We start from the raw sequence: 57,671 nt of genomic DNA, 5'->3' as shown, positions 1-57,671 counted from the left end.
TCGATCGCCTCGCACCAGTCGGAGTCGTTCCACAGGGCATCGCGCAGGAAGCTGGCCTGGGCGGCATTCCAGAAACCGGCCTCCGGCAGCAGGGTCTCATTGTCGAGGTGATGGTCGTGCACAAAGCGGTGCAGGCTCAGCTCGTCGTTGGCCATCCCGAGCTGGGCAAACAGGGCTGGCAGATCGTGGACAAGGGGTTCCATCTCGTCTCTCCCTTTGTTTAATCCCTGAGATTATAGACAGGCACAGCCATCGGGCGCAGAGACGAGATTGGGGATCAGGCAGAGGGGATGCGATGGGGTGGCAGATCGACACCCACGACGTGCAGCCCCTGCATCTTGAGGGTGCCCTGATAGTGGCTCTCGCCATCGCTGGAAAATTCAAACTGATAGTGAGTCAGCAGCCGCAGGGGATTATGTGCCAGCTCCCGCCGATGGCGAGCCAGTGACAGCAGTTGCAGGTCATGGTGCTGGCAGTAGCGGCGCATATATTGCCAGGCCACTTCTGCCTGTTGGCGTTGCAGCCAGAACAGGCCGGCAATCGCAATCAGCAACAAAATTCCGAGCATCTCTCCCATAGGCGGGCTTCCTTATCGTGATGTCGATAACCGGGAGTCCTGCTCGGCACTCCCGATCTCCTTTTCTATTTCCCGCCGTGTTGCCTCGTGGCGTGAGGGGGAGGCGAGGGATCAGGCCGAGGCAAACAGACGGCCGATGGCCTTGCCCAGCGCATCGCTGCGGTTGGGGTCACGCAGTCTGGCCAGCATATCATTGCGCAGGGCCGGTAAAGTGACCAACTCGGCAAAAACCTGATTGAAGAACTGGGTCGGTTGCAGTGCCAGTTGTTCCAGATAGTGGCTGAGCAGATTGGCATCTTTCAGGTCGGGCCAGAGCCGGCCCGCAATGGCGAGCAGCAGCGCCGGGCTCGGCTGGGTTTGCAGCAGGGTCAGCAGCTTGTTGGTGCGCAGCGTGCTGCCGGGGCAGGAGGCCATGGCGCGGCAGAGGTAGGCCAGGGTCTCCGGGTTGGGGGCGGCGCACTCCTGCTCCTTGCCGATCCGCTCGAGCAAGGCGCCTTGTACTGCCGGTGGCAGCGGGGCGTTTTCAAGGCTCTGGCAGAGGGCGTAGAGCGGCTCTTGCGGCAGTTTGGGTAGCGCCTTGCAGATCAGCGCCAGATTGCGTTCATCATGCAGTCGCTCGGCCAGATCGGCAAAGCCCTGCAGCCCCAGAGTCTGCCAACCGGTGTCGTTGGGGGTGGCCAGATAGTGGCAGAGGGCATCGTAATAGGCGGAAGGAGCCTGCTCCAGCTGGCGCGCCAGCTTGGCGTGCAGACTGGCCATTTTTGCCTCCGCCGGGCGGAAGGTGTAGGGATTGTCGGCCAAGCGCTGGGCTTTCTCTTCATCCAGATCGCCGGTGAGCTTGTAGCCCAGGGTCTCCACCACCTGATCCATGAACAGCTTGGGGCCATTTGACATCAACAGACCGCGCTCATCGAGGGCAAACTTGAGGAACCAGAGGTAGTGGCGAGACTCGCTCGGCTGGAAGAAGTGCACACCGAGCCAGGCGTGCTGTTGCAGCGGCCAGGGGTAGGGCTCCTGCTGCTGTTCGATGCGCACAAAGGTATCGCTTGCCAGTGGCCGCACCTGGCGGCCCATGTCAAACAGCTGGAACTGGGTGCCAGCCTGAGTCAGAAATTCGGTCAAGGTATTGATGGCAGTAGGCGTCGCAGACATGGTGAGATCCGGCTAATGGTGATGCGGGCCGATTATAAGGCCCTTGCCGAGGATAGCCAGTGGCAGCAGACGCGTGTTGCGGCAGATATCAACATGGCAGCCATGCGGGGGGAGGTGTATAGTATCGCCCTTTTTTAACGGCGGCAGGCCGCGCTGACTGCCGTGTATGTCGACGAGCCGGCTGAATCGCCGGTGCTGCGCGACCGAATGTACTGGCATCCTGACTGGCCCTGTCGGGTCGGCGGATCAATTTGTGGTTATGAGGAAGAGAGCGAGATGAATCAATATTTGCTGGTAGCTGGCCTGTTGGGGGAACTCACCGCCGAGTTGCAGCGCCTCGAGCGCTGGCAAGCTGACCATCCCGGTGACGAAGCCCTGGCAAGCACCCTGCCTTTTTGTGTCGATACCCTGAGCTTTGATCAGTGGCTGCAGTTCGTGCTGATCCCGCGCATGGAGCAACTGGTGATGTTGCAGGCGCCGTTGCCCACCAGCGTCTCCCTCTATCCCATGGCCAGCGAAGTCTACAAAGAAGATCTGGCCGAAGCAGAAGCGCTGCTGCGCCTGATCGCCCGCTTCGATCTGCTGCTCTCCGGCAAAGTGATCGAACAATGATGCCTGCGCAAACTCGAGAAGAGAGTGACCTGAAGCTGACTCTGCTCTATCAGGATGAGTGGCTGGTGGCGGTCAACAAGCCGTCCGGTCTGCTGGTGCATCGCAGCTGGCTCGACAAGGGCGAGACCCGTTTTGCCATGCAGATGACCCGGGATCTCATCGGCGGTCGCCATGTCTATCCGGTGCATCGCCTCGACCGTCCCACCTCCGGCGTGCTGCTGTTTGCGCTCGATCCGGTGATTGCCCGCGCACTCACCGAAGCCTTCACCCAACGTCAGGTGCACAAGGAGTATCTGGCATTGGTGCGTGGCTGGGCGCCCGAGCAGGGGGTGATCGACTATCCCCTCAAGGAGCAGTTGGACAAGATTGCCGATGCCATGAGCAACCCGGATCGCCCGGCGCAGGATGCCGTCACCACCTTCCGGCGCCTGCATCAGGTCGAGCTGCCCCACGCGGTCTCCAAGAAGCACCCCACCAGTCGCTACAGTCTGGTCAGATTGTTCCCGAAGACCGGCCGCAAGCATCAGCTGCGCCGCCATATGGATCACCTGTTCCACCCCATCGTCGGGGATACCACCCACGGGGATGGCCGCCACAACCGTTTCTTTCGCGAGCACTTTGGCTGCGAACGGCTGCTGCTGGTGGCCCGCACCCTGAGCTTTACCCATCCTGTGCTCAAGGTGCCGATGCGGATCCAGGCGCCGCTCGGTCAGGATGTGCTGCGCTTGTTTGCCGAGCTGGGCTGGCCCGCCAGCGAGAGCGACTACTAAGCGCCAGATCCTCAGCCCTGAACCGGTAGCATCTGACGCCAGCTTGCTGATAGAGTTGCTCAAAAGAGTGACTCAAGCAGGGAGAGGAGAATGGCGCAGATCGATATCGTGGTAGGAACTGTCTATGGCGCAGCCATGCTGGTGGCCGAGACCTTGGCAGATGAGCTGGAACGCCAGGGGCATCACTGCACCCTGCACGAAGAAGCACGGCTGGCGGACATCGACCCCGGCCGTTTTTTATTGCTGGTCAGTGCCACTACAGGACAGGGGGACATTCCTCCCAATCTGCAGCCCTTTGCCAGCGAGCTGGCTGACAAGGCGCCTTGGCTCAAGGGGCTGCGGTATGCCCTGATCGCCATGGGTGACAGCAGCTATGACCATTTTTGTGGCGCGGGGCGTCGGCTGGACGGATTGCTGCAAGAGCTGGGCGCCACGCGAGTGATTCCCCCGCTGGAGCTGGATGCCACCGTGCACGATGAACCCGAACAGGTGGCACTCAGCTGGCTGAAAAAGTGGGATATTCAGCCCTGAATATTCTCTGAAATAGAGCCATATCAATCCCCTGATCCTTAACCGACAGGGGATTGTTATTTGTGAACTGTCATTTCTCATATGTTCCCATAAATTATCTCTGTTGTTGTTTTATTTTTTCTCTTTTGAGTCCTCTTTCGTGTGGAAATATGTACATAGTTCTTTCTAAATAGTTCAATCGCTGAAAGCGATTTCAATCATGTTTTTAAAGAATTGTGGAGCTAATGAGACATTTCTTGATGGCTTATATTTTTGTTGGTATCGCTTTCAAGTGATTTTTTATTGCTTTAAATCTGCCACTTTGGGTTTTATTTCTGCTGGTTTGTTGTTTTTGAGGGTTTTTTTTATGCTTTTTGTGGTGGCTTGGCAATGGGTGTTCATTTTGTGAGTGTTGTCATATCACCCAGATGGCATGCTCCATATAATCGCACCTGCTTGTCACTTGGATATATCTACTGGCTAAGCCTTGATTATTAGGACATCACTCATCCTCAGCGGGAAAAGGAAAATGACAATGAATGCAAAATGGCTTCCGATAGCTGCCGCAGTAAGTATGGCGCTCTCTTCCGGTGTTGTTGTTGCTGCTGACGCAGATAATGGTTGGGAAGTACATGGTTATGGTCGTCTGGGTGGTCAATGGAATGGCGATGGCGCCAGCAAAATGAACACCTTGGGGAAACAGGACTACCGTACTGTGACCTCTATGGATGAAAATGCCAACCAGGTCGAGTTGTCTGTAAAAAAGAAATTTGAAGGAAAAAATGGTGTAAAGGGTGAGTTTGTCACTCGTGCCGAATATGGTAACCAGAATGCAGGTGACACTGGCTATTTTGTTTCCTCTGAAGGCTCACTGCAGACAAAGCGTGATGATGCCCAATTTGAAATGAAAGAAGCCTATGTGGAGCTGGCTGGTTTTGATTTCCTTGATAAGGATACCAAGATTTGGGCAGGTCAACGTTATTTGAACCGTGAACAAGGGATCTTGACCAAAGAGTTCTGGAAGCAATCTTCCGGTGTCGGTGCTGGTTTCCAGAATGGTGGTTTTGGTATGGCCGTGGTATCAGCTGATGATGCAGGCCAAGTTCGTAATAGCCATGACTTCGGCAAAACCGGTGAAAATCGCACTGCTACGTCACTGAATATTTATTATTATGGTCTGCAAGCTCTTGGTGGAACTTTCGACTTCGATTTGAAGGGGATGAAGCAGTCCAATACCGATGCTGATGCCGCATCAAACAGAGATCCGGTGACCGGAAAATATACCATCAATGCAGATACCGGTGTTGGTGCCTCTATTGCCTATAACCGTGATTATTATGGTTTTAAAGGTTGGTCCAAAACGGCTATCGCTTATGGCGAAGGTATGGCCTCCAATCGTGGGGTTAACTTCGGCTCCTGGAACGGTGGTTTCGGTAAAGACTCCAGCGCCCTGTTCTTCACCTCTTATGGTGTTGCTGAAGTGGCTCCTCGCTTGCAGCTTGGTAGTGAGCTGACTTATTGGGCTCCACAACATGTGAGCTGGGGAGGTGATCTCGATGTTGCTCGTACCATCTTTGCATTGCAGCCATCCTACAAGATCAATGACAATCTGCGTTTGCTCTTGACCGGTTCTTATGCGAACGAGAAAGTTGAAGATCAGAATGGTAAAGCGCAGTGGGGTCGCACGGATGTAAATACCCAGTTCTATGCTTTGGAAGTAGCTACAGCGTTTACGGTTGATGCAGATTACTGGGGACGTCCACAGATCAAACCCTTCGTGACCTGGGTGAAATCGAGCGATGAAAATGCCTCTGGTGCGATCAGCATTGACTCCACCAAAGACAACGGCAAGCTGTCTACCTCGCAAGTGTTCTTCGGGGTTGAAGCTGAAGTATGGTTCTAAGCTGATTCTCAGCTAAACAGCAAAAGAAGCGGCGCATGTTCATGCGTCGCTTCTTGATTTAAAGGAATAGCTATTATGAGACGTAACACGAAAGTGGCTGTGATCGTGGCTGGAGTTCTGCTGTTGGGTGGGTGTGCCAGTCATAGCTCACAGTCAATTCCGGATTCTGGATTCGCTACCTTGATGGCGTCTCCCGCATGTTGCATAGATTTTGCTCAGATGCCCCTTGATGCATTACCAGATGATGACAGCACTCTGGAAGTCGTCTTGGATTCTTCTTCGCCTGTATTTGACTTCAATGATGGCAAGTCTTACTTCAAAGCCTTTCAGCTGCCCAAACAGCGTAGCCAAATAGATATCACGCTTAAGTCTTATTTCACTGATAGCATCATGTTGCCAAGTGTGCTTTTTTTAGACAAAACTCTGAGGGTTGTCAAAGAAGTCAATGCTGAGCAATTCCAGCTCGTTTATGGCAGCATCGGTCGTCGCATTTCCCTGGATAGCCATATTACCTTAGACCAAGCGTCATCTGGCCAGCAGGCTGAGTTTATGATTATCAAGGCGGACCCCAAAAGTCGTCAGGGTGAGACTAAGGTAATGTCTGCGGCAAGAAAATGGGCAAAGGAGACTGGCTTGGCCGAGCCGGTAGAAGCTGATCCTGTGTTCTCACACAGCATGTCTGGTAATTTAGCTCTGTCGGTGCGTTCATCTGGCCAGCTCTTGAGTTCAGGGCAGGTAATGTCATTAGGTGCAGTGCAAAACCAGTCCATCACTCCCTCACCTCAGCCTACCGTAGGCAATAGCAAAAGTGCCATCGTGTTACCAGCATCAACTTCAGCACATGCCATGCTGAGTGAAACTGAAGCCTTCTACCAGAGCCAGATCGAAAAAGCGGTCAAGGCGGGGGATATCGACAAGGCGATGAAGCTGGTGAACGAGGCCGAGCGGGCTGGTTCAACCAAGGCAAAAAGCGTGTTTATTGATGCGGTCAAGCGCTCGCAAAAATAGAATAATACGCCCCTTTGCTGGTCAGATATATTTATTGAGGCCTCCCTTGTTGGAGGCCTTTTTAATCGGTAGACTGTAATAAATAAAAATAACGCCGTTACATTGAGTTACAATGAGTTTCCATTTGATATAAATCGCATCATTAAAATACAAAGTGAAACTGCTATTTATATGTTTTTGTAATAGAGTGATAATGCAGATTGTTAATCTTATATTAGTGTTGTTTTTTAGCTGCTAAACAAGTTGTGATCTTCCCTCCAAATTCAATATTCCCCCGCCTTCGAAAGCAGCAATTTATGACCCGCTGGGTTATATTCTGATGGTCAAAATAAACAAGCCCGACTCGAAGATATCTGAATGAATCAGTCCTTATTTCATCCAGATAGATCGTTCAGGGACGACAATCCATTCAGGAGCGCACACAATGTTCAAAAATGCTTTCTCTAATCTGCAAAAGGTTGGTAAGGCGCTGATGCTGCCAGTATCAGTCTTGCCAGTCGCAGGTATTCTGCTGGGGGTGGGTGCTGCCCACTTCAGCTGGATGCCGGAAATTGTCTCCCAATTGATGGAGCAAGCCGGTGGTTCTGTATTTGGCCAGATGGCCCTGCTGTTCGCAGTGGGTGTTGCTCTTGGCTTTACCAATAACGACGGTGTATCCGGTCTGTCAGCCATCGTTGGCTACGGCATCATGGTCGCAACCCTGAAGGTCATGGCACCTGTGATGGGTGTTGAAACCATCGAAACCGGCGTGCTGGGTGGTATCCTGGCCGGTGGTATCGCTGCTTGGGCCTTCAACCGTTTCTACAAGATCCAGCTGCCAGAGTACCTGGGCTTCTTCGCGGGCAAACGTGCCGTACCCATCATCACCGGTTTCCTCTCCATCGGTCTGGGTGTGATCCTGTCCGTGATTTGGCCGCCAGTGGGTGGCGCCATCGGTGCCTTCTCTGACTGGGCTGCCAACCAGAACCCGGTACTGGCCTTCGGTATCTACGGCGTGGTTGAGCGCTCCCTGATCCCGTTCGGTCTGCACCACATCTGGAACGTACCGTTCTTCTATCAGGCTGGTACCTGTGTCAACGGTGCCGGTGAAACTGTTCACGGTATCATGACCTGCTTCCTGACTGCTGATGACGCGTCCCGCGCTGCCGGTAACGGCTTCGGTCAGCTGGCTGGTGGCTATCTGTTCAAAATGTTCGGTCTGCCTGCTGCTGCGTTCGCCATCGCTCACGCTGCCAAGCCGGAAAACCGCGCCAAGATCGTTGGTATCATGGCCTCTGCAGCCCTGACCTCTTTCCTGACCGGTATCACCGAGCCGATTGAATTCTCCTTCCTGTTCATCGCTCCGGTTCTGTACGCAATTCACGCTGTACTGGCTGGCCTGGCTTATGTGCTGACCAACTCTCTGGGTATCGTACACGGTCACACCTTCTCCAACGGCTTCATCGACTTCGTGGTGCAATCACCGCGTGCCGACAACATGCTGCTGCTGGTTGGTCTGGGTCTGGTTTACGCAGCTATCTACTACGTGGTATTCAGCTTCGTTATCCGTGCCATGAACCTGAAAACCCCGGGTCGTGAAGACGAGACTGCTGAAGAGGCCGTTGGCCAAGGCAAAGACGAGATGTCTGCTGCTCTGGTTGCCGCCTTCGGTGGTAAAGAGAACATCGCTTCTCTGGATGCCTGCATCACCCGTCTGCGTGTTGGCGTGAAAGATGTTGCCAAGGTTGACCAGGCTGGTCTGAAGAAATTGGGTGCTGCCGGTGTGGTAGTGGCTGGTTCCGGCGTTCAAGCCATCTTCGGTACCAAGTCCGACAACCTGAAAACCGACATGGACATCTGGATGAAGAGCAACTAATCCTGTTGCCTGAATATCAGCGTGTTTGAAGAGGGAGGCGAAAGCCTCCCTCTTGCTATTTCTGGTTATGGATCGTGCGAGTCACAGCAGGTCGAGCTCGGCAGGAGTCTCGTTGCCCAAGATGCGATGTGAACGGGATACCTTCTGTTGGTGTTGTGCCTCGCTCGCCTTATCGCACACCATCACCAGATCAACCTTATAGCCAGATAGAGTCATCCAGTAATCAGCCAATAAAAAGAGCGCCATCTGGGCGCTCTTTTGTCGAGTCGGGGGGATTAGAGTTTCTCCAGATCCCGTTCGATTTCGCTGATCTTGTTCTGCACCACCTTCTCCAGATGACGCAAGTCGCGCAGGATCTTCTGCTTGATGTCCGGGTCGGCTTGCTGATGGACGCCCTGGGTCAGGTTGTCCAGCTCATCCACCACATACTTGAGGTTGGCGTTGATCTCGGTGACATCCTTGTACTCATGGGTACCGGAGTCGACCAGCATGGTCTTGCGCTGGCGGGGATACTTGAATTTGACACTCTTGGCGAAGAACTCGCCCTTCTGCTTCTTGAAGTAGATCTTGAGGATGTCGTGGTTGGCCTCCTGGCGCAGGGTATAGCTGTCGACGGAGGCGGGATCCTGGATCCCCAGGCTCTTCAGATTCTCGTACATCAGGCTTCCTCGGTTTGAAACGATCCTGTCCCATCCATCTTAACCGATGCCTCATGGCTTGCCTGTGACAGGGGCGCCAAAATCAAAAGGGCGCCATCAGGCGCCCTTTCATCACAGCAATGCTGATTACTCGTCGATGGAGCGCAGCAGGGCGTTGATGCCGACTTTGGCGCGGGTTTTGGCATCCACCTTCTTGACGATCACCGCCGCGTAGAGGCTGTACTTGCCGCATTTGGAGGGCAGGGAGCCGGAGACGACCACGGAGCCAGCCGGTACGCGGCCGTAGTGGATTTCGCCGGTTTCACGGTCATAGATGCGGGTGGACTGGCCGATGAAGACGCCCATGGAGATGACGGAACCTTCCTCGACGATGACCCCTTCAACCACTTCGGAGCGGGCACCGATAAAGCAGTTGTCTTCGATGATGGTCGGGTTGGCCTGCAGCGGTTCCAGTACGCCGCCAATGCCGACGCCGCCGGAGAGGTGGACGTTCTTACCGATCTGGGCGCAAGAGCCGACAGTAGCCCAGGTATCGACCATGGTACCTTCGTCAACAAAGGCGCCGATGTTGACATAGGAGGGCATCAGCACTGTATTGGGGGCGATAAAGGAGCCTTTGCGGGCCGTTGCCGGCGGCACCACGCGCACACCCGCTTCCTTGAACTGCTCGGCGGTGTAGTTGGAGAACTTGAGGGGAACCTTGTCGTAGTACTGGGCATCGTCGCCCTTGATGATGCCGTTGTCGTTGATGCGGAAGTAGAGCAGTACCGCTTTCTTCAACCACTGATGGACAACCCACTCACCGGCGATCTTCTCGGCAACCCGTGCCTTGCCAGAGTCCAGCAGGTCGATGGCTTGCAGGATGGCGGACTTGGTGGCGCTATCCACGGAGCCCGGAGTAATGGTGTCGCGGCGCTCGAAGGCCGCTTCAATGATCTGTTGCAACTCGGTCATGACAGGTTTCCTTTAAAAAATTCTGTTTGTTGTATCACACTTTTCCGACTGTTTTTAAGGGGTTGACCGGAATTCTTCCGGCCTGCGGCCATTTCTTCATCCGGCGTGCGCCAACCAGTTGTTTGGTATGGCAAAAAACGCCCGACAATCAGCCTCTTTCGAATCACTCTTCGCTTAATCAAGTACCGACTGCTGGGGATTGAGCTGGTGTACCAGTCGCTCTTCCAGCTGTTTTTGCTGCTCGGCGGTCAATGGCTCGCCATCGAGGCTGGTCAGGCTGAAAAAGTCCTCGACCCTCTCACCGAAAGTGGCAATTTTGGCGGCGTGCAGCGACAGTCCACACTGCTGGAAAACGGCACCGATCCGCGCCAGCAGGCCGGGAGTATCGAGGGCAGTCAGCTCCATCAGGGTGTGACGGCTCTCCCCTTTAGTGGGCGAAGAGCGGGGCAGGAAGACCACCCGGGTCGGCACGCTGAACTGGCGGTGGCGCCGTGACAGCGGCTTGTTGCGCAGCACCAGCTTGCCCGGCTCCTGCAGCGCCTTCTCCAGTGCCTTCTTGATGGTGGCGGTGCGGTTGGGGCTGATAGGTTCGCCGCTCGGCTCCAGCACCACGAAGGTATCGAGCACATAGTTGCTGCGCGAGTTCATGATCTGGGCGTCGTGGATGTTAAGGTTCTTCTGATCCAGTGCCGAGGCGACGGTGGCAAACAGATTCGGGGTATCGCGGCAGTAGATAAATACCTCGCTGCCGCCGCGGGTCGGGTGTTTGCCGATGATCACCAGCGGCGCCGGATTGTCACCATGTTCGATGATGTGGCGGCAGTGCCAGGCGATCTGCTCCGGGCTGTGACGCAGGAAGTAGTCGGCCTTGAAATCGGCCCAGAGCTGGTTGATCGCCTCTTCCGATACATCCCGTTGCGCCAGCAGTTGCTTGGCCTGACGCTGGTTTTCGCGAATGCGCAGCCGCATGTCGGGCGGGTTCTCCAGCCCCTGGCGCAGCGCCTTCTGGGTCGCGAAGTAGAGCTCCCGCAGCAGGGTGCCCTTCCAGTCGTTCCACAGGGTATCGTTGGTGGCGCAGATATCGGCCACGGTGAGGCAGTAGAGCAGGTCGAGATGCTGTTCGTCGCGCACCTTCTGGGCAAAGTCGGTGACCACGTCGGGATCGTAGATATCGCGGCGCTGGGCGGTGACCGACATCAGCAGATGGTGGCGTACCAACCAGGCGACCAGTCGACTCTCGTAGCGATCGAGTCCGTGCAGCTGGCAGAACTCCAGCGCATCGACGGCGCCGAGCTCCGAGTGATCGCCACGCCGCCCCTTGGCGATGTCGTGGAACAGGGCGGCGATGCTGAGCAGTTCCGGTTTGCGCAGCCGGGTGAAGACCTCGTGGCAGAGCGGGTGGCTCTGGCGACTGGCCGGATTGGGAAACTGATGAATGTTCTTGAGCAGCCTGTGGGTGTGCTCATCTACCGTGTAGGCGTGGAACATATCGAACTGCATCTGGCCGACGATGAGGTTCCACTGCGGCAGATAGGCGGCGAGGATGCCGTACTTGTGCATCAGGGTGAGCGGCAGGCCGATGCCGTTGGGGTGGCGCAGCAGCGCCATAAAGAGGCGACGGCAGTCGGGTAAGTCTTGCAACCAGCAGTTGAGTTTGCGGCGCGCCTCGCGCAGTTGGCGCAAGGTGGCCGAGTGGATACCCGCAATCTCGGGGTGTTGGGCCATCTGATAGAAGAGGCGCAGGATGGCGGCCGGTTCACGGCTAAACAACTCCGCATCCACCGCATCGATGAGGCGGCCACGGAGCTGGAACTCGTCGGAGAGGCGGCGCACATCCATGGCGGTGTTGCCGAGGATGGCTTCGTCAAATAGCTGCAGCAGCATCTCGTTGAGCTCGGAGACCCGCCGTACCGTCTGATAGAAGCGTTTCATCATCTGTTCGACCGGAGTGTTACCTTCCCCCTCGAACCCCAACATCTGGGCCACGGTGCGCTGGCGATCGAACAGCAGGCGGTTATCTCCCTTGTTTATGGCCATGTGCAGGGCGAAGCGCACCTTCCAGAGAAAATTCTGGCAGTCGAGCAGCTCGCGGTACTCGGCGCGGTTGAGAAAACCGTGGCTGGTCATCTCGAACAAGGTGGTGGCGCCAAAGTGGCGGCGGGCGACCCAGGCGAGGGTTTGAATATCACGCAGGCCACCCGGATTGCTCTTGAGATCGGGCTCCAGCTTGTAGGCGGTGCCGAGAAACTGCTGGTGACGTTCAGCCTGCTCCTGGCGCTTGGCGCGAAAGAAGGCTTCACTCGGCCAGAAGTGCTGGGGGCCGGTGGCCTCTTTCAGTTGTCGGAAACCCTCCTGGCGACCTGTGATGTAGCGCGCTTCGATCAGGTTGGTGGCGACCGTAATATCGGCGCGCCCCTGCTCGAGACACTCCGACACGTTGCGCACCGCCTGACCCACCTCAAGCTTGAGATCCCACAGCAAGGTGATGAACTCGCCGATCCGCAGTCCCAGCACTTCGTCCAGTTCGTCGCCATCATAGAGGATCAGCAGGTCGATGTCGGAGTGGGGGTGCAGCTCGCCACGGCCATAACCGCCTACCGCGATCAGGGTTAGGTCGCTCTTGTCGAAGCCGAACTTCTGCCACAACCGGCAGAGCAACTGATCCATGTACTCGGAGCGGGTGGCGACCAGCTCGATGATGTTGTCGCCGGCATCAAAACGGGCGTGCAGCCAGCCGAGAAAGCGGCTCAGGTACTCTTTGCAGTTGTCGCGAGTGAGCTGATCATCGGGTAACAAATGGGGGGAAAGCAGGCTGGCGTCCATGGCATCTCACACACAGTGGCAGGCAAATGGCTGAAACAGAAGTAAAAACCCCGGCGCTTTGGAAGTTCAGGGCCGGGGTTCGATGTTAGCTGTGTTTGATGAAGCGGTCGATAGTGTCATCGGGGCGCAGGGTGAGCACCTCGCAGCCATCCTCGGTCACCAGCAGGGTGTGTTCCCACTGGGCGGAGTCGCCGCCATCCTTGGTGGTCACGGTCCAGCCATCCTTCGGATTGACCTTGCAGTGATACTTCTTGCTGTTGACCATCGGCTCGATGGTGAAGCACATGCCCGCTTTCAGCTCCAGCTTGCCGCTGTTGCGATAGTGGAGGATCTGTGGCTCTTCGTGGAACTCGGCACCGATGCCGTGGCCGCAGTAGTCACGCACTACGGAGAAACCGGCCTTCTCGACGATGGGCTGAATAACAGCGCCAATCTCGGTGATGCAGGCACCCGGACGCACCTTCTTGATGGCGGCGTAGAGGCTCTCTTGCGCAACTTTGCAGAGCTGGCGGCGCAGTGGGGTGGTCTCGCCCACGATGAACATGGCCGAGGTATCGCCGTGGTAGCCATCCTTGATGACGGTGATATCCAGATTAATGATGTCGCCATCGCGCAGTTTCTTGTGATTCGGGATACCGTGGCAGATCACATCGTTCACCGAGGTGCAGATGGATTTGGGGAAGCCGTGGTAGTTGAGCGGAGCTGGAACCGCCTGTTGTACGTCGACAATATAGTCGTGGCAGAGGGTGTTCAGTTCGTCAGTGGTGACGCCAGCTTTGACATGGGGCGCAATCATGACCAGCACATCGGCGGCCAATTGGCCGGCAACGCGCATCTTTTCAATCTCTTCCGGTGTCTTGATTTTAATGGACATGGGATCTCTCTTGCGGCCTGCCGCTGGGCCTGCGAGGGCAGACAGGACAGGTAATGAAAAATAGATGCGTTTGCAATCAGGGCAAAATTTTATCCGCAACCCCCGCGTACTTCCAGTGTGATTGTCATCACAACGTCAAATCGGCGTCGCAGCATCCTCTGGCGGGATCCATATTTACACCTGTTTAGGGTGTCGGCCGGTGGTGTCCTGGACAAAGTTATGATATAAAGCGCGCCGGAATGGGGAACTTGCGTCCCGATTTCATCACCCTTACTTAAACAACACACACACATCGACACATATGCCGGGGTGCCTTAACGGGTCGGTTATATGGGATGTGTGGAGGCCTAACCCCAATACAGAGGTATAAAATGGCTAAAGTTTCTATGCGCGACATGCTGCAAGCCGGCGTTCACTTCGGTCACCAGACTCGTTACTGGAACCCGAAAATGAAATCCTACATCTTCGGTGCCCGCAGCAAAGTTCACATCATCAACTTGGAAAAAACCGTTCCGATGTTTGACGATGCCATGAACTTCATCAGCTCCGTAGCTGCCAAGAAAGGCAAGGTACTGTTCGTTGGTACCAAGCGTGCCGCGTCTGAAGCCGTAAAAGAAGCCGCTGAGCGTTGCGACCAGTTCTATGTAAACCACCGCTGGCTGGGCGGTATGCTGACCAACTGGAAAACCGTTCGTCAGTCTATCAAGCGCCTGAAAGATCTGGAAACCCAGAGCCAGGACGGTACCTTCGACAAGCTGACCAAGAAAGAGGCGCTGATGCGTACTCGCGAAATGGAAAAGCTGGAGAAGAGCCTGGGTGGTATCAAGAACATGGGCGGCCTGCCTGACGTTCTGTTCGTTGTCGATGCCGACCACGAGCATATCGCTATCAAAGAAGCCAATAACCTGGGTATCCCGGTAGTTTCCATCGTTGATACCAACTCCAACCCGGACGGCGTTGACTATGTCATCCCGGGTAACGACGACGCTATCCGTGCCGTACAGCTGTACCTGAATGCTGCTGCTGACACCGTACTGGAAGCTCGCGCTCAGGACATCGTTGTTCAAGCCGAACAAGATGGCTTCGTTGAAGCTGAGTAATTGATAAGGACTGTAAAGCCCTTATTAACCAAGCTGATGTAATTGGTTAGCAGGGGCCCTTGTGGCCCCTGTTTCTTGTCAATTCAAGACCGAGGATACTGGACATGGCTAACGTTACTGCCGCCCTGGTAAAAGAACTGCGCGAGCGCACTGCCGCTGGCATGATGGATTGCAAAAAAGCACTGGAAGAAGCTGCTGGTGATATCGAGCTGGCAATTGAGAACATGCGCAAATCCGGTCAGGCCAAAGCTGCCAAGAAAGCTGGCCGTATCGCCGCTGAAGGCGTTATCTTTGCTCGCACCGAAGGCAACGTTGCCGTCATGATCGAGCTGAACAGCGAAACCGACTTCGTCGCCAAAGATGCCAGCTTCATGGCAATGGGCCAGAAGATCGCTGACATCGCTGCGACCCAGAAAATTGCTGACGTTGACGCGCTGAAAGCCGCTGACTTCGGTAACGGCGAATCCGTCGAGCTGACCATCACCAACCTGATCGCCAAGATCGGTGAGAACATGAACCTGCGTCGCGTGATGCTGGTTGAAGGTGACAACCTGGGTACCTACGTTCACGGTTCCCGCATTGGTGTTATCACCAAGCTGACCGGTGGTTCTGCCGAGCTGGCCAAAGATCTGGCCATGCACGTTGCTGCCAACAGCCCGCAATTCGTCAAGCCTGAAGACGTGTCTGCTGAAGTCGTTGCCAAAGAGCGCGAAATCCAGATCGACATCGCCATCAACTCCGGCAAGCCGAAAGAGATCGCCGAGAAGATGGTTGAAGGCCGCATGAAGAAGTTCACCGGTGAGGTTTCCCTGACTGGTCAACCGTTCGTGAAAGATCCTTCCATGACCGTTGCCGAGCTGCTGAAGAAAGAAGGCGCTGACGTTGTCTCCTTCACCCGTTTCGAAGTGGGCGAAGGCATCGAGAAGCAAGAGACCGATTTCGCTGCTGAAGTTGCAGCCCAAATCGCGGCCGCTCAAAAGGCCTAATCGAACCGGTTTTTCCGTTTCCCCAGACCGCGACTTATGTCGCGGTCTTTATATGACCAGGAATCAGTGACATGAGTACCAATCCCAAACCTGCATACAGACGTGTTCTTCTGAAGTTGAGTGGTGAAGCCCTGCAAGGATCCGAGGGTTTCGGCATTGATCCGGCGGTGCTGGAGCGGATGGCCCAAGAGATCAAAGAACTGGTTGAGTTGGGTGTTCAGGTCGGTCTGGTCATCGGTGGCGGCAACCTGTTCCGTGGTGCCGGTCTTGCCAAAGCGGGCATGAACCGCGTGGTGGGCGACCACATGGGTATGCTGGCAACCGTGATGAACGGTCTGGCCATGCGTGATGCCCTGCATCGTGCTTATGTGAATGCCCGTCTGATGTCTGCCATCTCCCTGCAAGGCGTCTGTGACTCCTACAGCTGGGCCGAGGCAATCAGCCAGCTGCGTGCTGGCAAAGTCGTTATCTTCTCTGCCGGTACCGGCAACCCCTTCTTCACTACCGATTCTGCGGCTTGTCTGCGCGGGATCGAGATCGAAGCTGACGTGGTGCTCAAAGCCACCAAGGTTGATGGTGTATACAACGAAGATCCGGTCAAGAATCCGGATGCCGTGCTGTATCATGAACTGAGTTATGATGAAGTTCTTGAAAAAGAGCTCAAGGTGATGGATCTTGCTGCCTTTACCCTGGCACGTGACCATGATCTGCCGATCCGTGTGTTCAACATGAACAAACCGGGTGCCCTGCGCCGGGTTGTCATGGGTGAACCGGAAGGCACTCTGATCCACCACGTTGGTAAATAAGATAAAAGTGAGCCACCTGGCGCTCTTATCCTATCCATCACGTCAGTAAATAAGATAGACACGGGCCGTGTAGCGGCTCGTTCGCCAAAAGGAAAACCACTGTGATCAACGAGATTAAAAACGACGCCAAGGACCGTATGGGCAAGAGCGTAGAAGCGCTCAAGACTCAAATGTCCAAGATCCGTACCGGCCGCGCTCACCCGAGCCTGCTCGACGGCATCCAGGTTGAGTATTACGGTGCTGCCACTCCGCTGAAACAGTTGGCCAACGTCGTGGCAGAAGATGCTCGCACCCTCTCCATCTCCATTTTTGACCGCTCCATGATCCAGGCGGTAGAGAAGGCGATCCTGACCTCCGATCTGGGCCTGAACCCGTCCAGCAATGGCCAGACCCTGCGCGTGCCGCTGCCGCCGCTGACCGAAGAGCGCCGTCGTGACCTGACCAAGATCGTCCGTGCCGAAGCGGAAAACGCCCGTGTTGCCGTGCGCAACATCCGTCGTGACGCCAACGCCGATCTGAAAGCGCTGCTGAAGGACAAAGAGATCTCCGAAGACGATGATCGTCGCGCCCAGGAAGAGATCCAGAAACTGACCGACTCCTACATCAAGCTGGTCGATGAGGCCCTTGCCGTAAAGGAGAAGGAGCTAATGGAAATCTAACCGTCTGAAAGGTATATTACGAGCGCCGTGTAGTGCCCCTGCACGGCGCTTTTGTCTTTGTGGGAGAATTACATGTCGCTTTTGGCTGCGTTGGGTGATTGTGCCAACTCGTCTTTACCCCGTCACGTCGCCATCATCATGGATGGTAACGGTCGCTGGGCCCAGAACCGAGGCAAGATGCGGGTTTATGGCCACAAGGCGGGCGTCAAGTCAGTGCGCGAGGCCGTTACCTTTGCTGCGCGTGCCAAGATCGAGGCATTGACCCTGTTTGCATTCTCCAGCGAGAACTGGCGCCGCCCGGAAGGGGAGGTCAGTGCCTTGATGGAACTGTTCATCACAGTGCTGGGTCGTGAGGTGCAGAAACTGCACAACAACGGGATCCGGCTCAAGGTGATTGGCGATACTGCTCGCTTTAGTGAGCGGTTGCAGGCCAAAATCGCCAAGGCGGAAGCCTTGACCGCCAATAACAAGGGGTTGACCCTGAACATTGCGGCCAACTATGGCGGCCAGTGGGATATCGCCCAGGCGGCCCGCAAGCTGGCTAAAGCAGTGGCGGCCGGTGAACTGGCCGCTGACGACATTGATGAATCCATGTTGACCCGCGAGGTTTGCATGGCCGATCTGCCACCCGTGGACCTGTTGATCCGCACCGGTGGCGATCATCGCATCAGCAACTTTGTGTTATGGCAGCTCGCCTATGCCGAGCTCTATTTTACCCCGGTATTGTGGCCTGATTTCAACGAGGCCGAGTTCAGTGAGGCGGTTGCCTCTTTCGTTGCCCGCGAGCGTCGCTTCGGTTGCACGGGTGAACAGATACGGGAATTGATCGCCGAGCAGCAGACCGGCTAAACCCCGCTCCCAAGAGAGAGGTTTCTTTTGCTAAAACAACGAATTATTACTGCTTTGATGTTGATCCCCCTGGTGTTGGGGGCGCTCTTCTTTCTGCCATTGAAATTTTTTGCCCTGTTGGCAGCGCTGGTGTTTTTGTTGGCCAGTCGCGAATGGAGTGGGTTTGTCTCTGCTGCTCCGCAGCAATGGTTGCCCATCGTATTTTGTCTGTTGCTCGGTGCCAGCCTCTTTTGGCTGCCGGTAGAGCAACTCTGGACGCCCCATCTGCACCCCCTGGTGATGGGCGTGCTCTGGACCGCGGTAAGCTGGTGGCTGCTGGGCCTGCTGCTGGTGCTGCGCTATCCCCAAAGCGCCAAGCTGTGGAAAGAGTCTATCTGGCTCAAGTCGCTGTTTGGTCTGGTGACCCTGGTTCCCTTCTTCTGGTCGCTGGTCGCAATCCGTGGTTACAACTTTTACCATGACCCCATGATGGGGGCCTGGATCCTGTTGTTCGTGATGGGACTGGTCTGGGCGGCAGATTCTGGCGCGTATTTTTTCGGCAAGGCGTTCGGTAAGCACAAGCTGGCACCGGCTGTGAGTCCGGGCAAAACCATCGAAGGAATGTGTGGCGGCCTCTTTACCGCCAGCCTGCTGGCCATCGGCGTTACCTGGTCGATGGGATTTGTTCCTGCCAAGATGATCACCGTGCTGTTTTGCTCTCTGCTGGCGGTGCTTGCCTCCGTACTCGGTGATCTGACCGAGAGCATGTTCAAGCGCGAAGCGGGCATCAAGGACTCCGGCACCCTGCTGCCGGGTCATGGGGGCATTCTCGACCGGATTGACAGCCTGACCGCCGCCCTGCCGGTGTTTCTGCTCAGTTATCTGCTACTCAGTCAGGAGTTTTGATGCACAAGTCACTGGTTATTCTGGGAGCCTCCGGCTCCATTGGTCAGAGTACCTTGAAAGTGCTGCGCCATAACCCGGGCAGTTGGCAAGTGTTGGCGTTGACCGCCGCCCGCAACGTGGATGCTATGTTGCGGGACTGCCTCGAATTCTCCCCCCGTTTTGCCGTGATGGTCGATGAGGATGCCGCCCGTGAACTGGCTGCCCGTCTGAAAGCGCACGGCAGTGCGACCCGGGTCATGTCTGGTGCAGCAGCCCTTTGCGAGGTTGCCGCTCACCCCGACGCCCATAGCGTGATGGCAGCCATCGTCGGTGCGGCCGGACTGGCCCCGACCATGGCCGCGGTACGTGCCGGCAAGCGTATTTTGCTGGCCAACAAGGAGGCGCTGGTGATGTCCGGTGCTTTCTTCATGGAGGCCGTGCGAGAGCATGGCGCCGAGCTGCTGCCCATCGACAGCGAACACAATGCCATCTTCCAGTGTCTGCCGACCGCCGTGCAGCGCCAGCCCGGTTTTTGCGATCTAGCGGCGGCGGGGATCAGCAAGATTTTGCTGACCGGTTCCGGCGGCCCGTTCCGTTACACCGAGATCAGCGAGCTTGCCAAGGTGACGCCGGCGCAGGCTATCGCCCATCCCAACTGGTCGATGGGGGCCAAGATTTCGGTCGACTCCGCCACCATGATCAACAAGGGGCTGGAGTACATCGAGGCGCGCTGGCTGTTCAATGCGGCGCCCGAGCAGATCCAGGTGGTGATCCACCCGCAGTCGGTGATCCACTCCATGGTGCAGTACAAGGATGGCTCCGTGCTGGCTCAGCTTGGCAATCCGGATATGTGTACCCCCATCGCCCATGCGCTGGCTTATCCCAATCGCATCCCTTCCGGTGTGGAACCTTTGGATTTCTTCAGTGTCGGAGAGTTCAGCTTTATCCGGCCTGATTATGATCGTTATCCCTGTCTGGCGCTGGCCATCAATGCCTGCCAGAAGGGACAAGCGGCGACCACTGCGCTCAATGCAGCCAACGAGGAGGCGGTTGCCGCCTTCCTGGCCGGGCGCATCGGCTTTATGGATATTGCCCGGATCAACGAGGCAGTGATGCTGGCGCTGGAGAGCAGCGCCGTCGGCTCGCTCGATGATCTGTTTGCCCTGGACGGTGCGGCAAGAGCCCGTGCTCACACTTTGATTGAGGAGCTTGGCTGATGGGCGGTGTGTTGTGGAATATCGGTGCCTTTGTTGTTGCGCTGGGCCTGCTGGTCGCGGTGCACGAGTTTGGTCACTTCTGGGTGGCCCGTCGTTGTGGCGTCAAGGTTGAGCGCTTCTCTATCGGTTTTGGCAAGGCGATCTGGCGCCGGATGGGTAAAGATGGCACCGAATATGTGCTGGCGCTGATCCCGCTCGGTGGTTACGTCAAGATGCTCGATGGCCGGGTCGATGAACTCAAGCCCGGTGACGAGCAGTATGCCTTCAACCACAAGAGTGTCTGGGCGCGAATGGCGATTGTTGCCGCAGGTCCTATGGCCAACTTCGTCTTTGCCCTGTTTGCCCTCTGGCTGATGTTTATCATCGGGGTGCCGAGTGTCAAGCCGGTGATCGGTGAAGTGCGTCCGGCATCCATAGTTGCCGAGGCGGGTGTGCTGCCGGGGATGGAGATTGTCGGGGTCGGCGATGAGCAGACCGGTGACTGGGAGAGCGTCACTTACGCCCTTATCAGCCATCTGGGTGATGATGCAGTCACCCTGAAAGTGCAGGCACCCAATACCAGCTATGCCACCGATAAAACCTTGTCGCTGACCGGCTGGACTTTTGATCCGGATAAAGAGTCGCCCATCGGCAGCTTGGGGATCGTCCCCCTGAGTGGCAAAGTGCTGCCAGTCGTGGCTGCCGTGGTGGCCAAGAGTGCCAGTGAAAAGGCGGGGCTGCAGGTCGGTGACCGTATCAAACAGGTCGGCGATCAGCCTATTACCGCGTGGGCCCAGTTTGTCGAACTGGTGCAGCAGGCACCGGGTGAACCCCTGCAAGTGGTGGTTGAGCGCAACAACAGTGATCTCAACGTGACTCTGACCCCGGATAGCCGCAAGGTGCAGGGCAAGCTGGTAGGATTCGTCGGTCTCTCGCCGCAACTGGTTCCATTACCGGATGAATATCGAATTCTGTTACAGTATGGGCCTTTGCAGGCGCTGTGGCATGGCGCGGACAAGACCTGGAGCCTGATCACGCTCACCTTTGACATGATTGGCAAGTTGATCGGTGGCATCGTGTCGCTGGACAACCTGAGCGGCCCCATCTCCATTGCCAAGGGCGCCGGCAGCAGTGCCGACTATGGTCTGGTCTATTTCTTGAGTTTTCTGGCGCTGATCAGCGTCAACCTGGGGATTATCAATCTGTTCCCCCTGCCGGTGCTCGACGGTGGCCATCTGGTCTATTTCCTGATCGAAGCGGTCACCGGCAAGCCGGTATCAGAGAAAATACAGGAAGTGGGTTTCAGGATCGGCGCCGCCATTCTGATGTTATTGATGGGCATTGCGCTGTTTAACGATTTCGCTCGCCTCTGAGGCCAGAGCATCAACAAGGACACATAAGAACAAAATGGCTGTTAAAAAAGCATTGGTGTTGAGTTGCCTGCTGGGTGCCAGTTTCCTGGCCCAGGCGGCCCCTGCCTCTTTTGTGGTGCAAGATATCCAGGTCGAAGGTCTGCAACGGGTGACCCTGGGTGCCGCACTGTTGAACCTGCCGATCCGGGTAGGTGATACCGTCGACTCCGTTGCTCTGGCCAGCGCCATCAAAAAGCTTTATGCCTCGGGTAACTTCGAGGATGTGAAGGTTTACCGTGACGGCCAGGTGCTGCAGGTGATGGTCAAGGAGCGTCCGACCATCTCCAGCATCGAGTTTGCCGGCAACAAGGATATCAAAGAGGAGCAACTGACCCAGAGTCTGGAGTCCTCTGGTATCCGTGTGGGCGATCCGCTGGATCGCACCGTACTCACTTCCCTCGAGAAGGGACTGGAAGATTTCTACTATGGCGTGGGTAAATACTCCGCCAAGGTCAAGGCCATCGTCACCCCGTTGCCGCGCAACCGGGTCGACCTCAAGTTCACCTTCGTGGAAGGGGAAGCGGCCAAGATCCAGCAGATCAACATCGTCGGCAACAGCGTCTTCCCTGAAGAGAAGCTGATTGCCCAGCTCTCCCTACGCGACGAAGTGCCCTGGTGGAACTTCACCGCCGATCAGCGCTATCAGAAGCAGAAACTGGCCGGTGATATCGAGACCCTGCGCTCCTACTACATGGACCGTGGCTATATCCGCTTCCAGCAAGAGTCTACCCAGGTCTCCATGACCCCCGACAAGAAGGGCGTCTACGTCACCCTCAACATCAAGGAAGGGGATCAGTACAAGGTCTCCGGTGTCCAGCTCAAGGGTGACCTGATCGATCGCGGTGGCGAGATGAAGGGATTGATCCCGATCGCTGCCGGCAGCACTTACTCTGCCAGTCAGGTGACTCATACCGAAGAGGTGCTCTCCAAGTTCCTCGGCCGTTACGGCTACGCCTATCCGAAAGTGGTCACCTTCCCGCAGATCAATGACAAGACCAAGGAAGTGGAGCTGATCGTCAACGTTGAGCCGGGCCCCCGTGTCTATGTGCGCAATATCAACTTCAGCGGTAACGCCACTACCGAAGATCAGGTACTGCGTCGCGAGATGCGCCAGATGGAGGGCACCTGGCTCTCCTCCGACAACATCGAGCAGTCCAAGAGCCGTCTCAACCGCCTTGGCTACTTCGAGAGCGTCGAAGTGGACACCAAGCGGGTGCCGGGCAACGATGACCTGGTTGACCTCGACTTCAAGGTCAAGGAGCAGCCAGCAGGCTCCATCAACGCCGGTATCGGTTACGGTACCGAATCGGGTCTGAGCCTGCAGGCAGGGATCTCTCAGAATAACTTTATGGGTACCGGTAAAACGGTCTCCATCAACGCCAGCACCAACGACTACTCCAAGAACGTTGACCTGAGCTACAACGACCCCTACTTCACTGTAGATGGTGTCAGCTTGGGTGGTCGGGTCTACTACAACCAGTTCCGCGCCGATGATGCCGATATCGTCGATTACGAGAACGAAACCATCGGTTTCCGTCTCTCCAGCGGCTTCCCGGTCAACGAGTTCAACCGTCTCGACTTCAGTACCGGTATCGAGAGTACCAAACTGAGCCGTCCATCGTTCAATGCCCAGAATTATCAGCAGTGTCTGGATGAAAATCCGGATACCAATGGCAATACCTACTGCTGGGATCAGTGGAATGATAACCGCCAGTCGGTGCAGATGGATCAGTTCTGGAATGCCTATTCACAGGATGGCGCTAACCTCGACTTCGTGACCGTCGATGTGACCGCTGGCTGGACCCGCTCCACCCTGAACAAGGGGATGTTCCCCACCGCTGGTGATCGCCAGCGTATCAACGCCAAGGTAACCGTGCCGGGCATGGAACTGCAGTACTACAAGCTCTCTGCCGAAGATGCCCACTACTTCCCGCTCGATGCGGACCACAACTGGGTGATGATCGGCAAGGGGCGCGTCTCCTACGGTAACGGCTATGGCGATGACGCCATGCTGCCGTTCTTCGAGAACTACTATGCCGGTGGTTTCGATACGGTACGTGGCTTCAAGAGCAATACCATTGGTCCTAAGGCTATTTACCAAAAATACTATAAGCCAGGCGAGAAAGATCCAAACGGTAATGTTTTATGTCCTAGTGACGGCAGTCCGTGTGGAACTGGTGGTTACGAAGGTTCCGATACCTCGGTGGGTGGCAACGCGCTGGCTGTTGCGTCACTGGAGCTGGTGTTCCCGACCCCGTTCGTCTCCGAGACCTATCGTCCGCAGATCCGTTCCACCATCTTTATGGATGCTGGTACCGTCTGGAGCACTGACTTTGCCAACGGGGCATATCCCTGTACCGCCAGTTCTAATTGCAACTACTTGAGCCAGGACTACTCCAGCCCGAGCAATATCCGGGTCTCTGCCGGTGTCTCCCTGCAGTGGCTCTCGCCCATGGGCCCGCTGGTGTTTGCCTTGGCCAAGCCGATCAAGAAATATGAAGGGGATCGCACCGAAGTCTTCTCCTTCAACATCGGTCGTACTTTCTAAGCAGAGTTTCGCCCCCACCCATGCGGTGGGGGTCTTCAATGATGGGACGCGCGGTATGCGTGCCTCACCAGGTAACAAGACGGTCCTAACGCCGCTTGCATAATCGGGTAAATCAGGTAGCCCTCGCCATGAGGGAACAAGGAGTAAGTGTGAATAAAGCGTTGAAAGTAGCTGGTTTGAGCTTTGCACTGATGGCTGCCGGCATGGGTTCTGCCTTCGCTGAGACCAAGATCGCCGTGGTGGATATGGGCGAAGTCTTCCAAAAGCTGCCCCAGCGTGAAGCCGTTGCAGCCAAGCTGAAAGGTGAATTCGAGCCGCGTATGCGTGAGCTGCAGAAGCTGGAACAGGAAGGCCAGAAGCTGGTCGAGAAGTTCCGCAAGGATGAAGCCTTCATGAGCGCCGAGCAGAAGAAGCAGAACCAGGAGAAGCTGGCCAAGCTGCAGATGGAGTTCAACCAGAAGCGTCAAGCCTTTGAGCAGGACAACGGCCGCCGTCAGTCCGAAGAGCGCAACAAGATCCTGACCAAGGTACAGGCTGCCATCGATTCCATCGCCAAGAGCAATGGTTACGATCTGGTGCTGGAGCGCAATGCCGCCCCGTATGCCGCCAGCAAGCTGGACATCTCCGGCCAGGTTATTTCTCAGGTAAGCAAGAGCAACTAATTGATGGCATTCACTCTCGCACAGCTGGCCCAGCAACTGGGGGCCCAGGTCCATGGCGACGGAACCCTGGAAATCCGCAAGGTAGCGACATTGGAAAAGGCCGGAGAGGGGGATATCACCTTCCTGTCCAACAAGAAGTACCGGCACTATCTGGAGCAGAGCAAGGCGACCGCCGTGCTCATTACAGAAGCGGATCTGCCATTTTGTCCCACCAATGCCCTGGTGCTCAAAGACCCCTATGTGGGCTTTGCCCGGGTAGCCCAACTGCTGGACACCACCCCGCAGCCGGCCACGGATATTCATCCGAGCGCCGTTATCGCGGCTGACGTGCAACTGGGCGAGAGCGTGGCCATCGGCGCCAATGCAGTGATCGAATCCGGCGTCGTGCTGGGTGACGATGTACGCATTGGCCCGGGCTGTTTTGTTGGCAAAAATACCCGGCTGGGAGCGCGCTCCCGGCTGTGGGCCAACGTCACCCTCTATCACAATGTGACTATGGGCGCCGACTGTCTGGTTCAATCCGGCACAGTGATCGGCGCCGATGGTTTCGGTTATGCCAATGAACGTGGCGAGTGGGTCAAGATCCCCCAGCTCGGCGGTGTGACCATTGGCAACCGGGTCGAGATCGGTGCCTGTACCACCATTGACCGCGGTGCGCTGGAAGATACCCGCATCGCTGATAATGTCATCATCGACAACCAGTGCCAGATCGCCCACAACGTGGAGATCGGTTACGGCACCGCCGTGGCGGGCTCTACCGTGATGGCTGGTAGTCTCAAGGTCGGCAAATACTGTATCATTGGCGGCGCTTCCGTCTTTAACGGGCATATGGAGATCTGCGACCAGGCCACCGTCACCGGTATGGCCATGGTGATGCGACCCATTACCGAGCCCGGTGTCTACTCTTCCGGCATCCCTCTGCAAACCAATAAAGAGTGGCGCAAGACCGCCGCCCGGGTGATGCGTATCGAAGAGATGCACAAGCGGTTAAGCAAGCTTGAGAAGAAGCTGGATCAAGAATAATCACGATTGGTATAGGGTACTGTTTTGACTACTGAAAAGAAGAGCCTGGGTATCCAGGAAATCATGGATCTGCTGCCCCACCGTTATCCGTTTCTGATGGTGGATCGTGTAGACGACTACGAGATCAGCGATGAGCGCAAAACCCTGCGCGCCATCAAGAACGTCTCGTTCAACGAGCCGATCTTCCAGGGGCACTTCCCGGCCAAGCCGGTGTTCCCGGGCGTACTGATCCTGGAAGCGATGGCACAGGCCACCGGTATCCTGGCCTTTACCATGGTGGGCAAGCCGTCTCCCAACGAACTCTACTATTTTGCCTCAATCGACAACGCTCGCTTCAAGCGTCCGGTCGGCCCCGGTGACCAACTGGTGCTCGACGTGGAGTTCCTGAAAGAGCGTCGCGGTATTGCCAAGTTCACCGGTGTCGCCACCGTCGACGGTGAAGTGGTCTGTACCGCCGAGCTGATGTGCGCCAAACGCGAGGTTTAACACACGTGATCGACCAGACTGCCATCATTCACGATACTGCCATCGTCCATGAGTCTGCCGTGATCGGTAAAGGGGTTGAAATCGGCCCCTTTTCTGTCATCGGCGCCGAGGTGGAAATCGGTGACAACACCTGGGTAGGTTCCCATGTGGTGATCAAGGGCCCGACCAAGATTGGTCGCGGCAACAAGATCTTCCAGCACACCTCCATCGGTGAGGATTGCCAGGACAAGAAGTACGCCGGTGAGCGCACCTTCCTTGAGATTGGCGACAACAACGTCATTCGCGAGAACTGCACCTTCCACCGTGGCACCATTCAGGATCAGAGTCTGACCAAGGTGGGCAGCGGCAACCTGTTCATGGTCAACGTTCATGTTGCCCACGACTGCATCATCGGTGACAACTGCATCTTCGCCAACAATGCGACCCTAGCGGGCCACGTGGTGATCGGTGACTTCGTGATCTTTGGTGGTCTCTCCGCCATTCACCAGTTTGGCCGCGTCGGCTCCCACGCCTTCGTCGGTGGCTGCGCAGCCCTGAACAAAGACGTGCCGCCTTACGTAATGGCCGCCGGCAACTACGCCAAGCCGTTCGGGGTCAACTCCGAAGGTCTGCGTCGCCGCGGTTTCAGCGCCGAGGCGATCTCCGCCGTCAAGCGTGCCTACAAAGAGATCTTCCGCTCCGGCAAGACCATCGAAGAGGTGCTGCCTGTGCTGATTGAGATGGCGCAAGCCGAACCGGCCGTCCAGCTCTATGTGGACTTCCTCAAAGATAACGAGCGCGGGATCATCCGTGCCTGATCCGGTTCGTATCGGTATCGTCGCCGGAGAAGTCTCCGGCGACATCCTGGCTGCCGGTCTGGTGCGCGAGCTGCAAGCCCGCTACCCGGATGCGCAGTTTGAAGGGATCGCAGGGCCGCGGATGCAGGCCCTCGGCGTCAAGGCGCTGTTCGAGATGGAAGAGCTCTCCGTCATGGGGATCACCGAGGTGCTTGGCCGTCTGCCGCGCATCCTCAAGGTTCGTCGCGAACTGCTGCGCCACTTTATTGCCAATCCGCCCGATATCTTCATCGGCGTGGATGCACCGGATTTCAATATCGGAGTGGAGCTGAAACTGCGCCGCGCCGGTATCAAGACGGTTCACTATGTCAGCCCCTCTGTGTGGGCCTGGCGCCAGAACCGCATTCACAAGATCAAGGCCGCTACCGACATGGTGCTCGCCTTCCTGCCGTTCGAGAAAGCCTTCTACGACCGCTTCGATGCCCCTTGCCGTTTTGTCGGTCACACCATGGCGGATGATATTCCGCTGGTGCCGGATCAGGCTGCCGTGCGTCGCAATCTCGGTATCGATGCCAATCGCCGCTGGCTGGCGGTGCTACCGGGCAGCCGCACCGCAGAAGTGGGCTTTATGTCCCCCCTGTTTCTCGAAGCGTGCAAACACCTGACGGTGCGCTATCCGGATCTCGGCTTCATTGTGCCGCTGGTCAACCAGAAACGGCGCGAGCAGTTTATGGCCATCAAGGCCGAGGTAGCGCCGGGTCTCGACATGGTGCTGCTGGAAGGGCAGGGCCGCGAGGCGATGATCGCCGCCGACGTGGTGATGCTGGCCTCCGGCACCGCGGCGCTCGAAGCCATGCTGGTGAAAAAGCCGATGGTGGTGGGTTACAAGCTCAAGCCCTTCAGCTATTGGCTGGCCCAGCGACTGGTAAAGACCGAATTTGTCTCTCTGCCCAACCTGCTGGCCGGTCGCATGCTGGTGCCGGAACTCATCCAGCACAAGTGCACCCCGGAGAATCTGGTGGAAGAGGTGAGCAAGTACTTCGAGCACGACAACAGTGCGCTGGTCAACACCTTCACCGAGCTGCACCAGCTGATCCGCTGCAATGCCGACTCGCAGGCCGCCGATGCGGTGGCGGATCTGCTCGGCAGATAACGCTATTTCGGACCGTCGATTGCGCCGCGCAGCCCGTTAATCCGTTTTCCGAGCGGTGATGCCGCGCCAGTCGACCCCTGTCAGGCCCCACGGGGCCTGTTTTGATTCAAGGCTACAAGATGATGATCGATATTCCTGACGACAAGCTGGTTGCCGGTGTGGACGAAGTGGGCCGTGGCCCCCTGGTGGGTGACGTGGTCACCGCTGCGGTCATTCTCGATCCCGCTAATCCGATCGCGGGGCTCAACGACTCCAAGAAGCTCTCCGAGAAGAAGCGCCTCGCCCTGTTTGACGAGATCAAAGAGAAGGCGCTCGCCTGGGCCATCGGTCGCGCCAGCCCGGAGGAGATCGACGAGCTCAACATCCTGCATGCCACCATGCTGGCGATGCAGCGAGCCGTGGCGGAGTTGAAGGTCACCCCTGAGCTGGTCTTTATCGATGGCAACCGTTGCCCTGCATTGCCGATGGAAGCGCGCGCCGTGGTCAAGGGCGATAGTCTGGTGGCCGCCATCAGTGCCGCTTCGATCCTCGCCAAGGTGACCCGCGACGGCGAGATGACCGAGCTGGACAGCCGTCATCCCGAATATGGTTTTGCCCGCCACAAGGGTTATCCGACCGCTGAGCACCTCGCCATTCTGGCCGAGCGTGGCCCGTTGCCCGAATATCGCAAGAGCTTCAAGCCGGTGCGCCGCGCACTGGGGATCGAGTAGACCATGCCATTTAGTTTGAGCAGCGAGAGGAGATGACGATGGCTGACCCCCGTTTTATCCACCTGCGAGTCCACTCCGACTTCTCCATGGTCGATGGCCTGCAGAAGATCAATCCCATAGTCGGGGCGGCGGCGGCCAACAACATGCCGGCGCTGGCGCTGACCGATCAGATGAACATGTGCGGTCTGGTGCGCTTCTATGGCGCAGCCCACGGCAAGGGGATCAAACCCATCGTCGGTGCCGACTTCTGGGTGCAGAGCGATGAGCTCGGCGACGAGCAGTTCCGTCTCACCCTGCTAGCCATGGATAACGACGGCTACCAGAACATCACCCTGCTTATTTCCCGCGGTTACCAGCGCGGCCACGTGCAAGGGCGGCCGGTTATCGACAAGAGCTGGCTCGCCGAGCATGCCAAGGGGGTGATCGTCCTCTCCGGCGGCCGCGAGGGGGATGTGGGCAAGTTCCTGCTCAAGGGCAACCGCCAGATGACCGAGCAGTGCGTCGCCTTCTATCAGACTCACTTCCCGGATGCCTATTACCTCGAGCTGCTGCGCACCGGTCGCTCCGACGAGGAGGTCTATCTGCACATGGCGGTGGCCATTGCCACCGAGTTCGAGCTGCCGGTAGTGGCCACCAACGAGGTGGTGTTCCTCAACGCCGATGACTTCGACGCCCACGAGATCCGGGTCGCCATCCACGATGGCTATACCCTGATGGACAAACGCCGTCCCCGTCGCTACAGCCCCCAGCAGTACCTGCGTAGTCAGGAGGAGATGGCGGAGCTGTTTGCCGACATTCCCGAAGCGCTGGAAAACACGGTGGAGATCGCCAAACGCTGCAACGTGACGGTGCGTCTCGGCGAGTACTTCCTGCCCAACTTCCCGACCGGTGACATGACTACCGAAGATTTTCTGGTGGCCAAGTCGAAAGAGGGTCTGGAGGAGCGTCTCGAGTTCCTGTTCCCGGATCCGCAAGTGCGCGCCGAGCGACGTCCCGAGTATGACGAGCGTCTCGATGTCGAGCTGAAAGTGATCAACCAGATGGGCTTCCCGGGTTACTTCCTCATCGTGATGGAGTTTATCCAGTGGTCCAAGGACAACGGCATCCCCGTTGGTCCGGGCCGGGGGTCGGGGGCAGGTTCTCTGGTGGCCTACGCCCTCAAGATTACTGACCTCGACCCGCTGGAATTTGACCTGCTGTTCGAACGTTTCCTTAACCCCGAGCGGGTATCCATGCCCGACTTCGACGTCGACTTCTGCATGGACAGGCGCGACGAGGTGATTGAACACGTCTCCGACATGTATGGTCGGGATGCGGTCTCCCAGATCATCACCTTCGGCAGCATGGCGGCCAAGGCGGTGGTGCGGGACGTGGGCCGGGTGCTGGGCCACGCCTACGGCTTTGTGGATCGCATCTCCAAGCTCATTCCGCCGGATCCGGGCATGACGCTCGCCAAGGCATTCGAGGCCGAGCCCAAGCTGCCCGAGCTCTACGAGCAGGATGAGGAGGTCAAGGACCTCATCGACATGGCCCGCCGCTTGGAAGGGGTAGTGCGCAACGCAGGTAAACACGCCGGTGGCGTGGTGATCGCACCCACCAAGATCACCGACTTTGCGCCGCTCTACTGCGATGACGAAGGCCATCACCCGGTCACCCAGTTCGACAAGAACGACGTGGAATACGCCGGCCTGGTGAAGTTCGACTTCCTGGGTCTGCGCACCCTCACCATCATCGACTGGGCGCTCGGCATGATAAACCCGCGTCTTGCCAAAGAGGGCAAGCCGCCGGTCGATATCGCCGCCATCCCCATCGATGACAAGAAGTCGTTTGACCTGCTGCAGCGCTACGAGACCACCGCGGTATTCCAGCTGGAATCCCGCGGCATGAAGGATCTCATCAAGCGGCTGCGCCCCGACTGCTTCGAAGACATGATCGCACTGGTGGCCCTGTTCCGACCGGGCCCGCTCCAGTCAGGCATGGTGGATAACTTCATCGACCGCAAGCACGGTAATGAAGCGATCTCCTATCCGGACGAGAAGTGGCAGCACGAGAGCCTGAAACCGATTCTGGAACCGACCTACGGCATCATCCTCTATCAGGAGCAGGTGATGCAGATCGCCCAGACCCTGGCTGGCTACACGCTCGGTGGCGCAGACATGCTGCGCCGGGCGATGGGTAAGAAAAAGCCCGAGGAGATGGCCAAGCAGCGAGCCGGTTTCGAGGAGGGCGCCGTCAAAAATGGCGTCGACGGCGAACTGGCGATGAAGATCTTCGATCTGGTGGAGAAGTTTGCGGGCTACGGCTTCAACAAATCCCACTCCGCCGCCTATGCGTTGGTCTCCTACCAGACCCTCTGGCTCAAGACCCACTTCCCGGCCGAGTTCATGGCGGCGGTTATGACCGCCGATATGGACAACACCGACAAGATCGTGACTCTGGTGGACGAGTGTCAGCGGATGGGGCTCACCGTGATCCCGCCGGATGTGAACACTGGCCGCTATCGCTTCTCGGTCAACGAAGATGGCCATATCGTCTACGGGATCGGGGCGGTGAAAGGGGTGGGTGAAGGCCCCATCGATGCGATCTTGAGCGCACGGGATCAGGACGGCCCATTCCGCGATCTGTTCGACTTCTGCAACCGGGTCGACATCAAGAAGCTCAACAAGCGGGTGATGGAGAAGCTGATCCTCTCCGGCGCCATGGATCGGCTCGGCCCCCACCGCGCCGCCCTGATGGCGACCCTGGAGGAGGCGATGCGGGCCGCCGAGCAGCACGCCAAGGCGCAGGCAGTGGGGCAGGTCGACATGTTCGGCGTGCTCACCGAAGAGATTGACGACGTCAAAAAGGCGTTTGCCAACGTGCCGCACTGGCCTGACAAGGTCTGGCTGGAAGGGGAGCGCGAGACCCTCGGGCTCTATCTCACCGGCCACCCCATCAACCAGTACAGCAGCGAATTGCGTCGTTATACCTCGGGTCGCCTGTGCGATCTGCATCCCACCTCCCGCGATACCGTGACCACGGCGGCGGGGCTGGTGATCGCGGCTCGCAGCATGGTGACCAAGCGTGGCAACAAGATGGGGATCTTCACCCTGGACGACCGTTCTGGTCGCCTTGATGTGACCCTGTTCAGTGAAGCGCTGGAAAAATATGAAGAATTGATGCAAAAAGACCGCATTTTGGTGGTTTCTGGACAGGTCAGCTTTGATGACTTCTCCGGTGGCCTTAAAATGTCGGCTCGAGAATTACTGGATATCAACGATGCGAGGGAGCGTTTTGCCAGAGCAATCCGCATCTCCCTCGATGAACAGCGGATTGATGATCGCTTTTTCCCGCGTTTGTGCGAGATTTTGGAGCCCGCCCGTGCCGGAGTCTGTCCGGTTCAGGTAAACTATCGTCGCCCCGGCTCCCGGGTGCGATTGACGCTCGGTACCGAGTGGCGGGTGACGCCCACCGATCAACTGATAGATGACTTGCGAGTCCTGCTTGGACGAGAGCGGGTTGAATTGGTTTTTGATTAGAGGTTCTAAGGCCCTATGAGTCTTTTTCTGGATTTTGAACAGCCGATTGCCGAGTTGCAGGCGCAGATTGATGAACTCAAACATGTGAGTGAAGGCAATCACGCCGTGGATCTGAAAGACGAGATCCGCCGGCTGGAGAAGAAAAACGAAGAGCTGACCAAGAAGATCTTCGGTGATCTGGGTGCCTGGCAGGTATCCCAGATGGCGCGTCATCCCCAGCGCCCCTACACCTTTGACTATATCGAGCATATCTTCACCGATTTTGACGAGTTGGCTGGCGATCGCGCCTATGCCGATGACAAGGCTATCGTCGGCGGCATCGCCCGTCTCGACGGTGAGCCTGTGATGGTGATTGGTCACCAGAAGGGTCGCGAGACCAAAGAGAAGATCAAGCGCAACTTCGGTATGCCGCGTCCGGAAGGATACCGCAAGGCCCTGCGTCTGATGGAGATGGCTGAGCGCTTCAAGATGCCGATCATCACCTTTATCGACACCCCAGGTGCTTACCCCGGCGTCGGTGCCGAAGAGCGTGGCCAGTCCGAAGCGATTGCCCGCAACCTGAAAGTGATGGCCGGTCTGACCGTGCCGGTGGTCTGCACCGTGATTGGTGAGGGTGGCTCCGGTGGTGCGCTGGCAATCGGCGTGGGTGACCGGGTCAACATGCTGCAGTACTCCACCTACTCCGTCATCTCGCCGGAAGGGTGTGCCTCCATCCTGTGGAAGAGCGCTGACAAGGCCTCCGTAGCTGCCGAAGCGATGGGTATCACTGCCCAGCGTCTGAAAGAGCTCAAGCTGATCGACCACGTGATCGACGAGCCCCTCGGCGGTGCTCACCGCGATGTGGAGAAGATGGCCAAAAACCTCAAGGCTCGCATCAAGCAGGATTTGGACGCACTGCGTCCGCTCGATACCGAGCAACTGCTGGAGCAGCGCTACCAGCGTCTGCTGGGCTACGGTTACTGCTAAGCGCTGCCGTCAATCCCGAGTATTCAGGCCCCCGTCATCGACGGGGGCTTTTTATTGCTGATGACCTGTCTTGCGATGTTTGCTCCAACACGCCCTGAAACGGCGCCGCTCACTCTTCGCGGATGAGGGGCCGTGTTGGTATGCCATGCCGTTGGTGAGGGCTGTCAGGGACTACGGCAACGCGTTGTCTGTCGCCTGCCCGCTGCATCCTGTGGCATCGTTAGCGGTGGCATGACAAGCCGCTTGATCATCCGATAGCGGCATAAAAAAGCGCCCCGGCTGTGCGGAGCGCTTTTACAGGTGTCTGGCGGTATTACAGTTCAATCTCGTCTGTAAGACCTTCATAGGCGATATCGATGGATTGCAGCTCCTTCTGCAGGCGATGTTTGTCTTTCAACGCCTCGATTTCACGCCATTTACGTTTTTTTCCCGTTGTCCCGCGGCTACGCGAACCGAGTTCAACCACCTCGTCATAATCGAAGTTGAACATTTCCATGGCTCCCTCCTTGGTTTTTATCGTTTTCACCACCCGTATAACATAACGAATCTGAAATTAAAACGTTTTCGTGACGACTCTATGACAGCGCTAAAAAAGCCCATGAAAAAAAACCGGGCCCCTTGTTAGGGGCCCGGTTTTTATCAGAAAAAAGAACCGATTACAGGCGGCTTGCCAGCATGGTTTCCAGCTTGCCCTGGTCGATGGCGAACATGCGGATACCTTCGCCCAGCTTCTCGTGAGCCATGGCATCCTGGTTCAGTTCCCAGCGGAATTCGGCTTCGGTCATCGGGGTCGGTTTGGCCTTGCGCTCACCGGTGTAGTCCAGTTTGCGTACCACGGCGCCTTCGGTCTTGCTCAGTTCTTCCAGCAGGGCCGGGCCGATGGTCAGGCGGTCGCAACCGGCCAGTTCCAGGATCTCGCCGGTATTGCGGAAGCTGGCGCCCATCACCACGGTCGGGTAGTCGTGCTGCTTGTAGTAGTTGTAGATGGAGGTGACGGAGACCACGCCCGGATCTTCGCTGGCGGTGTAATCACGGCCATTTTTAGCCTTGTACCAGTCGAGGATGCGACCCACGAACGGGGAGATCAGGAAGGCACCGGCTTCGGCACAGGCACGGGCCTGGGCGAAGGAGAACAGCAGGGTCAGGTTGCACTGGATACCCTCTTTCTCCAGAACCTCGGCGGCACGGATCCCTTCCCAGGTGGAGGCCAGCTTGATCAGAATGCGGTCGTTGCTGATACCCGCTTCGTTGTAGAGACGGATCAGCTTGCGGGCCTTGGCGATGCTGGCTTCGGTATCGAAGGAGAGGCGGGCATCCACTTCGGTAGAGATGCGGCCAGGAACGATCTTCAGCACTTCCAGACCGATGTTGACGGCCAGCTTGTCGCCCGCGTCGATGATTTGCTGTGCCTTGTCCTGGCTCTGGGCTTTGGCCCACTTGATGGCGTCTTCGATCAGCGGAGCGTACTCGGGGATCTCGGAGGCCTTCAGAACCAGAGAGGGGTTGGTGGTGGCATCGATGGGCTGATAGCGTTTGATGGCTTCGATATCACCGGTGTCGGCAACAACAGTGGTCAGGGCTTTCAGCTGGGTTAATTTATCGGCCATAGCGAATATCATCTCTTAATGAGGGAGTAATCCCTGGGTTGCGGGCTTGAGACGGTGGTTCTGAAATAAAATTACAGGATCTTGGTGCCTCAGGCTCAGAAAAGCGCGATGGGGGCGGCCCATCGTCATTGCCTGCCTAATTAATACTGATGTGCTGCATCCTGCAATAGGGGCGCTTGGTTGTTAAACATTCAGGCTGTTGAGTCATCCAGTTTTATGGCTTGAAACTATATGATTAGTAAGGTTTTTTACATTTCCTTCCGACCTCGCTCCGGTTTGCTTTCAGCTGAACTTTTTTAGCCAATATCCATATTTGTGTCGTCGATCACATAAATTATCTCACTACGCACTTGAAATTTAATTACAGCGAAAACGTTTGGCGAAATGTCTCCGTTTGAAAGCCATTTCATGCAAGCGTTTGCGTTTTCGCATAGCTCATCAGGGATATATCAAAATGGTTCTCTTATGGGGCTTAATGGTGGCCTGTCTGATTGAATTATTGAGTTTGTTGAAAGTTTGCGATTTAAATGGAGCTTTATGGGCTTTTACAGTTCGTTTTTTGTGTCTCGCGTGACCGGGATCACTATTCCGGGCTCTCCCGCTGTGCTAGATTCCGCCCCTTTAGCGAAACGCTAATTAAACGACAGACAGAAAACGGTCAGCGCAGACTGGCCATGGATGTGAATAACAACGAGAGAATTATGGACACCTTGATTGCGATGCTAAACGACCTGATGTGGGGAGCCGTGCTCATCTACCTGCTCATCGGGGTCGGTATCTTTTTCACCTTCCGCCTGGGTTTTATCCAGATCCGTCACTTTGGCCACATGTTTTCCGTGCTGAAAAACAGCCGTAAATCGGACAACGCGGGCATCTCCTCCTTCCAGGCCCTCTGTACCAGCCTTGCCGCCCGTGTCGGCACCGGCAACCTGGCCGGTGTGGCTGTCGCCATCTATCTGGGTGGCCCCGGCGCCATCTTCTGGATGTGGCTGATTGCCTTTATCGGCATGGCGACCGCCTTCGTCGAAAGCACCCTGGCCCAGCTCTACAAGGTCAAGGATGAGGATGGCAACTACCGTGGTGGCCCGGCCTACTACATGGAGAAAGGCCTTGGCATGCGCTGGATGGGGGTGGTCTTCTCGCTCTGCCTGATCCTGGCGTTTGGTCTGGTGTTCAACGCGGTGCAGGCCAACTCCATCAGTCTGGCGATGAAGGTGGCGTTTGGCATTCCTGACTGGGTCAGCGGTCTGGCGCTGGTGGCGCTCTCCGGCCTGATCATCTTCGGCGGAATTCGTGGCATTGCCCGTTTTGCCGAGCTGGTGGTGCCCTTTATGGCGCTGGCCTACATCCTGCTGGCGCTGGTGATCGTGGCGATGAACATCACCGAGTTGCCCCATGTCTTCATGCTGATCATCAAGTCCGCCTTCGGGATTGAGCAGGCAGGCTCGGGTGCGCTGGGTTATGCCATCTCCCAGGCGATGATCAACGGTATCAAGCGCGGTCTCTTCTCCAACGAAGCGGGCATGGGCTCTGCGCCCAACGCTGCGGCGACTGCCACTCCCTATCCGCCGCACCCGGCCTCCCAGGGTTATGTGCAGATGCTGGGGGTCTTTATGGACACCATCGTCATCTGCAGCTGTACCGCCGCCATCATCCTGATGTCCGGTCAGTTTGAGCCGGGCTCCGGCGTGACCGGTGTCGAGCTGACCCAGCGGGCGCTCTCCTCCCAGATTGGCAGCGGTGGCAACATCTTCATTGCGGCGGCCATCTTCTTCTTCGCCTTCACCTCTATCGTGGCGAACTACTCCTATGCCGAGACCAATCTGGTGTTCCTCGAGCACAACCACAAGGGTGGCCTGATGCTGTTTCGGGTGTTCGTGCTGGGGATGGTGATGTTCGGTGCCGTGGGTGAGTTGCCGATTGTGTGGGCCATGGCGGATGTCTCCATGGGTCTGATGGCCATCGTCAACCTGGTGGCGATCCTGCTGCTCTCCAGCGTTGCCATCAAGCTGGCGAAGGATTACAACGACCAGCTCCGGCTGGGCAAGGTACCCACCTTCGATGCCAACAAATACCCCGAGATCCGCTCCCAGCTGGAAGAGGGGATCTGGGACAATCCGACCAAAAAGTAACAAGCGGTGAGTCAAACCTCTTGATTAAAACCTGAAGGGGGAGCCGGTGGCTCCCCCTTCTTTTATGGTGCACTCTTGGGTTGCTTATCCCAGCGCCGAACGAGCTGTCTGACACGCCGTCGTAACTGGCGCCCGCAGCGCCCTTGTTGCCGTTCGCTGAGGGGGGCATAACGCCAGAGTCGATAGAGCCATGCACTCTTTAGCAGGGGGTGGGCAAGGTCGGGACGCAGCCGTGCCAGCCGCTCGCACCATGTCCCCATGCTTTCGGCGGGCTCTGGGGGATAGCCGCTGCGTTTACCCCGTTTGAGCAGGGGCTGCCAGATGCGCCGCTCTGGCGGCAGGCGGGCGGGCAGCAGCAGGGGCAGGCTCACCAGCAGGGCGACCAGCATCAGGCTGGCGAGGATCAACCAGGGTGTGTGTCCCGCCAGTGCGGGCCAGCGCAGGCCGATTTGTTGCCAGAGCTGACCCGCATCGTAACCAATCACCCAGCGACTCCACTGGTAGTCGATATTGTTGCCCCACCAGCGCAGTTGATTGAGCAGGGCCCAGTTGCGATAACGCTGCAAAGCGAGGGGGTCGGCAGCGGTAAACTCGTCGCTCAGCGCCTCCCTTACGCCGCCTTCAATACGCTCCGGTGCCACTGCCGCAGTGGGGTCGATTCGCCGCCATGATCCCTCTTCATCGAGATACTCTACCCAGGCGTGAGCATCGAACTGGTGTACCGCCAGATAGTTGCCTCTGGGATTCCACTCGCCGCCGAGATAACCGGTGACCAGCCGTGCCGGAATACCGGCGGCGCGCAGTACGAAAGCGGTCGCCATGGCGTAGTGGCCGCAAAAGCCCTGCCTGGTATCGAACAGGAACTCATCCACCCCGTCACTGCCAAGCCGTGGCGGGGTCAGAGTGTAGTAATAGGATTGGCTGCGAAACTGCGCGAGTAGGGCGGTGACCAGCGCTGCGCGTTCTGGATAGCGCACAGCCAACCCTTGGCCGTGAGCGCGCGCTCTTGGGTTGCCCCCCGGCTGGCAGTTGCAGGTTGCGCTGGGCGGCTTGGTGGTCATCCTCTGGCTGCGCTTCGCCGCGGCCAATGCGATAACGGATCGCCACCTCGCCGCTCCCCTGTCGATAGAGGGTGTCGAGAGGGGTTAGCAGCACCGGACCCGCCAGCAGGCGCGGTTCACTCAGAGCAAAGGCCCAGCGGTGGCGCTGGGGCTCGGCGATCACCTCGTAGCTCCCGGCGGGTAACGGACTATCTACCTGTTGAGTGTTGGCCTGTGAAGAGGATGCCAGAAGGGTCAGCCCGGTCTGCACCGGCACTGTCTGCTGCCATGCTTTGACCTCGGGGCTCAGCAACCAGCGCTGGCCATCGAAAACCTCTTGGCGCATCACCGGAAAATAGCGCTCGCGGACAGGGGGCGGGCCATCGGCAAAGGTGACCCGAAACGCCAGTTCGGAGGAGTTGACAAGTTCGCTGATATCGCCGGGGGCCAGCTCTTCCGAGAGCCCCGACAGTGCACGGCTGGTGGTGGGCATCTGCCAGAGGGGCGGGAGCCTTGGCAGCAGCAAAAACAGGGTGATAAGCAGTGGAAGCGCCAGCAGCAGGGTACCACCTGCACTGCGCCAAGGCCGTTTCTGTTCGGGGGCGATGGCGGCCACCAGCGCGGTCACTGCCAGCCAGAGCGCCACTGTCATTCCGACCGTCCAGCCGATGCTCTGTCGCTGCACCAGCGCTAGCGCGATGAGAAAGAAGGCGAGCAGCAGCACCTGCTCGATATCCCGCTCGCGCCGTACCTCGATCATTTTGAGGCTATAGCCGAGCCAGAGCAGATTGATCAGGGCGGGCAGAGTGCCCAATGTGCGCCACTGCAACCCCAGCAACATCACGGTTGTGAAGGCCAGCAGCGCCAACCCGCGGGCAGGGAGGGGCGGCCAGCCACGCCACAGCATCATGGCCCGGATGCCGAGGGTCATGGCGCCCACCGCCACTACCCAGAGTTGCAACTGGGGCCAGAGCGCCGCGACCAGCAGCAGCTGTTGCAGGGCGATGAGTGGCAACAGGCGGCGGTTATCGAGCAGCATCGGGCGTGCTCTTCGGTGGTGTGGCATCGAATCGGGCCAATGCCAGCAGGCAGCGCTGCACAAAGGCGGCGCCGCTATCTGGCCCCAGCGTCTGGCCTGCCAGTGTCAGGGTAAAAGGGATGCCCCGCTTACCGTAATCGGTGCACCACCAGGCCAGCACCGCTAACCGCTGCTCGAGATCCCCACCCGCGACCCGCTGCAAGGTGAGGTGAGTGTCATCCTGCTGCGGTTCATTGAACTGCTTGCTCAGCAGGCCGCGCCCCTGGGCAAGCTGCTTCCAGGCGACCCGGCTCAGTGGCTCGCCGGCTTGATGTGTCCGCAGGGCATCAAAGTCACCGAGGGTGGCCGGAGCGGGTTGGCCCTGATGTCCTTCGCTTTGGGTCGCATGTTCCCCTCTTAGCGCCCCGAACATCGGCTTGGGGGCGAGCCAGCCCTCTAGCTGCAAGTCCAGCAAGGACCAGCAGCGAAACAGGCCGAGAGGGTAGCGGCTCTCGACCCGCAATCGGCCAAGGGAGAGTGGCCCACGGCGTGAACCCAATACTGGCAGGATCAAGGTGCGAGGCACAGCGCCGGCCTGTGCCAGCCAGAGGGTGCCTTCGTTGAGGCTAAAGTGAAGTGCCTGCACCGGGCGCGGGCTCTGCACCAAGATGCGGATAGGAAGCTGGCTACCCGCTTCCCCCAGCACCAGCGGCCCACCCAGCAGCTCCAGCCCCAGCAGGTTGCGGTGGGTGAGCCACATGGCTGCCATAAACAGGCTGCCGAGGCAGTAGGCCACCAGCAGTACCAGATTGTTCTGGTAGTTGGTGCCTAGCAGATAGATGGCGAGCAGCACCAGCAGATAGAGCAGCCCCATGCGGGTGGGGAGGATAAAGAGGCTGCGGGTAGCCAGCGTGATCTGGCGGGCTGGGGGAATGCGACGGTCGAGCCAGCGTCGTTGCCAGCGGGCTCGCCACTGCTGCCAACGGTTTAGCAATTTGCTCATCAGGGATTGTCCGGATCGACCTTGGCCAGCAATCGCTGGCTCAGGGGGCAGGCTTCGCCGTGCTGTACGCCAAAGCTGCCCCGCAGCCGATGCTCGGCCACATAGGGGAAGACTGCCTGCACATCCTCCACCGTGACAAAGTGCCGCCCCGCCACCAGCGCCCAGGCCCGGCTCACCGCCAGCAAGGTCTGGGCTGCCCGGGGGGAGAGGGGCTGTGGCAGATCCCCATCAAAGCGGCTCTGGTGCACCAGCGCCAGCAGGTAGTCGAGGGTGGCATCGGAAACATGGATAGCATCACCTTCCGCTTGCAGGGCAGCCAGCTCGGCGTCATTCAGCATGGCGGGCAACGGGTCAGTCGGTTGGTTGCCCCGCAGTAGCTGGCGCTCCGCTTCTCGCGGCGGAAAACCCAAAGAGAGTCGCACGGCGAAGCGGTCTAGCTGGGATTCCGGCAGTGGATAAGTGCCCGCCTGATCCGACGGATTCTGGGTGGCGATGACGAAAAATGGATCGGGGAGTGGGTGCGTGTGGCCCTCGATGCTCACCTTGCCCTCGGCCATCGCCTCCAGCAGGGCGCTCTGTACTTTGGGGCTGGCGCGATTGATCTCGTCCGCCAGCAGTACCTGGGTGAAGATGGGGCCGGGGTGAAAGCGAAATGTTTGCTGCTGGGGGTCAAAGATCTGCAACCCCAGCAGGTCGGCGGGAAGCAGATCGGCGGTGAACTGCATCCGCCGGCATGCCAGCCCCAGTACCTGTGCCAGCGCGTGGGCCAGGGTGGTCTTGCCCATACCGGGCAGATCCTCGATCAGCAGATGACCGCGCGCCAGCAGGGTCACCAGCGCGATTTTCAGCTGTAGCGGCTTGCCCAGAATGACTTGCTCCAGTGCTGCCAGCAGCCCGGCAATCTGCTCTTCTCTCTTCATTCCCTTCATACACCTTCCCTGTATTGCGTCGCACCTACAGCTTATACGCCCGCAAGGGCGAAGGCGGATAACTGACGGGCGGTAAAAGTGCTGCGCAGGGATGGCTATGAGCGGGAGGTGACCCGGTTTATTACGGCCTCTGGTCGATTCAATATGGCCACCCAGGCACGCAGCTCAATACAATATTTCCTGATTGGAATGTACCGATCGCCATCTCTTCACTAGGTGAGGGCGGTGGGCGCCCATATAGTTGCCCCCATTGCGACGCGCTGCGTTGCTAGCTTTGTCACCACCTTGGCCCCGCCAACTTTTGCTCTATGTTGCTGCCATCTGGCGGGGGCAGGCGGGTCAATCTGTTATGGAGCATCCATGCCTGTATTCCTGTTGTGCACTTTTCTGATGATCATCCTCTATCCGGTCGGGATCGATCTCTATCTGGTCGCCGTGCCCCAGATTGCCGATACCCTGCAGGCTAGCGAGGCGCAGATCCACACCGCCTTCTCTATCTATCTGTTCGGTATGGCGGCCACCGTGCTGCTGGGCGGAATGATTGCCGATCGCTTCGGGCGGCGCTGGGTGGTGCTCGGGGGGGCGCTGATCTTTGTCCTCGCCTCGCTGGTGGCAGGCTGCGCAGAGGGGATAAGTCAGTTCTATTTCGGCCGTTTCTGGCAGGGAGTCGGGGCGGGGGCGCTCTATATCATGACCTTTACCGTGCTGCGGGATGTGCTGAGTCAGGAGCGGCTGGCGATGGCGCTCTCGATGATCAACGGGGTTATCTGCGTGATCCCGGTGCTGGCGCCGGTGCTCGGTTACCTCATCCTGTCCCATTTTGATTGGCGCGGGATCTTCGTGGCGATGGCGCTGGTGGCGGCCATCAGCGGTCTGGTGAATTTGTTGCTGCTCAAGGAGACCCGTCCGGCCCGGCAACCGGGGAGTGGCGCTGCGCTGCCCTTTGCCCTGCTGCGCTCGCCGCGCTTTATGCTGCTATCCCTGCTGACCAGTGCCAGCGTGACCGCCATTCTGGTCTATGTCAGCGTCTCGCCGCTGATCCTGATGAAGGAGTTTGGCTTCACCACCGAGCAGTACTCCATCGTGATGATGGTGATGGCCGGCGTGAGTATGTCCACCTCTTTCCTGACGCCCCTGCTGTTGCGACGTTTGGGCAAACAGAAGGTGCTGGCGGTGGCTCATCTCTCCTATCTGCTGGCGGCGTGCTCACTGATCGGCAGCTGGCAGGCGGGGGGCGATATCCATCTGCTGCTGCCGGGGTTTGCGCTGGTCTGTGTCGGCTTCTCCTGTGGGTTCGGGGTGGCGATGGGGGAGGCGCTCGATGGTTGTCAGCACAATGTGGCGTTCGCCAGCGCGGTGCTCTGCATCATGCAGATCAGCCTCTCCGGCCTCTATATCTGGCTGCTGGGCCAACTTGGCTTTGCCCCGACCGAGATGCTGATCTGCGCCCTGCTGCTGGCACTGCTCAGTTACCTGGCTGTCAAAGGGCTGGTACCATGGCTCGCGCTTCGCGAAGCGCGGTCGCGGGGATAACGATGGGAGGGGGTATGCGCAACCTGGGTGAGCTCGATTTGAACCTGCTGGTGGTGTTCAAGTACCTGATGCAGGCGCGCAGTGTGGCAGGGGCGGCCAAAAAGCTCTGCGTCACCCCGTCGGCGGTGAGCAAGTCTCTGGCCAAGTTGCGGGAGTGGTTTGACGATCCCCTGTTTGTGCGGGTGCGGCAGGGATTGCAGCCCACCAACCTCTCCCTGACCCTGGAGGAGGAGCTGAAGGTCTGGTTCCAGCTCACCGACAGCATCACCTCGCTCAATAGCGAGGCGATCCCCGACGGTGCCCGTTTCACGCTGGTGATGGAGTCCCCCTTTTACATCAGCTTCCTGAGCGATCTGCCCATGACCATCTACCAGAAGTACCCCAACTCGGTGGTCAGGATGCTGGGGTGGGATCACCACTCCCTCAACGACATCGTCAATGGCGATGCGGATCTCGGCTTCTGCGCCCGCGAGACCCATGGCCGCTCCCGGGCCAGGGTCAACCGCTTGCCCTACTACATCGATCACGAGGTGCTGTTCACCGATCGCCCGGTGGTTTTTCTGCGCAAGGATCACCCCTTGCTCCAGCAGAAGTGGTCGCTGGAGAACTTTCTGGCCTGCCCCCAGATCAGCATGGTGTGGGAGGCGAACGATACCTGGGCCCTCGACAGCCTGCTGGAGGACGAGGGGCTGAAGCGGGAGGTGCCCATCATGGTCTCCAGCTTCGAGCAGGCGCTGCATATCGCCTCCCAGTCGAGCCACGAACTGATTGCTGTGGCTCCTTCCTACTGCGGTGGTTATGCCAGTCGGCATCATGGCAATCTGATCGCCATGCCGCTGCCGCTCCCCGAGAAGCTCTACGCCCAGCTGGAGATCGCCTTCATCTTACTGTGGCACAAGCGGCACAATCAGGATGCCAAGGTGATGTGGCTGCGCAACGAGATCCGGCGGCTCTACAACGATGAATCGCCACGCTAATGTGGCCGTGACGGTGCCCATCGATCAGCCGGAGCCATCTGCTCCGGCTTTTTGTTGTCGTATCGCCCTGATGAGCGGGCTTTTGCACGACTTAAGTGCCGAGTTCGGGTTCAACTGTGTGCCATTCAACTCTCTTTATGCACAGATTAGCCTTGGTTGCACGTCTCGAGTGAAGCTCTTTTCACGAAAAAAATTCATGTGGTTTCATTAGAAAACTTCACTAATGGTCAATTTTAAAGTGTGATCGACCATTAAGTTCCTGTATTTGTAGTGATATAGCATGACGCCCCTTGGAATGGTGGGGTTAGATATCGCCTGCGTAGGTGACAGCCAGTAGAGCGCGGCGTGAGCCAGCCCCACAGGTCGTCTGTGGCCGTGTCATGCCCCGGCTATCTAACCACCAGCCATGAGTGACGGAGCAGAGGGGAATAAGCAAAACCGGCTTGAGTGAAGGGATGCAGCAAAGGTAGCGCCTGGCGCCGGTAATGGCATAGCGTGACGCCACTCACCATCCCCCGATAACCCGTAATTGAAACCGGCTAGATGAAAAACACCTTTCATCGAACGGGGCCCGTGCACCCGAAAATAGCCAGATTGGCAGGCTGACTGTGCTCCCCGTTATGGCAATGGCGGGCAAAAAAATAGTGCGGTAGCCACCACCAGATTAATAAAAATAAATCTCAGCAAAGGCAGGTTGATATGCGTCCAGCAACAGCACCGACCGGGTTGTTACAACAACCCAAACCCTTTTTCATGATATTTTTCGTCGAACTCTGGGAGCGCTTCGGTTATTACGGCGTGCAGGGGATCCTGGCCGTTTTCTTTGTACAGCAACTGGGTTTTTCCCAGGAGCAGTCGTTTATCACCTTCGGTGCCTTCTCGGCGCTGGTGTATGGTCTTATCTCGATAGGCGGTTATGTTGGCGACCATATTCTCGGCACCAAGCGCACCATGGTGCTGGGGGCCGTGGTGCTGGTGATAGGCTACTTTATGACCGGCCTCTCTATCTACAATCCCGACCTGATTTTCTATGCGCTAGGCACCATCGCGGTCGGTAACTGCCTGTTCAAGGCCAATCCGGCCAGCCTGCTGTCAAAATGCTACCAGCCAAAAGATCCGCGGCTGGATGGGGCGTTTACCCTGTTCTATATGTCGATCAATATCGGCTCCCTTATTTCCCTCTCGCTGGCACCGGTGATTGCCGATCACTACGGCTACACCGTGACCTATAACCTGTGCGGGGTGGGGCCTTAACCATCCCCTCATATGAGCGAGGCGTGGCGCGGCTTCTGAGGTATGATCGCCATCCTTGACCAGCTAATACCCAACAGACTATCCCCATGTTTAACCACGAACTAATCCTCAACCACATCGACGATATATTTGGACAGGACATGCATGCTAAGCGTGTTCTTTCCCTCGCCAATGCTACCCTCGGGGTTATCGAGTCAGGTTCACTGGCCATCCACGCCATCGGTAGTGGCCTCTCCTTGGCCAACGGTCTCGAACGTAAACATGCGGTTAAACAGGTGGATCGCCTGCTCACTAACACCAAGCTCAATGTCTGGAGCCTCTTTGACGATTGGGTGCCCTATGTGGTCGGTGAACGTACCGAGATCGTAGTCTCCATGGACTGGACCGAATTCGATGCCGATGATCACAGTACCTTGGTTATCAGCCTGCAAACCAACCACGGTCGCAGTACTCCGCTGCTGTGGAAAACCCATCGGAAATCGTTGCTCAAAGGGCAACGCAATGCCCATGAGAAAGAGCTGCTCACCAAGCTCAAGCAGACGTTGCCAGAGGGTATCTTCGTGACGGTAGTAGCTGACCGCGGCTTTGGTTACATGGAGCTGTTCGAACGCCTGGAGCAAGAGCTAGGCTTTGCTTATCTCATTAGATTTAAAGGAAATGTTTTGGTTGGTTACCCTGGTGTAGAGCAGGTTCCAGCTCGGGACTGGCTAACGCCGACCGGGCGCACCCGAACCCTCAAAGCGGTGGAGCTAACTGGGCAGCGACAGCCTGTCGAACGGGTCTATTGTTGTCATAAGAGTGGCATGAAAGACGCGTGGTTTCTGGCCAGTAACCGGACCGACCTGAGCGCCGCCAAGGCGTTGCAACTATACGGCCAGCGCTGGGGTATCGAGACCAGTTTTCGTGATATCAAAGATTACAAATTCGGCATGGGTATGGGAGATGTGCACATCAGTAATCCGGTCCGGCGCGACCGACTGTTTTTATTCAGTGCCCTGGCCATCGTCTTGCTGACGCTGCTGGGTAAGGCTGGAGACAGTGTCGGTCTAGAGAGAACGATCAAGGTCAATACCAGCAAGAGCCGAACCTATTCGTTCTTTCGGCAAGGGGTCATCTATTACCAGTTGTTACCTAAAATGAAAGAAGCCAATGCGGTCTTGTTGATGGATAAATTTATCTACTACCTGAAGCAACACCGCTTATATACCCGCACACTTGGAATTATTTGAGTCTCTAAAAATGAGGGGATCTCTGAGGGGTGGGGCTGATTATTGCGCTGCTCACCTTCTTTGCCTGCCGCAATATGGTCAAGGATATTGGCTCAGCGCCGGATCACCTGCCACTGAATTACAGCAAGCTGCTGCTGGTTATATTGGGCTCGGTAGCCATGGTCTTCTTCTGCGCCTGGCTGATGCACCACGTGGTGATCGCCAACATGGTGCTGATGACGGTGACTATCGCCGTGGTGATCTTCTTCTTTCGCGAGGCGTTCAGGCTCGATACCGTGGGCCGCAACAAGATGTATGTGGCCTTCGTGCTGATGCTGGAGGCGGTGCTCTTCTATGTGCTTTACGCCCAGATGCCGACGTCTCTGAATTTCTTTGCCATCAACAACATGCACCACGAGATGCTGGGCATGAGCGTCAACCCAATCAGCTTCCAGGCGCTCAACCCCTTCTGGGTGGTGGTGGGTAGCCCGGTACTCGCGATGATCTATACCCGGATGGGCAGCAAGGGGCGGGATCTCACCATGCCGCTCAAGTTCACCCTCGGGATGTTCTTCTGCTCGCTGGGCTTTCTGACGGCGGCGGCATCCGGCTGGTGGTTTGCCGATGAGCAGGGGCTTACCTCCCCCTGGTTTATGGTGCTTATCTACCTGTTCCAGAGTCTGGGCGAGCTGATGATCAGTGCGCTGGGGCTGGCGATGGTCGCCGCGCTGGTGCCACAACGGTTGATGGGCTTTATTCTCGGAATGTGGTTCCTGACTCAGGCGATGGCGTCCCTGCTGGGTGGCTATGTGGCGACTTTTACCGCCGTGCCGCAAGGGATGACGGATCCGCTGCAAACTTTGCCCATTTACACCGGCGTGTTTGGCAAGATCGGGATGGCGACCCTGCTGATTGCGGTGGTGATGGGGCTGATGGTGCCCTGGCTCAACCGGATGATGAATGCGACGCCGACAGAGGCCGAGGGGCTGGTCGCGGGTCAGTCACAGGTGTAATGAGGGGAGGATAGTGCGAGACAAGGCAAGGGCTGCGACCCTTGCCTTGCTGTTGATGACTTAGTTGTACTGCTCTTCCATCCAGGCTTCGACGATCAGCTGCGCCGATACGCCGTCCACACTGCCTTTTTCCAGCGCGCGATAGCCGCCCCGTTCAAACAGGCGGGCGCGGGCATCTGTGGTGGTGAGTCGCTCATCCTTGAACTCCACCGGCTTGCCGAAACGGCCATGCAGCCGGTTACCAAATTTGCGGGCCCGTACTGTTATCTCCTGATCTGTGCCATCCATGTTCAGTGGCAGACCGACCACCAGCAGGTCCGGTTGCCACTCCTTGAGCAGCTTCTCAATCTCGTCCCAGTTGGGGATGCCGTCGTTGGCCTTGAGGGCGCGCAGAGGCTGGGCTGTGCCAGTCAGCTCCTGACCGATGGCGACGCCAATGCTCTTGGTGCCATAGTCAAAGCCCATGATGCTGCGTGATGACATAACTGATAAATCCTCGAAATAGAGAGCGGAGCGGGCCAGCCGATCAGCTGTGGCCGATATCGCTGGAGAGGTGAACCGGGTTCACCCCTATGCTGGCGGCAGCTTGCTGCCAACGTTTGTGAATGGGGGTCTTGAACACCAGAGCCGGATTGGGGGGGATCACCAGCCAGGCGCCATCCACCAGCTCCTGCTCCAGCTGCCCGGCACTCCAGCCGGCATAACCAAGGGCCACCAGCCAATGGGCAGGAGCCTCGCTCGTACCCAGAGTTTCCAGAATATCCTTGGAGGTGGTCACCATCATCTCATCCCCCACCTGCAGGGTGGAGTTGAAACCGGGGCGGAAGCTATGCAGCACGAAGCCACGATCGGCATGAACCGGCCCCCCTTGCAGCACCGGCTGCTTGAGTTCCGGGTTGTTGGGCGGGTTGAGCTGGAGCTGGGTCAGCATGGTTTCCAGCGACATCTCGACCGGAATGTTGACGACCAGTCCCATGGCGCCCTCTTCGTTGTGCTCGCACAGATAGACCAGCGAACGCTCGAAGTAGGGATCCGTCAGGCTTGGCATGGCAAGCAGGAAGTGATTTTGCAGTGTTTGCATAGAGGCCAAATAGTGCAAAGGTATTTGAGGTCAATTATGGCAGTTGATCCCCATGGGAAAAACCGCTTTTTGGGCAGGGCGAGATCCCGCCCCCTTTCCGGATTGCCTTGAAACAGAAAGGGTGGCGCCGGGCCACCCTCTCTTTTTCAGGGCTTGTCAGGGGCGGGTTACCCCTGAACAGGCGGTTAGCCTGCCTGGCGATTATTTGCCCAGCCGACGCTCGATGGCATCCATCAGCATACCGGTGATATGCACATCGAAGGCCGCTTCAATCTCGCGAATGCAGGTCGGGCTGGTGACGTTAATCTCGGTCAGGCGGTCGCCGATGATATCGAGGCCAACGAAGATAAGCCCCTTCTCTTTTAACGTCGGGCCCACAGCGCGGGCGATGGCCCAGTCGGCTTCGCTCAGGGGACGTGCTTCACCACGGCCACCGGCCGCCAGATTGCCACGGGTCTCACCTTGCGCCGGAATACGGGCGAGGCAGTAAGGCACCGGTTCACCGTCCACCACCAGCACCCGCTTGTCGCCATCCTTGATAGCGGGCAGATAGGTCTGCGCCATGCAGTACTGGCTGCCGTGGGCGGTCAGGGTCTCGATAATCACGCCGATGTTGGCGTCATCCTCCTTCATGCGGAAGATGGAGGCGCCGCCCATGCCGTCCAAGGGCTTCAAGATCACGTCTTTGTGCTGGGCGTGGAAGGCGCGCAGCTTGTCGGCGCGGCGAGTCACCAGCGTGGTCGGGGTGTGCTCGGCAAACCAGGCGGTGTAGAGCTTCTCGTTGGCATCGCGCAGGCTTTGGGGCTTGTTGACGATGAGGCAACCCTCATCCTCGGCCCGCTCCAGCATGTAGGTGGCGTAGATAAATTCGGTGTCGAACGGCGGATCCTTGCGCATCAGGATCACATCGAGGTTGGAGAGGGGCTGATCCACCACCTCGCCCAGCGTGTACCAGTCGGCATAGTCATATTTGACGGTGAGCGGGCGCATGGTGCCAAAGGCGCGACCGGCTTCCATGTAGAGATCCTTCATCTCCAGATAGAAGAGCTCATAGCCGCGCTTTTGCGCCTCTTCGAGCATGGCAAAGCTGGAATCTTTCTTGATGTTGATGGCCGAGATGGGGTCCATCACGATGCCGAGTTTAATGGTCATCCGAATATCCTTCTGGTAGCTCGATTGCGAGTGAGATTCTTAAAACCTGCTTCAGGCCAGATCGCCAAAACGGCACTGCAGCGCAGTGATCGCAGTCAGGGCGGCGGTTTCGGTGCGCAGCACCCGCGGCCCCAGCAGCATCTCTTTGAAATCTTCCTGCACGGTACGGGCGATCTCGTCGCTCGACAAGCCCCCTTCCGGGCCAATCAGCAGGCGTACCCCATGCTCGGGAACGGGCAGGGTGTTGATGCTGTACTCGGCGCGCGGGTGCAGGTTGAGCTTGAGCTCTTTGGTCTCTTCCGCCAGCCAGGCGTCCAGCTCCATCGGCATACGCACTTCGGGCACCACGTTGCGGCCGCACTGTTCGCAGGCGCTGATCACCACCTTCTGCCATTGTTCGCGCTTCTTCTCCAGCCGGTCTGCCGGCAGCTTGACGCCGCAGCGCTCGGAGAAGAGCGGGGTGATGCAGGTGACGCCCAGCTCAACCGATTTCTGGATGGTGAAGTCCATCTTGTCGCCGCGGCTGATCACCTGACCCAAGTGGATGGCCAGCGGTGACTCCACTGATTGGACGTCGCAGCTGTCGATGGTCACTTCCACCGACTTCTTGCCGACGCTGGCGATGGTGGCGGGATATTGATTGCCATCGCCGTTGAACAGCTCGAGCTGCTGGCCCGGCTGCATGCGCAGTACCCGGCCGATATGGTTGGCGCCGTCTTCCGACAGGGCGATGGTCTGGCCAACTTGCAGGGTGGCCGGTTCATAGATACGTGGAATGCGCATGGCTGCTTGTCAGTCTCTTGCTTGGAAACCCTCCATATCCTGCTGCGAGCAAGGCTCACGCGGCAGTGAAGAAGGGTTTCATGATAGGAGGGGCGATCCCCCTCCCAGGTCAAATGGGGTTATTGGCACTGCTTTTCAATAAAGGGATTGGTATTGCCCTGCAGCTTGCCGATACGGCGATTGCGCTCGCACTCCCAGCCCTCTGCCGGGTACTGGCGATCCCAGGCTTCAAACAGTTTACGCTGTTGCGCTGCCAGACGCAGCCCATACTGCTGGCCCATGTAGAGGTAGGCACGGGCAATCTGGCCCCGCACCGGCCCCTTTGGCGGTTGCACCCGACGATCCTTGAAATCCACCAGCATCTGGCACTGGCCGTACTGATCCGGCTTGCCGTTCCAGTCGGAGAAGCGGTAGTTGGCCCGATCGCCGTTCACCTCGCCGATGGCGGGGAAGAGATTGTGCATGTCCCCCTCCATCTTGTTGAACTCCGGGCTCACCTTCTCGCAGTTCTTGCGACCGCCATCCTGCCAGCATTGCAGCTGGTGGCCGAACTCCCAGGCCGGGACCACGTGTTCCCACTCGATGCGAGCGGCGCGCTTGGCCTGCTTGCGCGGCTCATAGCCGCAACTGGCGAGATCCGGGCTCATTTTCTTGCCCTGATAGTCGATGTCACAGCCGCAGTAGAAGGTGGTGACCGCAGGTTGGCTGCGATAGAGCTTCACCAGATCCTGCTTGGCTTCGCGAAAGGTCTGGGCGTGCAGAGGCGCGCTGAGCAGCGGCAAACCGGCCAGCAGGGTCAGGGCGAGGGAGGAGGTGAAACGCATGGGATTCCTTGCAAAACGGGGTGATTGACGAACGATGGCGGGCACCCTACCACAGGGGCGCGACACAAGCTGGCTTACTGCTCTGGCTCCGGCCGTTCCCGCTCCAGCGGTTGCTTGCAGCGGCGGCAGTGATAGCGGGCCTCGCCACGCACCACCTTGTTGTGACGGCGAATAGAGAGCTGATGCTGCTGGCAGAGGCAGCGATAGGGCACGGTGCGCTGGGCCAAAACCGCCAGATCGAAGCTGTGGGTGGTTCTGGGCTCAAGGCCGAATACCTCCCGCATCACCGATTGCCACTGGCGGCCGTGGGGTAGCACCCGGTTTTTGCCGCGCCCGTCACCCCACAGGGCATAAACCAGCAGATGGGCCACCTCGTGGGGCACCACCTCATCCAGAAACGCCTGCTGGTTGGCCTGATAGAGGGCGGGATTGAAGCGCAGCTCCCAGGTTTGCAGCCGCGCCGATCCCGCCGCTCGGCCCCGCATATTGCAGTAGATCCGCGGGCGGGGGAAGGTGCGGCCAAGGCGCGCCTCGGCCTGCACAAAACAGGCTTCTACGCGTTGTTGCAGCAGGGCGACAAGCTGGGCAGGAGTGGCAGACATCAACATCTCGTCAGATAGCGGATAAGCAAAAGGGGAGCCAGGCTCCCCTTTTATCACAACAGCGAGCCTTACAGGCCAGCGGCGGAACGCAGCAGTTCGGCCTTGTCGGTCTGCTCCCACGGGAACTCGTCACGACCGAAGTGACCGTAGGCAGCGGTAGCCTGGTAGATCGGGCGCTTCAGATCCAGCATTTCGATCAGGCCATACGGGCGCAGTTCGAAGTGCTCGCGCACCAGTTTGACCAGCAGCTCTTCGGCGACCTTGGCAGTACCGAAGGTTTCGACGCTGATGGAGGTCGGCTCGGCCACGCCGATGGCGTAGGAGATCTGGATTTCACAGCGATCTGCCAGACCGGCGGCAACGATGTTTTTGGCAACGTAGCGGGCGGCGTAGGCAGCGGAGCGGTCAACCTTGGACGGATCCTTACCGGAGAAGGCGCCACCACCGTGACGGGCCATGCCGCCGTAGGTGTCGACGATGATCTTGCGACCGGTCAGACCGCAGTCACCCATCGGGCCGCCGATAACGAAACGGCCGGTCGGGTTGATGAAGTATTTGGTGTCCTTGTTGACCCACTCGGCCGGCAGTACCGGCTTGATGATCTCTTCGCGTACAGCTTCAACCAGATCCTTGTGGCTGATGGATTCGGCGTGCTGGGTAGACAGCACCACGGCATCCACACCGATGATCTTGCCTGCGTCGTCGTAGGCGAAGGTCAGCTGGCTCTTGGCATCCGGACGCAGCCACGGCAGGGTGCCGTTCTTGCGCACTTCAGCCTGACGCTTCACCAGCAGGTGAGAGTAGGTGATGGGGGCCGGCATCAGCACGTCGGTTTCGTTGGTGGCATAGCCGAACATCAGGCCCTGGTCGCCAGCGCCCTGCTCCAGCGGATCGCTGCGGTCAACACCCTGGTTGATGTCCGGGGACTGCTTGCCGATGGCGTTCAGCACGGCGCAGGAGTCAGCGTCGAAGCCCATGTCGGAGTGGGTGTAGCCGATTTCACGTACGGTATCACGCACGATCTCTTCGATATCAACCCAGGCAGAGGTGGTTACTTCGCCGGCCACCATGACCATACCGGTCTTGACCAGGGTCTCGCAGGCAACGCGTGCCTTGGTATCTTGCTTGAGGATGGCGTCCAGTACCGCATCGGAGATCTGGTCCGCAATCTTGTCGGGATGGCCTTCGGAGACCGACTCGGAAGTAAACAGCTTTGCCATGATAAGAGTCTCAGCTTGTCTGGGTTATCGCCACGGCAATAACCGGATGAATGGGATGGTGTAGAGGTATCTACATCTGGACGTCTATTTTAATTAGCGCCCCCCGTGATTGCCAGCACTATTTTGTCGCACAGTGTCCAATGGGTCACAAGCGGTGCTCTCCTATCCCAAAAGGGATGGAAATCAAACGTTTTTCTCTGGTTGCTTTGGTCAATAGAGGGCAAGAAAAGCGATTGTCCTCCCAAAGCCACTTTATTCATCCAGATAATATTTGCACGCCGCGCGCCCTGCTGGGACAATAACGCGCCTTAATCTTGGCCATCAAATGAAGCAATCGCAGGAGATTCAGATGCCTTCTCGTAAAGAGCTTGCCAATGCCATTCGTGCATTGAGTATGGATGCCGTTCAAAAAGCCAACTCCGGTCACCCGGGCGCCCCCATGGGAATGGCGGATATCGCCGAAGTGCTGTGGCGTAGCCACCTCAGACATAACCCGAACAACCCCAAGTGGGCCGACCGCGACCGTTTCATTCTCTCCAACGGCCACGGCTCCATGCTGCTGTACTCCCTGCTGCACCTCTCCGGTTATGACCTCTCCATCGACGATCTGAAAAACTTCCGCCAACTGCACTCTCGCACCCCGGGTCACCCGGAGTACGGCTATGCACCGGGCGTGGAAACCACCACTGGCCCGCTGGGTCAGGGCATCACCAACGCTGTTGGTATGGCGATCGCCGAGAAAGCCATGGCTGAGCAGTTCAACCAGCCGGGCCACGACATCGTTGACCACTACACCTACGCCTTTATGGGCGACGGCTGCCTGATGGAAGGTATCTCCCACGAGGCTTGCTCTCTGGCAGGTACCCTGCAACTGGGCAAACTGATCGCGTTCTGGGATGACAACGGTATCTCCATCGACGGTCACGTAGAAGGCTGGTTCACCGACGACACCGTCAAGCGTTTCGAAGCCTACGGCTGGCACGTAATCCCGGCTGTTGACGGTCACAGCCCGGAAGCCATCAATGCCGCCATCGAAGCCGCCAAGGCCGAGACAGGCAAGCCGACCCTGATCTGCTGCCGCACCATCATCGGTTACGGCTCCCCGAACAAATCCGGTTCTCACGACTGCCACGGCTCACCGCTGGGCAACGACGAAATCGCCGCTGCTCGCGCATTCCTGAAGTGGGACCACGCTCCGTTCGTTATCCCGGCCGATATCGCTGCCGAGTGGAACGCTCAGGAGAAGGGCGCTGCACTGGAAGCTGACTGGGCTGCCAAGTTCGCTGCCTATGAAGCCGCTCACCCGACGCTGGCTGCCGAATTCAAGCGCCGCACCGCTGGCGAACTGCCGGCCAACTGGGCTGTTGAATCCGCCAAGATCATCGAAACCCTGCAAGCCAACCCGGCCAAGATTGCGACCCGTAAAGCATCCCAGAACTCTCTGGAAGCGTTCGGCAAGCTGCTGCCGGAGTTCATGGGCGGCTCTGCCGACCTGGCTCCGTCCAACCTGACCATGTGGTCTGGCTCCAAGTCCCTGACCAACGACGATGCCTCCGGCAACTACATCCACTACGGTGTACGCGAGTTCGGCATGTCCGCCATCATGAACGGTATCGCCCTGCACGGTGGTTTCATCCCCTACGGCGCTACCTTCCTGATGTTTATGGAGTACGCCCGCAACGCCCTGCGCATGGCCGCCCTGATGAAGCAGCGCGCTATCTTCGTTTACACCCACGACTCCATCGGTCTGGGTGAAGATGGCCCGACTCACCAGCCGGTTGAGCAGATCGCCTCCCTGCGTCTGACTCCGAACATGAGCACTTGGCGTCCGTGTGACCAGGTTGAATCTGCCATCGCCTGGAAACACGCCATCGAGCGTACTGACGGCCCGACCTCTCTGATCTTCTCTCGTCAGAACCTGGCCCAGATGGACCGTACTGCCCAGCAGCTGGCCGACACCGCCAAGGGTGGCTACGTGCTGAAGGATTGCGCCGGTACTCCGGAGCTGATCCTGATCGCCACCGGTTCCGAAGTGGAACTGGCCGTTGCCGCCTATGAGCAGCTGACTGCCAAAGGCCGTGCCGTGCGCGTGGTCTCTCTGCCGTCTACCGACGTGTTCGACGCCCAGTCTGCCGAGTACAAAGAGTCCGTCCTGCCGTCTTCTGTCACCAAGCGTGTGGCCATCGAAGCGGGCATCGCTGACTACTGGTACAAGTACGTCGGTTTCGGCGGCAAGATCATCGGTATGACCACCTTCGGTGAGTCCGCACCGGCCGAGCTGCTGTTCAAGGAATTCGGCTTTACCGTGGAAAACGTGGTTGCAACCGCTGAATCCCTGTAATTCCAGAGTCTTTGCAAATAAAAACGCCTCCTTATGGAGGCGTTTTTACATTCTAAATAGAAATGGAAATATATAAATCAGTTTGTATGTTAATTATAGGGTATTAAATTAATAAAAAGTGGCATAGACTTGCTTATTGCTAGGAATATATAAGATATAAACAGTGAGTAATCTCTAATCCTGTAACCAACTTCTATCTTATTTCCTAGCTTGTGCAGTTCATTTTTTCTCTCTGGAAGTATTTCTGATAATGCTCTAACCTTTAGCTCTGACTCATCAGGATATAATATATCCCCATTCTCCTCATTGATTGCAATGCCGCCTTCAATGACATTTTTCTTGTATCCAGCTAAATGCTCTGAAAGGTCTAGGTATTTTCCATTTTTATTTAAGTAAATGTTGTAAAGTGATATTGTTTTCAATCCACAAATAACTGATATTGAAAGCAAAGTTAACGCTAGTAAAATGACTGTGCTTTCATTGAAATAAAAATGCTCACTAACCTTGAAATCTTTAGCAAAATAAGAAAATGTCGCAGCTCCAACGCCTACTATAAAGTAGTCATACTTATTAGCTCCGTTGATGCTCTGTTTTATTAACTCTATGGAACGTTCAGACATAGATTTATAATCTCCCATCGATAATTAGGATCGTCAATATGCTGGCAATTAGATGAATAATGCCATAATCAGTGAGTATTTCCTAGTTAGTAGATCGATTAGTGAAGCGTAATCGGGCGTTCGCGTTCTTTAAGAGGATGCCATAAAAAATAATGCTATTTCCTGTTATCAAAAAAAGACCGGCATATAGCCGGTCTCTTTTTATTTACCGCAACACTTACGCCTGCGGCGGGGTGCTTTCCGCGTTGGACATCACCGCATCAATTTGTACCAGGGCGCCGGCGGGCAGTTCGCTCACCCCGAATACGGTGCGGGCAGGCAGATAACCCGGGAAATATTTGGTGTAGACGGCGTTGACCGCATCAAGGTCGGCGATATTGCCGAGCTGGATATTTACCTTGACGATATCGTCCATCACATGGCCGATGCTCTCCACAATCGCCTTGATATTGCTCAGGCACTGGGCGGTCTGCTCCTTGATGCAGCCAGCCAGGATCTTGCCGGTGGCGGGGTCAATCGGTAACTGCGCAGAGAGATGGTTGTAGTGGGAGAAGGCGACGGTTTGGCAATGGAGCGGGCTCTGCGGTGCCTTGTCGGTATTGTGGGCACGGATCACCAGATTGTGTCTGTCTTCCACCAGTTGCGGCGGGGTGCCGTCACCGTGGGAGATGACCGCATCAATCTGCACTAGCGCCCCCATGGGCAGGGCGGCGGCACTGACTACCGAGCGGGCAGGCAGATAGGCGACGGCGCGGGCAATGGCAGAGTCGGGGAAGAAGGTGGTGTAGACCTCGTTGACGGCATCCAGATCGGCCAGATCGGTCAGGTAGACGGTAACCTTGACGATATCGTCAAACGGCACGTCGATGCTCTCCAGCACCGCCTTGATATTGCGTAGACACTGGCCCGCCTGCTCCTTGATGCCACCGGCAACCAGCTGGCCCGAGGCGGCCTCGACCGGCAGCTGGGCGCCGATATTGTTGTAGTGGGAGAAGGCCACAGTATGGGTGGAGAGCGGATTGTGCGGCGCCTTGTCGCTATTGCGGGCGAGCTTCACTAGCGGGCAAGGATCTTGCGGGAAGGTGCCTTCGCCGTTGGAGATGATGGCATCGATCTGCACCAGCGCGCCCAGCGGCAGCGCGGCGACGGCGAGGGTGGTGCGGGTCGGCAGATAGCCCGGGAAGAATTCGCGATAGACGGCGTTGACCGCTTCCAGATCCGCCATCTCTTTCAGGAAGATGGTCGCTTTGACCATATCGTCCATCACATGGCCGATGCTCTCGATGATTGCCTTGAGGTTGCTCAGGCACTGTCTTGCCTGCGCGGTGACATCGCCGCTCACCATCTTGCCGGTGGCGGGATCGACCGGCAGCTGGGCCGAGATATTGTTGTAATGAGAAAACGCCACCGTTTGGGTGCAGGGGCCCAGATCCTGGGTGCATGGGGGGTATTTCTTGCCGACTTGATGATGGTGCCACTCATAGATATGCCTCTTTTTAATATTTGTTGTTCATTCAGGTACAGGTTTACCCCATCTTGTTGTGTGCCACGGCCATTGCGCCAGCGGCGGCATCCCCGGTTATTATTTGTGATCCACTCAATTACTGAGAGGAATAAGGGATAAGAGGACAGGGTAGATATTTCAGACGCTGCGATTCTATGAGTGGCTATCAGGGGTTGCAAACCGCTGATTGCATTTCTATGAGATGGCTCAATGGGTGCAAATTTAATCATATTGCTATTCAATTCACCCGAAATCGCAGCCAATTCGTATGCAAATGGTGCCGAACCGGCGAACAGCCTTGTCCTGACTGGGTTTGCTCTCCCCCTCTTCGGGATATTGGCGTGTGAATAAAGGGTTAATATTATGCGCCGATGTGCAAATAATGCATGTTATGGTGCATGGATATCTGTTTTCAGCTC

General features: G+C 57.5%; 48 protein-coding genes and 4 pseudogenes (1 of these 52 cut by a window edge). 30 read left to right on the top strand and 22 right to left on the bottom strand.

Annotated features, from left to right (window positions below; translation table 11 throughout):
- The 3 genes from ACTG2U_RS07805 to ACTG2U_RS07795 form a co-directional block, all read right to left on the bottom strand.
- Nucleotides 1-203 carry the 5' portion of a DUF2789 family protein gene (locus tag ACTG2U_RS07805; RefSeq protein ID WP_005338602.1) on the bottom strand. Its footprint begins 34 nt before the window's first position, so the window shows 203 of its 237 coding nt (coding positions 1-203); it begins with the start codon at nt 201-203; its stop codon lies off the left edge, out of view.
- A gap of 74 nt (nt 204-277) precedes the next feature.
- The gene (locus ACTG2U_RS07800; RefSeq protein ID WP_005349738.1) at nt 278-577 is read right to left on the bottom strand and encodes a DUF3301 domain-containing protein; all 300 of its coding nucleotides are present in this window, start codon (nt 575-577) and stop codon (nt 278-280) included.
- 111 nt (nt 578-688) lie between these two features.
- Complete coding sequence (locus ACTG2U_RS07795; RefSeq protein ID WP_201937306.1) at nt 689-1,729, bottom strand: DUF3549 family protein; 1,041 nt, start codon at nt 1,727-1,729, stop codon at nt 689-691.
- Nucleotides 1,730-2,005: 276 nt separating this feature from the next.
- On the opposite strand from ACTG2U_RS07795, the gene ACTG2U_RS07790 reads away from it, so the two are divergent.
- The 6 genes from ACTG2U_RS07790 (at nt 2,006) to ptsG (ending at nt 8,387) form a co-directional block, all read left to right on the top strand.
- On the top strand, nt 2,006-2,341 hold the full coding sequence (locus tag ACTG2U_RS07790; protein WP_005338596.1) for a YqcC family protein: 336 nt from the start codon (nt 2,006-2,008) through the stop codon (nt 2,339-2,341).
- Nucleotides 2,338-3,111: a tRNA pseudouridine(65) synthase TruC gene (gene truC / locus ACTG2U_RS07785; protein ID WP_019445213.1), complete on the top strand. Its 774-nt coding sequence runs from the start codon at nt 2,338-2,340 to the stop codon at nt 3,109-3,111. Before ACTG2U_RS07790 ends, truC begins: the two co-directional genes overlap by 4 nt.
- Nucleotides 3,112-3,201: 90 nt before the next feature.
- Nucleotides 3,202-3,642, top strand: a complete 441-nt coding sequence (locus tag ACTG2U_RS07780; protein WP_421206719.1) for a flavodoxin — start codon at nt 3,202-3,204, stop codon at nt 3,640-3,642.
- A gap of 514 nt (nt 3,643-4,156) precedes the next feature.
- On the top strand, nt 4,157-5,524 hold the full coding sequence (locus ACTG2U_RS07775; protein ID WP_103251464.1) for a carbohydrate porin: 1,368 nt from the start codon (nt 4,157-4,159) through the stop codon (nt 5,522-5,524).
- A 75-nt stretch (nt 5,525-5,599) separates the two neighbouring features.
- Entirely contained in the window at nt 5,600-6,532 is a 933-nt protein-coding gene (locus tag ACTG2U_RS07770) for a MalM family protein (protein WP_421301974.1), read from the top strand.
- 424 nt (nt 6,533-6,956) lie between these two features.
- The gene (gene ptsG, locus ACTG2U_RS07765) at nt 6,957-8,387 is read left to right on the top strand and encodes a PTS glucose transporter subunit IIBC (RefSeq protein ID WP_005338586.1); all 1,431 of its coding nucleotides are present in this window, start codon (nt 6,957-6,959) and stop codon (nt 8,385-8,387) included.
- A gap of 81 nt (nt 8,388-8,468) precedes the next feature.
- Here ptsG and ACTG2U_RS07760 read toward each other — a convergent pair whose 3' ends face one another.
- The 5 genes from ACTG2U_RS07760 to map form a co-directional block, all read right to left on the bottom strand.
- Nucleotides 8,469-8,633, bottom strand: a complete 165-nt coding sequence (locus tag ACTG2U_RS07760) for a hypothetical protein (RefSeq protein WP_421301976.1) — start codon at nt 8,631-8,633, stop codon at nt 8,469-8,471.
- Nucleotides 8,634-8,662: 29 nt separating this feature from the next.
- Nucleotides 8,663-9,046, bottom strand: a complete 384-nt coding sequence (locus tag ACTG2U_RS07755; RefSeq protein WP_005338583.1) for a DUF3461 family protein — start codon at nt 9,044-9,046, stop codon at nt 8,663-8,665.
- A 126-nt stretch (nt 9,047-9,172) separates the two neighbouring features.
- Nucleotides 9,173-10,000, bottom strand: coding sequence for a 2,3,4,5-tetrahydropyridine-2,6-dicarboxylate N-succinyltransferase (gene dapD / locus ACTG2U_RS07750; protein ID WP_005338581.1), 828 nt, complete (start codon nt 9,998-10,000; stop codon nt 9,173-9,175).
- A gap of 174 nt (nt 10,001-10,174) precedes the next feature.
- Entirely contained in the window at nt 10,175-12,823 is a 2,649-nt protein-coding gene (gene glnD, locus ACTG2U_RS07745) for a bifunctional uridylyltransferase/uridylyl-removing protein GlnD (RefSeq protein ID WP_439974318.1), read from the bottom strand.
- Between the two features lie 85 nt (nt 12,824-12,908).
- Nucleotides 12,909-13,697 carry a type I methionyl aminopeptidase gene (map, locus tag ACTG2U_RS07740; RefSeq protein WP_005338579.1) on the bottom strand — a complete coding sequence of 263 codons (789 nt, stop codon included), beginning with the start codon at nt 13,695-13,697 and terminating at the stop codon, nt 12,909-12,911.
- A 371-nt stretch (nt 13,698-14,068) separates the two neighbouring features.
- Here map and rpsB point away from each other — a divergent pair, with 371 nt between their 5' ends.
- The 17 genes from rpsB to accA all read left to right on the top strand — a co-directional run bounded on the left by rpsB (nt 14,069) and on the right by accA (nt 33,411).
- Entirely contained in the window at nt 14,069-14,797 is a 729-nt protein-coding gene (rpsB, locus tag ACTG2U_RS07735) for a 30S ribosomal protein S2 (RefSeq protein WP_005303470.1), read from the top strand.
- A gap of 104 nt (nt 14,798-14,901) precedes the next feature.
- Nucleotides 14,902-15,783, top strand: coding sequence for a translation elongation factor Ts (tsf, locus tag ACTG2U_RS07730; protein WP_005338578.1), 882 nt, complete (start codon nt 14,902-14,904; stop codon nt 15,781-15,783).
- Between the two features lie 71 nt (nt 15,784-15,854).
- The gene (gene pyrH, locus ACTG2U_RS07725; protein WP_005338577.1) at nt 15,855-16,589 is read left to right on the top strand and encodes a UMP kinase; all 735 of its coding nucleotides are present in this window, start codon (nt 15,855-15,857) and stop codon (nt 16,587-16,589) included.
- A 101-nt stretch (nt 16,590-16,690) separates the two neighbouring features.
- Nucleotides 16,691-17,248 (top strand): ribosome recycling factor, encoded by a 558-nt coding sequence (frr, locus tag ACTG2U_RS07720; protein WP_005338576.1) that lies wholly within the window; start codon nt 16,691-16,693, stop codon nt 17,246-17,248.
- Between the two features lie 72 nt (nt 17,249-17,320).
- Nucleotides 17,321-18,097 carry a polyprenyl diphosphate synthase gene (gene uppS, locus ACTG2U_RS07715; RefSeq protein ID WP_005338574.1) on the top strand — a complete coding sequence of 259 codons (777 nt, stop codon included), beginning with the start codon at nt 17,321-17,323 and terminating at the stop codon, nt 18,095-18,097.
- A 27-nt stretch (nt 18,098-18,124) separates the two neighbouring features.
- Nucleotides 18,125-18,982: a phosphatidate cytidylyltransferase gene (locus ACTG2U_RS07710; protein WP_026034918.1), complete on the top strand. Its 858-nt coding sequence runs from the start codon at nt 18,125-18,127 to the stop codon at nt 18,980-18,982.
- Nucleotides 18,982-20,178: a 1-deoxy-D-xylulose-5-phosphate reductoisomerase gene (gene ispC, locus ACTG2U_RS07705; protein ID WP_144714771.1), complete on the top strand. Its 1,197-nt coding sequence runs from the start codon at nt 18,982-18,984 to the stop codon at nt 20,176-20,178. The genes ACTG2U_RS07710 and ispC overlap by 1 nt, the downstream gene beginning before the upstream one ends.
- Nucleotides 20,178-21,530 carry a sigma E protease regulator RseP gene (gene rseP, locus ACTG2U_RS07700; RefSeq protein ID WP_005338567.1) on the top strand — a complete coding sequence of 451 codons (1,353 nt, stop codon included), beginning with the start codon at nt 20,178-20,180 and terminating at the stop codon, nt 21,528-21,530. Before ispC ends, rseP begins: the two co-directional genes overlap by 1 nt.
- A 34-nt stretch (nt 21,531-21,564) precedes the next feature.
- A complete protein-coding gene (gene bamA / locus ACTG2U_RS07695) occupies nt 21,565-24,117 on the top strand; it encodes an outer membrane protein assembly factor BamA (protein ID WP_139443189.1) in 2,553 nt (850 codons plus the stop codon).
- Nucleotides 24,118-24,266: 149 nt separating this feature from the next.
- Nucleotides 24,267-24,779 (top strand): OmpH family outer membrane protein, encoded by a 513-nt coding sequence (locus ACTG2U_RS07690; protein ID WP_005338563.1) that lies wholly within the window; start codon nt 24,267-24,269, stop codon nt 24,777-24,779.
- 3 nt (nt 24,780-24,782) lie between these two features.
- A complete protein-coding gene (gene lpxD, locus ACTG2U_RS07685; RefSeq protein WP_439974317.1) occupies nt 24,783-25,802 on the top strand; it encodes a UDP-3-O-(3-hydroxymyristoyl)glucosamine N-acyltransferase in 1,020 nt (339 codons plus the stop codon).
- 24 nt (nt 25,803-25,826) lie between these two features.
- Complete coding sequence (gene fabZ / locus ACTG2U_RS07680) at nt 25,827-26,288, top strand: 3-hydroxyacyl-ACP dehydratase FabZ (protein ID WP_005338559.1); 462 nt, start codon at nt 25,827-25,829, stop codon at nt 26,286-26,288.
- Between the two features lie 5 nt (nt 26,289-26,293).
- Nucleotides 26,294-27,085, top strand: a complete 792-nt coding sequence (gene lpxA, locus ACTG2U_RS07675) for an acyl-ACP--UDP-N-acetylglucosamine O-acyltransferase (RefSeq protein WP_005338557.1) — start codon at nt 26,294-26,296, stop codon at nt 27,083-27,085.
- Complete coding sequence (lpxB, locus tag ACTG2U_RS07670) at nt 27,078-28,217, top strand: lipid-A-disaccharide synthase (RefSeq protein WP_439974316.1); 1,140 nt, start codon at nt 27,078-27,080, stop codon at nt 28,215-28,217. Before lpxA ends, lpxB begins: the two co-directional genes overlap by 8 nt.
- A 119-nt stretch (nt 28,218-28,336) precedes the next feature.
- Complete coding sequence (gene rnhB, locus ACTG2U_RS07665) at nt 28,337-28,927, top strand: ribonuclease HII (RefSeq protein ID WP_139443193.1); 591 nt, start codon at nt 28,337-28,339, stop codon at nt 28,925-28,927.
- A 38-nt stretch (nt 28,928-28,965) separates the two neighbouring features.
- Nucleotides 28,966-32,445 (top strand): DNA polymerase III subunit alpha, encoded by a 3,480-nt coding sequence (gene dnaE / locus ACTG2U_RS07660; RefSeq protein WP_139443194.1) that lies wholly within the window; start codon nt 28,966-28,968, stop codon nt 32,443-32,445.
- 15 nt (nt 32,446-32,460) lie between these two features.
- A complete protein-coding gene (accA, locus tag ACTG2U_RS07655) occupies nt 32,461-33,411 on the top strand; it encodes an acetyl-CoA carboxylase carboxyl transferase subunit alpha (RefSeq protein ID WP_005338549.1) in 951 nt (316 codons plus the stop codon).
- A gap of 313 nt (nt 33,412-33,724) precedes the next feature.
- Here accA and ACTG2U_RS07650 read toward each other — a convergent pair whose 3' ends face one another.
- Nucleotides 33,725-33,907, bottom strand: coding sequence for a DUF3545 family protein (locus ACTG2U_RS07650; RefSeq protein WP_005338547.1), 183 nt, complete (start codon nt 33,905-33,907; stop codon nt 33,725-33,727).
- Between the two features lie 160 nt (nt 33,908-34,067).
- The gene (gene tal / locus ACTG2U_RS07645; RefSeq protein WP_005349780.1) at nt 34,068-35,018 is read right to left on the bottom strand and encodes a transaldolase; all 951 of its coding nucleotides are present in this window, start codon (nt 35,016-35,018) and stop codon (nt 34,068-34,070) included.
- Nucleotides 35,019-35,719: 701 nt separating this feature from the next.
- Between tal and ACTG2U_RS07640 the strand changes: the two genes are divergently transcribed.
- Nucleotides 35,720-37,150: an alanine/glycine:cation symporter family protein gene (locus ACTG2U_RS07640; RefSeq protein ID WP_013724018.1), complete on the top strand. Its 1,431-nt coding sequence runs from the start codon at nt 35,720-35,722 to the stop codon at nt 37,148-37,150.
- A 62-nt stretch (nt 37,151-37,212) separates the two neighbouring features.
- On the opposite strand, the pseudogene ACTG2U_RS07635 reads toward ACTG2U_RS07640, so the two are convergent.
- The 3 genes and pseudogenes from ACTG2U_RS07635 to ACTG2U_RS07625 form a co-directional block, all read right to left on the bottom strand.
- Nucleotides 37,213-39,229, bottom strand: a pseudogene (locus ACTG2U_RS07635) (transglutaminase family protein).
- On the bottom strand, nt 39,216-40,211 hold the full coding sequence (locus tag ACTG2U_RS07630; RefSeq protein ID WP_439974315.1) for a DUF58 domain-containing protein: 996 nt from the start codon (nt 40,209-40,211) through the stop codon (nt 39,216-39,218). The pseudogene ACTG2U_RS07635 and the gene ACTG2U_RS07630 overlap by 14 nt, the downstream one beginning before the upstream one ends.
- The gene (locus ACTG2U_RS07625; protein ID WP_439974314.1) at nt 40,211-41,140 is read right to left on the bottom strand and encodes an AAA family ATPase; all 930 of its coding nucleotides are present in this window, start codon (nt 41,138-41,140) and stop codon (nt 40,211-40,213) included. The genes ACTG2U_RS07630 and ACTG2U_RS07625 overlap by 1 nt, the downstream gene beginning before the upstream one ends.
- Before the next feature lie 360 nt (nt 41,141-41,500).
- On the opposite strand from ACTG2U_RS07625, the gene ACTG2U_RS07620 reads away from it, so the two are divergent.
- From ACTG2U_RS07620 to ACTG2U_RS07600, 5 genes and pseudogenes are all read left to right on the top strand, one after another.
- The gene (locus ACTG2U_RS07620) at nt 41,501-42,673 is read left to right on the top strand and encodes an MFS transporter (RefSeq protein WP_439974313.1); all 1,173 of its coding nucleotides are present in this window, start codon (nt 41,501-41,503) and stop codon (nt 42,671-42,673) included.
- A gap of 14 nt (nt 42,674-42,687) precedes the next feature.
- Nucleotides 42,688-43,650 (top strand): HTH-type transcriptional regulator YidZ, encoded by a 963-nt coding sequence (yidZ, locus tag ACTG2U_RS07615; protein WP_429116439.1) that lies wholly within the window; start codon nt 42,688-42,690, stop codon nt 43,648-43,650.
- Between the two features lie 699 nt (nt 43,651-44,349).
- Nucleotides 44,350-44,898 (top strand): annotated as a pseudogene (locus ACTG2U_RS07610) (oligopeptide:H+ symporter); the annotation flags it as partial.
- Between the two features lie 92 nt (nt 44,899-44,990).
- Entirely contained in the window at nt 44,991-46,133 is a 1,143-nt protein-coding gene (locus ACTG2U_RS07605; RefSeq protein ID WP_041204923.1) for an IS4-like element ISAs18 family transposase, read from the top strand.
- 26 nt (nt 46,134-46,159) lie between these two features.
- Nucleotides 46,160-47,125, top strand: a pseudogene (locus ACTG2U_RS07600) (oligopeptide:H+ symporter); the annotation flags it as partial.
- A gap of 60 nt (nt 47,126-47,185) precedes the next feature.
- Here the strand turns inward: ACTG2U_RS07600 and ruvX are convergent.
- From ruvX to metK, 7 genes are all read right to left on the bottom strand, one after another.
- On the bottom strand, nt 47,186-47,608 hold the full coding sequence (ruvX, locus tag ACTG2U_RS07595; RefSeq protein WP_005343821.1) for a Holliday junction resolvase RuvX: 423 nt from the start codon (nt 47,606-47,608) through the stop codon (nt 47,186-47,188).
- Nucleotides 47,609-47,651: 43 nt separating this feature from the next.
- Nucleotides 47,652-48,206, bottom strand: a complete 555-nt coding sequence (locus tag ACTG2U_RS07590) for a YqgE/AlgH family protein (RefSeq protein ID WP_005349793.1) — start codon at nt 48,204-48,206, stop codon at nt 47,652-47,654.
- A gap of 201 nt (nt 48,207-48,407) precedes the next feature.
- Nucleotides 48,408-49,358, bottom strand: a complete 951-nt coding sequence (gshB, locus tag ACTG2U_RS07585; protein ID WP_439974312.1) for a glutathione synthase — start codon at nt 49,356-49,358, stop codon at nt 48,408-48,410.
- Nucleotides 49,359-49,409: 51 nt separating this feature from the next.
- Complete coding sequence (rsmE, locus tag ACTG2U_RS07580) at nt 49,410-50,141, bottom strand: 16S rRNA (uracil(1498)-N(3))-methyltransferase (RefSeq protein ID WP_005343824.1); 732 nt, start codon at nt 50,139-50,141, stop codon at nt 49,410-49,412.
- 119 nt (nt 50,142-50,260) lie between these two features.
- Nucleotides 50,261-50,965, bottom strand: coding sequence for an endonuclease (locus ACTG2U_RS07575; protein ID WP_439974311.1), 705 nt, complete (start codon nt 50,963-50,965; stop codon nt 50,261-50,263).
- A gap of 74 nt (nt 50,966-51,039) precedes the next feature.
- The gene (locus ACTG2U_RS07570) at nt 51,040-51,567 is read right to left on the bottom strand and encodes a SprT family zinc-dependent metalloprotease (protein ID WP_204381605.1); all 528 of its coding nucleotides are present in this window, start codon (nt 51,565-51,567) and stop codon (nt 51,040-51,042) included.
- 68 nt (nt 51,568-51,635) lie between these two features.
- Entirely contained in the window at nt 51,636-52,787 is a 1,152-nt protein-coding gene (gene metK, locus ACTG2U_RS07565; protein WP_005338519.1) for a methionine adenosyltransferase, read from the bottom strand.
- Between the two features lie 349 nt (nt 52,788-53,136).
- Here metK and tkt point away from each other — a divergent pair, with 349 nt between their 5' ends.
- Nucleotides 53,137-55,128, top strand: coding sequence for a transketolase (gene tkt / locus ACTG2U_RS07560; protein WP_279497902.1), 1,992 nt, complete (start codon nt 53,137-53,139; stop codon nt 55,126-55,128).
- Between the two features lie 89 nt (nt 55,129-55,217).
- Here tkt and ACTG2U_RS07555 read toward each other — a convergent pair whose 3' ends face one another.
- A complete protein-coding gene (locus ACTG2U_RS07555; RefSeq protein WP_439974310.1) occupies nt 55,218-55,748 on the bottom strand; it encodes a hypothetical protein in 531 nt (176 codons plus the stop codon).
- 217 nt (nt 55,749-55,965) lie between these two features.
- A pseudogene (locus ACTG2U_RS07550) lies at nt 55,966-57,230 on the bottom strand (RidA family protein).
- Nucleotides 57,231-57,671: the final 441 nt, after the last annotated feature.

Source organism: Aeromonas sp. 95A (genome assembly GCF_051919235.1).
In the GTDB taxonomy this organism is placed as follows: Bacteria; Pseudomonadota; Gammaproteobacteria; order Enterobacterales; family Aeromonadaceae; genus Aeromonas; species Aeromonas veronii.
Note: the sequence above shows the minus strand (reverse complement) of the source record. Positions and strands in the feature narration are given on the sequence as shown.

Bases quoted from the DNA above. Each gene is read 5' to 3' on its own strand.
- truC (WP_019445213.1), top strand. From the start codon at position 2,338: ATGATGCCTGCGCAAACTCGAGAAGAGAGTGACCTGAAGCTGACTCTG.
- ACTG2U_RS07775 (WP_103251464.1), top strand. From the start codon at position 4,157: ATGAATGCAAAATGGCTTCCGATAGCTGCCGCAGTAAGTATGGCGCTC.
- ACTG2U_RS07620 (WP_439974313.1), top strand. From the start codon at position 41,501: ATGCCTGTATTCCTGTTGTGCACTTTTCTGATGATCATCCTCTATCCG.
- rnhB (WP_139443193.1), top strand. From the start codon at position 28,337: ATGATGATCGATATTCCTGACGACAAGCTGGTTGCCGGTGTGGACGAA.
- accA (WP_005338549.1), top strand. From the start codon at position 32,461: ATGAGTCTTTTTCTGGATTTTGAACAGCCGATTGCCGAGTTGCAGGCG.
- ptsG (WP_005338586.1), top strand. From the start codon at position 6,957: ATGTTCAAAAATGCTTTCTCTAATCTGCAAAAGGTTGGTAAGGCGCTG.
- tal (WP_005349780.1), bottom strand. From the start codon at position 35,018: ATGGCCGATAAATTAACCCAGCTGAAAGCCCTGACCACTGTTGTTGCC.
- lpxD (WP_439974317.1), top strand. From the start codon at position 24,783: ATGGCATTCACTCTCGCACAGCTGGCCCAGCAACTGGGGGCCCAGGTC.
- map (WP_005338579.1), bottom strand. From the start codon at position 13,697: ATGTCCATTAAAATCAAGACACCGGAAGAGATTGAAAAGATGCGCGTT.
- dapD (WP_005338581.1), bottom strand. From the start codon at position 10,000: ATGACCGAGTTGCAACAGATCATTGAAGCGGCCTTCGAGCGCCGCGAC.
- rsmE (WP_005343824.1), bottom strand. From the start codon at position 50,141: ATGCGCATTCCACGTATCTATGAACCGGCCACCCTGCAAGTTGGCCAG.
- ACTG2U_RS07575 (WP_439974311.1), bottom strand. From the start codon at position 50,965: ATGCGTTTCACCTCCTCCCTCGCCCTGACCCTGCTGGCCGGTTTGCCG.
- pyrH (WP_005338577.1), top strand. From the start codon at position 15,855: ATGAGTACCAATCCCAAACCTGCATACAGACGTGTTCTTCTGAAGTTG.
- ACTG2U_RS07650 (WP_005338547.1), bottom strand. From the start codon at position 33,907: ATGGAAATGTTCAACTTCGATTATGACGAGGTGGTTGAACTCGGTTCG.
- ACTG2U_RS07800 (WP_005349738.1), bottom strand. From the start codon at position 577: ATGGGAGAGATGCTCGGAATTTTGTTGCTGATTGCGATTGCCGGCCTG.
- ACTG2U_RS07760 (WP_421301976.1), bottom strand. From the start codon at position 8,633: ATGGCGCTCTTTTTATTGGCTGATTACTGGATGACTCTATCTGGCTAT.
- tkt (WP_279497902.1), top strand. From the start codon at position 53,137: ATGCCTTCTCGTAAAGAGCTTGCCAATGCCATTCGTGCATTGAGTATG.
- tsf (WP_005338578.1), top strand. From the start codon at position 14,902: ATGGCTAACGTTACTGCCGCCCTGGTAAAAGAACTGCGCGAGCGCACT.
- rpsB (WP_005303470.1), top strand. From the start codon at position 14,069: ATGGCTAAAGTTTCTATGCGCGACATGCTGCAAGCCGGCGTTCACTTC.
- ispC (WP_144714771.1), top strand. From the start codon at position 18,982: ATGCACAAGTCACTGGTTATTCTGGGAGCCTCCGGCTCCATTGGTCAG.
- ACTG2U_RS07630 (WP_439974315.1), bottom strand. From the start codon at position 40,211: ATGAGCAAATTGCTAAACCGTTGGCAGCAGTGGCGAGCCCGCTGGCAA.
- ACTG2U_RS07795 (WP_201937306.1), bottom strand. From the start codon at position 1,729: ATGTCTGCGACGCCTACTGCCATCAATACCTTGACCGAATTTCTGACT.
- ACTG2U_RS07770 (WP_421301974.1), top strand. From the start codon at position 5,600: ATGAGACGTAACACGAAAGTGGCTGTGATCGTGGCTGGAGTTCTGCTG.
- gshB (WP_439974312.1), bottom strand. From the start codon at position 49,358: ATGACCATTAAACTCGGCATCGTGATGGACCCCATCTCGGCCATCAAC.
- ruvX (WP_005343821.1), bottom strand. From the start codon at position 47,608: ATGTCATCACGCAGCATCATGGGCTTTGACTATGGCACCAAGAGCATT.
- glnD (WP_439974318.1), bottom strand. From the start codon at position 12,823: ATGGACGCCAGCCTGCTTTCCCCCCATTTGTTACCCGATGATCAGCTC.
- ACTG2U_RS07755 (WP_005338583.1), bottom strand. From the start codon at position 9,046: ATGTACGAGAATCTGAAGAGCCTGGGGATCCAGGATCCCGCCTCCGTC.
- uppS (WP_005338574.1), top strand. From the start codon at position 17,321: ATGTCGCTTTTGGCTGCGTTGGGTGATTGTGCCAACTCGTCTTTACCC.
- ACTG2U_RS07780 (WP_421206719.1), top strand. From the start codon at position 3,202: ATGGCGCAGATCGATATCGTGGTAGGAACTGTCTATGGCGCAGCCATG.
- bamA (WP_139443189.1), top strand. From the start codon at position 21,565: ATGGCTGTTAAAAAAGCATTGGTGTTGAGTTGCCTGCTGGGTGCCAGT.
- rseP (WP_005338567.1), top strand. From the start codon at position 20,178: ATGGGCGGTGTGTTGTGGAATATCGGTGCCTTTGTTGTTGCGCTGGGC.
- ACTG2U_RS07640 (WP_013724018.1), top strand. From the start codon at position 35,720: ATGGACACCTTGATTGCGATGCTAAACGACCTGATGTGGGGAGCCGTG.
- metK (WP_005338519.1), bottom strand. From the start codon at position 52,787: ATGGCAAAGCTGTTTACTTCCGAGTCGGTCTCCGAAGGCCATCCCGAC.
- dnaE (WP_139443194.1), top strand. From the start codon at position 28,966: ATGGCTGACCCCCGTTTTATCCACCTGCGAGTCCACTCCGACTTCTCC.
- ACTG2U_RS07570 (WP_204381605.1), bottom strand. From the start codon at position 51,567: ATGTCTGCCACTCCTGCCCAGCTTGTCGCCCTGCTGCAACAACGCGTA.
- ACTG2U_RS07555 (WP_439974310.1), bottom strand. From the start codon at position 55,748: ATGTCTGAACGTTCCATAGAGTTAATAAAACAGAGCATCAACGGAGCT.
- yidZ (WP_429116439.1), top strand. From the start codon at position 42,688: ATGCGCAACCTGGGTGAGCTCGATTTGAACCTGCTGGTGGTGTTCAAG.
- ACTG2U_RS07625 (WP_439974314.1), bottom strand. From the start codon at position 41,140: ATGAAGGGAATGAAGAGAGAAGAGCAGATTGCCGGGCTGCTGGCAGCA.
- ACTG2U_RS07590 (WP_005349793.1), bottom strand. From the start codon at position 48,206: ATGCAAACACTGCAAAATCACTTCCTGCTTGCCATGCCAAGCCTGACG.
- ACTG2U_RS07605 (WP_041204923.1), top strand. From the start codon at position 44,991: ATGTTTAACCACGAACTAATCCTCAACCACATCGACGATATATTTGGA.
- ACTG2U_RS07790 (WP_005338596.1), top strand. From the start codon at position 2,006: ATGAATCAATATTTGCTGGTAGCTGGCCTGTTGGGGGAACTCACCGCC.